Source organism: Flavobacterium sp. PLA-1-15 (genome assembly GCF_049060005.1).
GTDB lineage: Bacteria > Bacteroidota > Bacteroidia > Flavobacteriales > Flavobacteriaceae > Flavobacterium.
Genome location: NZ_JBMGQS010000014.1, coordinates 1 through 57,671, shown reverse-complemented (window position 1 = coordinate 57,671; position 57,671 = coordinate 1). Strand labels below are relative to the sequence as shown.

Here is a 57,671-nt window from a genome sequence, read left to right as displayed (position 1 = left end):
GTTTTTGATAAGGAAGCCAATTCTTTATTGAAAGACAGGGACATCCAAAAGATCAATATAACGCCATACGAATACCTGGAACCTTTGTACGACTATGACTCCTTGGTGAATACCTATACAAAAAAAGGGACATTCTTAATCATCAACGGCTTCTCGCCAATCGATTCACAATCCATAACAGAGCTTTTTTATTATGCCGACCATGGAAATGATGTTTTCATCAGTATGAAATCATTTCCAGATCAATTGTTGGACAGCTTAAAGGTTTCTATGGGCAATGATTTTGAATATACCGATAAATCCAGATTCTGGCTTGCAAATCCGGCATTGGGAACAGACAAGTTCCACCTTAAGGAAGGTATGGGTAATGGTTATTTTTCTAAAATCGACACCTTGAATACCACTATTCTAGGCTATCAAGGCGACAAGACAAAAAAGGCAAACTTCATCAAAGTGCCTTACAAGAATGGACATTTTTACCTGCATACACAGCCCGCAGCGTTTACCAATTTCCATCTCCTCAAAGACAATCATTACCAATATGCATCAAAAATAATGTCGTATATTCCCAAAGGGAATGTGCTTTGGTATACAAAAGACAATGATAATCAAGGCGTTTCGCAATCGCAGTTGCGCTTTATTTTCAGTGAGCCTGCCCTGAGGTCGGCGTGGTATCTAATACTGTTGGGGTTTGTAGTCTTCATTATTTTTAATGCAAAAAGAAAACAACGGATTGTTCCAATCATAAAACCTTTGGAAAACACCACCATCGACTTTACCAAGACCATCGGAAATTTATACTTCCAGGAAGGCAATCATGACAATATAATGGACAAAAAAATCATCTATTTCTTGGATAAGATCCGTCAGGATTATCTAATGGAAACAACAGTTTTAGACGATCAGTTTGTAAAGAAACTACAATTGAAGACAGGAAAAAATATAGAAGATATTCAAAGAGTGGTTTACCTCATCAACCACCATCGAAAAGGACATTTTGAAAGCGTAGAAAGCGATTTGATAGAACTTAACAGCATAATGGAAAAAATAACCAACTAATGGAAAATATAGAAAACAACAATATTCCGGAAAACGAAAATGTAAATTTCGAATCAAGATTAGACCTCGGCAGATTGCAGGAAAGCATTGTTGCCATCAAGGCAGAATTGGGTTCGGTTATCGTCGGACAGGAAAAAATGATCGACCAGCTTTTGGTGGCATTCCTTTCAAACGGTCACGTTCTATTGGAAGGTGTTCCGGGAGTGGCCAAAACCATCACGGCAAAATTATTGTCAAAAACACTGCAAATCGGCTTCAGCAGGATCCAATTCACACCCGATTTGATGCCATCGGATATCCTGGGAACTTCGGTTTTTGATTTGAAGAAATCAGAATTTGAGTTCAAAAAAGGACCAATCTTTTCCAATCTTATTTTGATTGACGAGATCAACCGTGCTCCTGCCAAAACACAGGCCGCCTTGTTTGAAGTAATGGAGGAACGCCAGATAACGATTGATGGGAAAACCTATATTTTGGACACTCCATTTTTGGTAATCGCTACACAAAATCCAATTGAACAGGAAGGAACCTATCGCTTGCCGGAAGCCCAATTGGATCGTTTCCTGTTCAAGATCTCGATTGATTATCCAAAATTGAATGAAGAAATCATGATCATCCAACGAGAGCATCATTTGCAGGACAAAGGAAAACTTCAGGACGTGAGGTCACTGCTTTCTGCAGAAGAAATAAAGCATTACCAATCATTGGTTAAGCAAATTGTTGTAGAACAGAATCTATTGGAATATATTGCCAAGATCGTTGTGAACACTAGGGAAAATGCCTTTTTATACTTGGGTGCTTCACCTCGGGCTTCTATCGCTATATTGAATGCGGCCAAAGGTTTCGCCGCCATTCGTGGCCGTGATTTTGTAACTCCAGAAGACATCAAGGAAGCGGCAATCCCTGTATTGCAGCACCGTGTTATTGTTACGCCAGAACGTGAAATGGAAGGCATCACAAGTGTCGAAATCATCAAGCAAATCATAGAATCGGTAGAAATTCCAAGATAAAAAAACTGAAATTTGAAACTTCTCAAAAATCTATACATTAATAATTTCTTTTTCTATGTGCTGATGGGCATCATAGCCCTGTTTGCCTTTGCCTTCTTTTTTCCGGCACTGTATCAAGCTACTTGGTATCTGTTTCTAATAGTGATGACATTTTTGGTATTGGATATTGTGATTTTATTCTGGGCCAAAACCGGAATCGAAGCCACCAGAATCACACCCGAAAAACTATCAAACGGAGATGAGAACCCCATCAACGTAAATATCAAAAATTATTACTCCTTTAAGATTTCGTCCAAGATTATTGATGAGATTCCGTTTCAATTTCAGGTTCGTAATTTTGAAATCATCCGAAAGGTAAAAGCTTCTTCGCAGGACGAAATCAATTATTATCTACGTCCGACCGAGCGTGGAGAATATTCCTTTGGAAACTTGAATATTTATGTTTCTTCGCCTTTAGGTTTAATTTCCAGAAGATTTACCTTCAATAGAGATCAAATGGTGCCTACCTATCCTTCGTATATTCAATTAAGAAAATACGACCTGATGGCATTTTCGAACAATCTATTTCAATATGGCGTGAAGAAAATCCGAAGAATTGGCCATACGATGGAGTTTGAACAAATCAAGGAATATGTTCAAGGAGATGACATCCGAACGTTGAATTGGAAAGCAACGGCAAAGAAAAACGCTTTGATGGTGAACCAATTTCAGGACGAAAAATCGCAATCGGTTTATATGGCAATCGATAAGGGACGCTTGATGAAAATGCCTTTCAATGGCTTGAGCTTGCTGGATTATGCCATCAATGCAACATTGGTTTTGTCAAATGTCATCCTTAAAAAACAGGACAAGGCTGGAATGTTTGCTTTTTCTAAAAAGGTGGAAAACCGTGTTGTGGCCGAAAAGCGTTCATCACAAATGCAACTAATACTTGAAAGTCTGTACAACATCAAAACCGATTTTTTCGAAAGTGATTTTTCCCGTTTGTATGCCGACATCAAGAAGAACATCAACCAAAGAAGTTTGATTATTCTTTATACCAACTTCGAGACGATGGACAGCCTACACCGCCAATTGCCTTATTTGAAAGGAATTGCAAAAAGTCATTTGCTGGTTGTAGTATTCTTCAATAATACTGAACTCAAAGACCTTATCGAAAAGAAAGCCGAAAACATCCAGGAAGTCTACGACAAAGTCATTGCCGAGAAATTTGCCTTCGAAAAGCGATTGATTGTAAATGAACTCAAAAAATACGGTATCTATTCAGTTCTGACACAACCCGAAAATCTTACTTTAGACACCATCAACAAATACCTTGAAATCAAAGCGAGGGGAATTTTGTAATTTTAGATTTTATAGCCACAGATTCACAGATTAATGTTTTCCTTTAAATCTGTGAATCTGTGGCTACATCATTTAAAAAACTTAGTAACTTTGCCCCTCAGAACCTCAGCCACTTCAAAATGAAACAAATTACTTCCGTTCAAAATCCATTCATCAAATCATTGGTGCTTTTGCAAGAAAAAGCCAAAGCTAGAAAACAATCAGGTACGTTTTTGATTGAAGGAAAACGCGAAATAGAATTGGCAATCAGAGGTGGTTATCAAATAGAAGTGATCTTATTTTTACCGGAATTAATTGATTATAATCAAATCAGCAAACTGACGAATCAACCCATCGACTTCATCGAAATCAACAAGGAAGTCTATCAAAAATTAGCGTATCGCGATACTACCGAAGGGATTTTGGCTGTAGCCAAATCGAAATCGCTGGCCTTAAAGGATTTGAAATTAGGAGAAAATCCGCTGATTGTTATTGCTGAAGCACCCGAAAAGCCTGGAAATATTGGTGCGATTCTCCGAACAGCCGATGCCGCAAAAGTCGACGCCGTTATCATTGCCGATCCAAAAGGTGATTTGTTCAACCCAAATATCGTTCGTTCGAGCGTTGGATGTGTGTTTACCAATCAGATTGCCACCGGCACTACCGATGAAGTGATTGCTTTTTTAAAGGAACGCAAAATCAATTTCTACAGCGCCACTTTGCAGAATTCCACTTCCTACCATACCCAAGACTACAACGCTCCTACTGCACTGGTTGTAGGTACAGAGGCCACCGGACTGAGCCAAAAATGGCGCGACGAAGCCACCCAAAACATCATCATCCCGATGCAGGGCGAAATCGACTCGATGAATGTTTCGGTTGCGACAGCCATTTTAATTTTTGAAGCGAAGAGACAAAGAGGATTTTAATAAATATTTTTTACGTTTAAGCCCAACGAGATTAAGGTCTTCCAAAATATTTATCGGAGCATAAATAAAATTTATGATAATTTTATTTTATAAATTAAAATAGCATTGTACATTTGCCTAACGGTGTTAAACAATTTAATACTCTACAAAATGGCAAGCAAAGATCGAATTTTACGTCAAAAAGAAGAAACCAGAAAGAACATTCTGGACGCTGCCTATACTATTGCAAAAGAAGAAGGTTGGCAAAGCCTTAGTATGAGAAAGATTGCCGATAAGATTGAATACACAGCACCGATTATCTACGAATATTTCTCGAATAAAGATGCTATTTTACAGGAGCTTACACTTAAAGGTTTTATAAGCTTGACAAAAGATTTGGAAAAAGCAAAAAGTCTTTCGGAAGATCCGGCCGAGCAATTGGAAAAGATGTGGATGGCCTATTGGAATTTTGCTTTCGCAGATAAAGAACTCTACCAAGTGATGTACGGCGTTCAAATGAACTGCTGTTCGGGAAAATGTTCAGCAACTGAAAATCCATACAATTTATTTACAGGAGTGATTGCCGAAATAATGAAAAAACAAAATCCATCTAAAGAAGTTATCAAGCAAAAATATTTTACATTCTTCTCTGTAATCCACGGATTGGTCTCAGTAAATATGATTGGTAATGGTTTGGCAACAATTACTAACGATCAAATTTTAAAAGATGCCATTGGTGGTATCATAAAATCGATACAGTAAAAAAATTTTTAAGTTTACTTAACAGTGATAAATCATTTAATTAACATCTAGAAAGCAAATGCTTTTTTTTCGAATTTCACTTAACACTGTTAGATAGTTTAATACCAATTTTTGTAAATGGTAGAAGTATAATTATATGCCCTTTTTCGGATTATCACTTAACGATGTTAGATAATTTAATACAAATAAAAAAATCCTTAACCCTAATAAATGCAATCAATTCCAATGTTAAACAAATTTAAACCCAATACTAAAATGAAAAATGTAATCCTCTCCAGCTTCATTCTGATTCTCACCTTAATTGGATGTTCGGACAAATCCCAGGCTCCAATGGCAGTTTTGGCACCAGAACTTCCAGTATATTCGATTGAAGCTTCATCAGCTACAACTGATTCTGAATATCCAGCTGCAATTCAAGGAACGGTAGATGTTGAAATCCGTCCACAAGTAAGTGGTAATCTTGACAAAGTTTTTGTCGATGAGGGCGCTTATGTAACCAAAGGGCAGAACTTGTTCAAAATAAACGAACAACCTTACCGTGAACAATTGAACAATGCTTTAGCAAGCCTACATGCAGCGGAAGCGGCTCTAATTAATGCCCAATTGGAAATTGACAAATTAACGCCATTGGTTCAAAACAAAGTAGTTTCGGATTATCAGTTGAAATCTGCAAAGGCTTCTCACCGAATAGCTAACGCAAATTTAGACCAAGCAAAAGCGATGGTAAGTTCTGCCAGAATCAATCTCGGCTACACAAACATCACTGCTCCTGTAAGCGGTTACATCGGAAGGCTTCCTAAAAAACAAGGAAGTTTGGTTTCGGCAACAGATGTTGAACCGTTGACAAAACTTTCTGATGTTCATGAAGTGTATGCTTACTTCTCTCTAGGTGAAACAGATTTCATCAACTTCAAAGCACAATATTCAGGAAATACGATTGATGACAAAATCAAAAAATTGCCACCTGTAACACTAATCCTAGCCGACAATAACGCTTATGCGGAAACAGGAAAAATCGATATGGTGGATGGACAATTTGATAAAAACACAGGAGCGATAACACTTCGCGCCACTTTCCCAAACTCAAAAGGGTTGCTTCGTTCCGGAAATACAGGTAGAGTTCGTTTAGAAATACAACATGGAGATGCGATTTTGGTTCCCCAATCAGCTACAATTGAAATGCAGGACAAAGTTTTTGTATTCACGGTTGATAAAGCAAACAAAGTAACCAAAGCACCCATCACAATTGTTGGCAAAAGTGGAACCGATTATCTTATTAAAGATGGCGTAAAATCAGGCGATCAAATCGTATTAAGCGGTATTGACAAATTGCAAGAAGGACAGGCAATTCAACCTACAAAAGCTGCAAAGATTGCTCAAGCAACTAACAAAAAATAATTTTCTTAGAAATGTTCAAAATATTCATACAAAGACCGGTACTTGCAACCGTAATCTCCATTCTATTGGTGATTTTAGGTGTACTCGGACTTACAAAATTGCCTTTACAACAGTTTCCTGATATCGCTCCTCCATCGGTTTTGGTAACAGCTGTATATCCCGGAGCAAATGCCGAAACCGTTTTACGTTCCGTAGCTCCATCCTTAGAAGAATCGATTAACGGTGTGGAGAACATGACCTACATGAGCTCAACTGCCAGTAATGATGGTACTTTAGCGATTACCGTTTTCTTTAAACTAGGAACTGATGCCGATCAAGCTGCGGTAAACGTTCAAAACAGAGTTGCACAAGCCACCAGCCAATTGCCTGCGGAAGTTGTGCAGCAAGGTGTGACGACTGCCAAACAACAGAACAGTTTCATCATGGCCATCGGAATGTCAACCGAAGATGAATCAAAATACGACCAGACTTTTGTTGCCAATTATGCACAAATCAATATTGTTCCAGAAATCAAGCGTATTCCGGGTGTTGGTTCGGCCGCTATTTTTGGTGGAACAAAAGATTATTCGATGCGTGTTTGGTTAAATCCAACACAGATGGCTACTTATAATGTCACTCCAAACGAAGTTATGGCTGCCATCCAAGACAAAAGTTTGGAAGCAGCACCTGGTAAATTTGGAGAAAGAAGCAAGGAAGTTTTCGAATACGTGATCAAATACAAAGGAAAACTCACCAAGCCAGAAGATTATCAAAACATTGCCATTCGTTCTAACAACGATGGTTCAATTCTTCGCTTGAAAGATGTAGCCCGAGTTGAACTTGGCGCTTATTCTTACAACAGTTTGACACGTTTGAATGGCGAAAAAGGAATTGTAATCGGTATCATCCAATTGGCTGGTTCCAATTCAAATGATATTCAGGTTGCGATTAACGAATTGATGATTAAAGCTTCGAAAGATTTTCCAAAAGGAATCAAGCACAATATTTTTTACAGCACAAAAGTTTCATTGGACCAATCAATTGAGCAAGTACAGCATACTTTGATCGAAGCATTTATCTTGGTGTTTATCGTTGTTTTTCTATTCCTTCAGGATTTCAGATCGACATTGATTCCTGCCATTGCAGTTCCTGTTGCGATTTTAGGAACGTTCTTTTTCATGCAACTGTTCGGATTTTCGATAAACCTGCTGACACTTTTCGCCTTAATCTTAGCGATTGGAATTGTCGTCGATGATGCGATTGTGGTCGTCGAAGCCGTACACGCCAAAATGGAGCACAAAGGTTTGTCGCCAAAAATTGCAACCAGTGAAGCCATGCACGAAATCACCGGAGCAATTATCTCGATCACTTTGGTTATGGCGGCCGTATTCTTGCCTGTTGGTTTTATGGAAGGCTCTACAGGAGTTTTCTACCGCCAATTTGCCTTCACGATGGCAATTGCAATTGTAATTTCCGCTGTAAATGCCTTGACGTTAAGTCCTGCCCTTGCCGCATTGTTTTTGAAAGACAATCATGCCACATCTGATGATGAAAAACCATACGCAAAACCTGGTTTCAAAGAAAAATTCTTTATCGGATTTAATAACAGTTTCACTGCTTTGACGAACCGTTATGTTGGCGGATTGAAATTCTTAATTCGTCACAAATGGGTGAGTTTGGGAGGTTTGGCATTAATTACAATTGCTACGGTTGTAATGGTGAGAACAACGCCAGCCGGATTTATTCCAACAGAAGACCAAGGATTTATTGCGATTGCGGTAAATACACCTTCTGGAACTTCATTAGATGGAACCCAGAAAGTAATGACAGAAGCCGAAAATATGCTACGCAAATTAGATGCTTCAAGAGACGTAACCGCGATTTCAGGGTTTAACTTATTGACGAATTCTACAAGCCCATCTTCAGCAATTGTTTTTGTGCTACTTAAGCCAAATGAAGAACGTGGCGATGTGAAAGACATCAACGAAATAATGGGTCAGGTTCAAGGTAAATTAGGGACTATTTCTGGAGGAACTTTCTTCGTATTCAGTTTCCCAACTGTACCCGGTTTTAGTAATGTGGAAGCCTTGGATGTTGTGTTGCAAGATAAAACGGGTGGAAAACTGGATAAATTCAGCAGTGTTTCTCAGGAATTTATTGGAGAATTGATGAAGCGTCCAGAAATTGCAGTAGCCTTTACTTCTTTCAAAGCCGATTATCCACAATTGCAATTGGATATAGATGATGCAAAGGCAGATCAATTGGGCGTAAAAGTGAAAGACATTTTACAAACGATGCAGGCATATTTTGGTAGTGCACAAGCCTCTGATTTCAACCGATTTGGAAAATATTACCGGGTTGTGGTTCAGGCAGATATTCAAGACAGAGCTGACCCTTCCGCTATCAATAATGTCTTTGTGAAAAATAAAAATGGTGAAATGGTTCCGATCAATACTTTGGTAAAATTAAGCCGTATTTATGGTTCTGAAACCGCTTCGAGATACAACTTATTTAATTCGATTTCAATCAATGCAATTCCAAAACCAAGCTTCAGTTCGGGTGACGCCATCAAAGCGATTGAGGAAGTCGCAGAACAGCAATTGCCAGCGGGGTATAGTTTTGAATTCTCCGGACAAACACGTGAAGAAATTTCTTCTGGCGGACAATCTGCAACAATTTTCTTGCTTTGTTTGATATTCATTTATTTCTTGCTTGCAGCTCAATACGAAAGTTATATTTTGCCTTTGGCAGTAATATTTTCAATCCCAACAGGAATCTTCGGAGTATTTGTAGCCATCGGATTAACTGGAATTGAAAACAATATTTATGTACAGGTTGCCCTCGTCATGCTTATCGGACTGCTCGCCAAAAACGCGATCCTGATTGTAGAATTTGCCGTTCAAAAACGAAAATCTGGACAAGCATTGGTCAAAGCTTCCATCGAAGCGGCAAAATTACGTTTGCGACCAATCATCATGACATCATTGGCTTTTGTTGTAGGATTGATTCCGATGATGAGCGCCAACGGACCATCAGCACAAGGTAACCATTCGATCAGTATTGGTGCAGCCGGAGGAATGGTTTCTGGAGTAATTCTCGGATTATTAATCATTCCGGTTTTATTCATCGTATTCCAATATTTACAAGAAAAAGCCAGCGGGAAACCAATTGCAGTAATTCATAACGAAGAAAAATAATGAAAAATCATATCAATAAATATCTTGCCTTGCTCGTACTTCTTACGTTATCAGCATGTAAGATTTCCGAAAATATCGAAGTCCCAAAAGAAGCAATTCCTGAAAATTTCAGAAATACAACTGCTGCAGATTCTACTTCAATTGCCGACTTGGAATGGAAGCAATTCTTCAAGGATGCTTCACTTTTAAAGCTTATTGACAGTGCCGTTGCCAAAAACAACGACTTGCAAATCGCTCAAAAAAATATTGAAGCTGCCCAATGGCAATTGAAGCAGGCGAAGTGGAACAATGTTCCGGAACTAAACCTTCAGATTACGGGAACTTCAACCCGAATTTCAGACAATAGTTTGAACGGCTTGAGTACGAATACCTTTCTTGGCCAGCACCATATCAATGATTTCAACGCAGCGGCAGGCTTGTCATGGGAAGCAGATATCTGGGGGAAAATGAAAGGCCAGAAGAAAGAAGCCTTGGCAAAATACCTGCAATCGGGCGAAGCCAAAAAAGCTTTACAGACCACGATTGTGGCCAATGTCGCCAAAGGATATTACAATCTCCTGATGATGGATGCCCAATTGGCTATTGCCAAAAAGAACCTGACCTTGAACGACAGCACATTGTTTGTCATCAACTTGCAATTTGAAGCCGGACAGGTAACTTCTTTGGCAAAACAGCAAGCTGAAGCACAGCAATCGGTAGCAGCACAATTGATTCCGCAATTGGAACAAAACATAGCCATCCAGGAAAATGCCCTGAGCATCCTTTCGGGAAGTTTTCCAGGTGCAAAAGAACGCAACACCGATTTGAATGCTATTGGTTTAAATGATGACACCGATGCCGGACTACCATCTTCATTGGTAAGCAGAAGACCCGATGTGCATTTTGCAGAACTTGGATTGCAGGTTGCCAATGCCAAAGTAGGTATCGCAAAAGCCAATTTCTATCCAAGCTTGAGAATTACTGCCACGGGAGGACTTAATTCGTTTGAATCCAGTAATTGGTTCAACATTCCTGCCTCTTTATTTGGTACGGTTGCGGGAGGTTTGACCCAGCCTATCTTGAACAGTAAAAGGATTCGTACACAATTTGAAGTTGCCAAAATTGACCGTGAAAAGGCAGTGATCGAATTCCGTCAATCTGTTCTTATAGCTGTTGGCGAAGTTTCGGATGCATTGGTACAGGTTGAAAAACTGAAAGAGCAGCAAAATATAGTTGCCAAGAGGGTTACGACTTTGCAAACTGCTATCAAGAATGCAAATATGCTCTTCAAAAACGGAATGGCGAATTATCTCGAAGTGATTGTGGCTCAAAGCAATTTACTTCAAAGTGAATTGGAACTGGCCACATTAAAACGCTCCCGTCTGGATGCCGATGTAAGTCTTTACAGGGCTTTAGGTGGAGGCTGGAAATAAGAGTAAGGATTTTTTTAGATTTGTTTTTATTTGTTTCTCCGAATCAATTGCCCGAAAATTCAAGTAGGGCAATTGATTTTTTTTTCAAAAGAATCAAAACCATTCCATTTATAAACTAAATTTATACAGATTTAAATATAACATAGATTGACCAGAAATCTGTGTTTAAATAAAATAAGCAACATGCAAGAAAACTTCTTATTTCAAGCAATGATCTATTTGGCGGGTGCCGTCATTATGGTTCCTATTGCCAAAAGACTCGGTCTCGGTTCTGTGCTCGGCTATCTTGTAGCAGGTGTTGTCATCGGACCGTTCTGCTTCGGCTTTATCGGAACCGAAGGACATGATATTATGCACTTTGCCGAATTTGGTGTCGTGATGATGCTCTTTGTTATCGGTTTGGAGCTGGAGCCTTCCCGTTTATGGCGCATGCGCAAAACCATCGCCGGAATGGGTGGCCTGCAAGTAGTTGGGACAACGGTTATTATAACCGCCTTGGCGATGCTTCTAGGATTGGATTTCAAGACTTCATTGGTCTTGGGAATGATTATCTCCATGTCATCCACCGCAATTGTAATGCAGACTTTGGAAGAAAAAGGCTGGATGAAATCAGTGGCGGGTCAGAGTTCCTTTGCCGTATTGCTGTTTCAGGATTTGGCCATCATCCCCATGCTGGCACTGTTTCCGCTTTTGGCAAATGACACTCTGAAATCCACTTCTGCTACCGTAAGCCATACCACATTAATAGATACTTTGCCCGAGTGGAGCCAGCCCTTCGTTGTCTTGCTTGCCGTAGCAATCGTTATTTTTACCGGGAAATACCTCCTTCGGCCCGTGTTCCACTTGATGGCAAAAACAGGCATGCGCGAAATGTTTACCGCCACTGCCCTCTTGCTTGTTGTTGGAATTGCCGTTTTGATGACTTCCGTAGGTTTAAGTCCCGCTCTAGGTGCTTTCCTGGCAGGTGTAGTTTTGGCCAACAGCGAATACCGCCATCAGCTGGAAATCGCCATCGATCCGTTCAAGGGGTTGCTTCTTGGTTTATTCTTCATAGCAGTAGGAAGCTCCATCGATTTTGAATTGTTGATAAGCAAAACTTTCCTCATTGTGGGTTTGGTGGTGAGCTTGATGCTTATCAAGACGGTTATCCTTTTCAGCTTGGGACGAATCTTTAAAGTAAGAAATGCACAAAACCTCATTTTCAGTGTCGGCTTGAGCCAAATTGGGGAATTTGCTTTCGTGCTATTGAGTTTCTCTTTTCAGGAAGGCATTCTAAGTAAAGAAATCACCGATTTGATGATGGCTGTTACCGCAATCAGCATGGCCCTCACCCCAATTATGATGGTCCTCAATGAGAAATTCCTCATCCCTCATCAATGTGCCGCAATGAATCCTACTGGCTACATAGAAAGGGAAACTGATGTAGAAGAGCAGGACAATCCCGTTATCATTGCCGGATTCGGTCATTTCGGAAACACTATAGGGCGTTTTCTGAAGGCGAACGATATCCCGACAACCGTTTTGGATAACGACAGCGACAATGTAGATTTTCTTCGAAAGATGGGTTTCAAGGTTTATTATGGAGATGCGACGCGCTATGATTTACTGGAGATTGCTGGGGCAAAAAAGGCTCAGATCATTATCATTGCAATTAGCGATACCGAAAAGCGTTTAGGAATGATTGAAACCATCAAAAAACATTTCCCACATTTGTATATATTGGTAAGATCGGAAAACCGTTACGATGCCTATGAGCAGATGAATGCCGGAATCATGCATATTTACAGGGAAACGCTGGACACCAGTCTTCGTGTAGGTGTTGATGTTTTAAAGCTTTTGGGCCACAGCCGAAACGAAGCGGCGCAGGCGGCAAAAACTTTTTTCACCCACGACGAAAGAACACTCAAATACCTCTCAAGCATGCGCAATAGCGAGGCTGAATACATAAATGCAGCACGGGAGAAAAGTGAAGAGCTGGAAAAATTGGTACACGCAGATCGGAAAGCCATTCGCATCCAAAATGCTGAAAGTGCTTTGCTGGTTGAATGATATTAGTCTTTTAGATTATCGCTTCTTTCCATCTATTTAAAAAATTTAAAATGAAGACCATTACCACTCCTCTAATTCAAGCAACTGAATTACTAAATATATATGAATCAGAAAACGTTATAATTGTTGACGTGAGCAATGGTAAAAATGCTTTTGAAAACTATCAGCATCGCCATTTGGACAAAGCGGTGTTTGTAGATATGAACAAGGATCTGGCAGACATTAAAGAAAATCTTGCCAAAGGCGGAAGGCATCCGTTGCCCACACTGGAGCAGTTTTCGGAAACGTTATCAAGCTTGGGCATTTCGAAGCATCGTCATGTTGTGGTTTATGATGATAAAAACGGCGCGAATGCGGCGGCGCGTTTTTGGTGGATGTTAAAATCCATAGGACACGAAAAGGCACAGGTCCTTGATGGTGGTTTTCAAGAAGCCGTGAAGATTGGATTTCCTGTAAATTCCGATACGATTTTTACCAACCAATCTCCTGCTTATCCCATTGAAGGCTGGCAACTTCCTATTGCCACAATGGAAGAAGTAGAAAAAGTGTCCTTGGATGAAAACTACCTTATTATTGATGTGCGCGATGCCGAAAGATACCGTGGCGAAAAAGAACCGATTGATTTGATTGCGGGACATATTCCGGGAGCCATCAACATTCCGTTTACTGAAAATTTAGATGATAATGGATTTTTCCTTTCTCCGAATGAATTAAGGGAAAAATATTTAAAAGCTTTCAATGGCATTTTGTCTGAAAATATCATTGTGCATTGCGGATCGGGTGTGACGGCTTGCCATTCACTACTGGCGATTGCATCGGCGGGCTTGAATATCCCAAAATTGTATGTGGGATCTTGGAGCGAATGGAGCAGGAATAAGGTCTAATTACACATTATTTCCTGCCACTTCTTCTTTTTTAGTATCAAATTTATTCTTCCTAAGATTCATACCGTAGGTATAATTGGTAGATAAAATAACGTCGTTGCAATCAAAGTGCTTGATGACACCGTTGCTTTGCAGGGCTACTACCCAGCAAGTATTTTGATGCATTCCGTAATCTATAATAAAAATGGCTTGTCCCGTTCCAAGTGGTGTTTCTACAAGAATTGAAGGTTTTAGTTGATGAATCATAACAGTGTTTTTTTTTATAAAAGTAACTGACTTGTTATGATCAACTTTATATGATTTTCAATAATATTTATAGCTTTAAAGCTTGAACGTTTCTTAAAAAGGAAATAAAAAATCCCGACTAATCGGGATTTTAAATAATTTTAAAACAGATTATTGTCTTGTAAACACTACCACTTCTCCATCACTGTTTTGGATTTTCAATTCGGTTTCGGAGAGTATCAAGATGTTCACAACATCAATATCATCTCCATCATAGGTTACGGTTAGTGTGTTTCCATCTTTTAAATAGGTTCCTTCATCGGTGAAAACCTGACATGGTGTACTGAAGGAATCATAATCTACATCGCGAAACACACCATTGGCCGTGAGCTCTACATAATCTTTGTTGCAACCATCTTCATGGTCAGGATAATCAATCAACGTGTTGCCCATTCCTACCTTGCTGTAAGTCCATTTTCCTACGATGTCTGCATCTGTGTGCACTGGATTCCCGTTGTCGTCGCTTCCGCAGGAGCCTAATGATAGCGCCAATGCGGATAAAAATAAAATGCTTAAATTTTTCATAGCTGTATTTTTTAATTTTTACTACAATTTAAGCTTTCTAAATTTTACAGACCAGCAAATAAGGAAAGTATTAACATCTTAATGCTAATGGGGAAGCTTGTCTTTTAGCAATCCGTAAAGGAAAGTTCCGATCATTGCACCAAGCAAAATAACGGCTACACTCCAAAATCCGGCTCCAATAAGGATAAATATTGGTCCTGGGCATGCTCCAACCAAAGCCCAACCCAACCCAAAGAACAGACCTCCTACCCAATAGCGGAAGGAACCTTTTTCCTTGTCGGCAATAACAATAGGTTTTCCTTGAATGTCTTTGATGTTGTTGCGTTTGATGATTTGAATACCGATAAGTCCTGTGAATACGGCTACTCCAATGATTCCGTACATGTGGAACGATTGAAACTGGAACATTTCGTAGATGCGGTACCAGGAAACGGCTTCGGATTTTGTGAGTACGATTCCGAAAAGGAAACCAACGAGTAAATATTTTATGAATTTCATTTTATGTTTTTTCTAAAAGTTAAAAGAGTGCCTTTTGTTTTTATCTAGCCCTGATGGTAGTGGAAATCCTTTTCTTTTTTTCTTTAAAAAAGAAAAGATTGCAACGAACAGCAGGAATATGGTTTAATTTATGACTAAAGTTTCGCTCCTAAAAAATAAGTGGCAAAAGGAAATGTGCCATGATCAATCCGCCAACGAAGAAACCGATAACGGCTTTGAGCGACGGCAATTGCAGGTTGCTGAGTCCCGAAATGGCGTGTCCAGATGTACAACCACCAGCATAACGCGAACCGAAACCGATTAGGATTCCACCAATCAAAAGGATGGCGAGCATCTTTGGAGAACTGAATACTTCGTTGCCGAAAAGGGCTTCGGGAGCGAGTTTTCCGTTTGGCGCATCGATGTTTAATGTTGCAAGTTGCTCGATCGTTTGTGGGTTGATGTCAACGTTTGTTGGGTCGCTCATATAATGTACGGCTACGAAACCGCCGAGCATCGCTCCTGCTAGTACGACAAGATTCCATATTTGTGACTTCCAGTCGAAGCGGAAGAATTCTGAGAATTTTCCGGCTCCGGCGATGGTGCAGAGCGTACGGATATTGGAGGACATGCCAAAGACTTTTCCGAAATAGTTGAGCAAGAGCATGACCATCCCGATGATGAATCCTGAAACGTACCACGGCCAGGTTTGGGTAATTGCATCCATGTTTTTGTGTATTGTTTAGTTTGTTGTTTGCAAAAATAGCAATTCAAATGATTTTTAAGGCGGAATAACTCGGTATTAAAATAAACCCTTAAATTTGGGTGCTTAATTCAAAGTAATAATGAAAAAATTTGCAATCGAAATCAAATGGGGAATCCGCTACTTTTTTGCCTTTCTTGTTTGGATCTATGTTGAAAAGATGAGTGGCTACTACAGCGAAAAAATCGATGATTATTTATTGTATTCGATGCTGTTTACTTTTATAGGAGTTTTTATTTATGTGCTTGCGCTAAACGACAAAAAGAAAAACTACTTTCATAATAACATGGATTGGAAACAAGGTGCTGTGACGGGAATTTTTATGACCATCGTGATTGCAATCCTGATGCCGTTATGTCAAATTATCATCCATAAGGGAATGGCACCGGAATTTTTTCCGAACATGATTGAAAATGCAGTGGCAAAAGGAACCAAGATCGAAGATGCAAAAGCATATTTTAATCTGTCGAGTTACATTTTCCAAAGTATCTTTTCTGCACTCTCTTTTGGTGTGGTGATATCGGCAATTGTGGCTTACTTTTTGCAAACCAAAAATTTAAAAAAATAACCATGAAATTAAAGACTTTTTTTTCGGGATTGCTTTGCTTTTTGTTGCTTACTTCGTGCATCAGCACAAAATCAACGCTTAAGAATGTCGATGACAATGCTCCTGATTTGGTGTTGACGAAAAATAATGTCTTCCAGATTACGGAATACAGCAAGGATCCCAAATACGGTTATGACAAGGACTACCCTATTAATATTTTTTATAAGAGTACAAAGAACGACTCGATCAATCAGCCACGGTTTTTCAATGCACTGACAGGACCGAAAGGCGAGAAAATATTCTTCAAGAAATTGGAAAATTGCTGTCCGTTTCCTTCTAAGAAAAGTGAGTTTGGAGCCGCAATGTTGGAAGTTTATGAAGTGAGATGGGTCGGTCAAAAAAAGCCTATAAAATTGTACATCAACATCTATGAAAAGAGTGTTTTGATGGTTCCGATTGGATTTGGTTTGAAGCAATTTTAATTTCTCTGATAAATTTTAATTTCTCTCTGTAAATGAGAAGAAAAGCTTCATAAAAAAAACTTAATTCGAGGACACAAATTCCCGATTCATAACTATCTTTGCAGCGTCAAAAACTACATTATGAATCTACAAGATATTCCAAAAATAAAGCATTTAGACAGCGGTAATTTCTTTCTTCTGGCAGGACCTTGCGCGATTGAAGGAGAAGAAATGGCGTTGCGAATTGCCGAAAAGTTAGTTGCTACAACTGATAAATTACAAATTCCTTACGTTTTTAAAGGTTCTTTCAAAAAAGCGAACCGTTCTAGAATTGACAGTTTCTCTGGAATTGGTGATGAAAAAGCGCTAAAAATCCTTCGAAAAGTTTCTGAAACTTTTGATGTCCCAACTGTAACCGATATCCATACAAACGAAGATGCTGCAATGGCTGCCGAATATGTGGATGTTTTGCAAATCCCAGCTTTCTTGGTACGCCAGACGGATTTAGTAGTGGCTGCTGCCAATACAGGAAAAGTGGTGAACTTGAAAAAAGGACAATTCATGAGTCCGGAAAGCATGAAGCACGCCGTTCAGAAAGTATTGGATTGCAACAACCAAAGCGTTATGGTGACGGATAGAGGAACGATGTTTGGCTACCAGGATATGGTTGTGGATTACCGCGGTATTCCAACAATGCAACAATATGCCACTACCGTTCTGGATGTAACACATTCTCTGCAACAACCGAATCAAACAGCTGGAGTAACGGGCGGAAGACCGGATATGATTGAAACTGTTGCCAAAGCAGGTATTGCTGTTGGTGTTGACGGTATTTTTATCGAAACCCATTTTGATCCTGCAAATGCGAAAAGCGATGGAGCAAATATGCTGCATTTGGATTATTTTGAAGGCTTGATGAAAAAACTTGTAGCCATCAGACAAACCGTAAATTCTTTCTAATTATCATTTTTATTACACTATTACCTTGAAACATCCATTATTGGTTGTACTCACTTTTTGTGTTTTTTCACAGTACGCTTCTGCACAGGAACTGGCAGAAAATCCGGAAAAATACACCGCAAACAACAAAGGAAAATTCTTTATTTCGTGGGGAGGAAACCGCGAAAGTTATTCAAAATCCGATATTCATTTTAAAGGAGATGGCTATGACTTTACATTGAAAGACGTTAAAGCCGATGACAAGCCAAAAGGATACCATATTGATTATCTGAATCCGGCGAGGATGACCATCCCACAGACGAATTTAAAGATTGGTTATTTTATTTCCGATCATTACAGCATCAGCATCGGTGTGGATCACATGAAATATGTGATGCGTCAGAACCAAACCGTGAACATGTCTGGAACTATCAATGGTTATGCTCCTTACGACGGCGTTTACAACAACACGCCCCAGGTTTTAGAAAACGAATTCCTGACGTTTGAACATACCGATGGTTTGAATTACGTTCATTCAGAATTTTCGCGATTTGATGATGTTTCCTCTTGGTTTAAAATTGGAAACACCGATAAGATTCAAATCAATCTGACCGAAGGAATTGGTGCTGGGATTTTATACCCAAAGACCAATACCAAGATTTTAGGCAAGGAACGCTACGATCAATTTCACGTATCGGGTTATGGCCTTTCGGCGAAAGCTGGAATAAACATTACGTTCTTCAAACATTTTTACCTTCAGGGTGAATTGAAAGGCGGTTATATCGACATGCAAGACATTCGTACTACAAAAAGTACGAACGACTCGGCTTCACAGCACTTTATGTTCTTCCAAAGAATCATTTCTGTAGGAGGAATTTTCAGAGTTTAATAAGCTAAAATATAATTTCAAAATAGTCATCATTTTATTTGGTGACTATTTTTTTTATTATTTACTTTGTGTTTCAAAGTTCTTTAATATGGAAACGAATAAATACCTTCAGGATATCCAGGATATCAAAAACATGATGAGCAAATCGACACAGTTCATTTCCTTAAGTGGAATGGCGGGTGTGTTGGCAGGTGTTTATGCACTTATTGGTGCTTTTTATGTGAATTATTTGATTAAAAGTCATGCCTACGAATACATAACACTTGAAAGTACAACTTTTAAATTGATTCTTGGAACCGCCTTTATTGTATTGTTTCTTTCCTTATTAACCGCTTATATTTTAACAGCACGAAAAGCCAAGAAATTGGGCGAAAAAGTTTGGAATCACTCCTCTAAACGATTGATTTTGAATTTTGCCATTCCGTTGTGTACGGGTGGTATTTTCGCCTTATTGTTACTAAAAAACGGACATTACGGATTGATTTCTCCAGTGGTTCTGATTTTTTACGGATTGGCTTGTGTTAATGCCAGCAAATATACTTTTAGAGACGTTCGCTATTTGGGGCTTACTGAAATCATTCTTGGATTATTCGCCATTGAATTTTCAGGATATGGCTTGCATTTTTGGGTAGTCGGATTTGGAATCTGTCATATTTTATACGGTGCTTTTATGTATTTTAAATATGAAAGAAATCAATAATATTAAATTTTATAGAATTAAATTTGCCTTTTGAAAAACATCATCCAAAATATCAACAAAGCCTTTGACCATCGTATCCGACTGGGTATCATGTCGATTTTGATGGTGAACGAAAGTGCCGACTTCAATATGCTCAAGGAACTTTTGGGTGTAACCGATGGAAACCTTGCCAGCCACACAAAAGCTTTAGAAGCTGAAAATTACATTATGATTGAAAAACAGTTCATCGGTAAAAAACCCAACACAAGATATATCGCTACAAAAGACGGAAAGAAAGCCTTCAAGGAACATATTGAAGCACTTGAAAAATTAATCCAGAAATCTTAAGCTAAAAAAATTTATTCATTTACTTTGAAATTCAAAGTTCTTTAAAAACAAAATATGAAAGATTTACTTATCGAGAAGCTTTATGAAGCAAGCAAAAAACCGTATCAGAAATACTTCAAGAAGAATGAACCTTGGGGACTTTCTAGAAAAGAGTTATTGGGTTTTGAAGAAAAATCATTGGGCTTTCATTTGGGCTGTTTTCTCTTGAAGCATGATTTCCAAATTCAGGAAAAACTCGAAGACCACGATGCTATTCACATCTTGACCAACACAGGTGTTTCTGTTGTAGAAGAAATTGGAATGCAATATTACCTGCTCGGGAATGGAAAAAAGAGTCTTTATCTCTATATGGTTGTCTTGTCGGGAACAGTTTTCTATCCCACAAAATTCAAATCATTTTTATCAGAATACAAAAGAGGAAAGCAGGCTTTGGAATTTCACTATTTGGATTTCTACAAAATGCTAAATGTTCCGGTAAGTGAAATTCAAAATACATTTAAAATCAAATAAGATGAACAACAATAATTTCAAAAGTCAGATTAACTTCTCAACTATCTTGTTCTTAACTTCTCTCGCTGGAGGAACAATCCTATTTTTTTTGCAAATGATTTTTCCTGATGAAATAAACATTCTCATAATAGGATTTTTTTATCTCATCATCGCAATTGTTCTCAACATTATCATGCTGTTTTATCTGCTCTATTTCTTTACTCTTTTGCCTGATCTCAGAACAAAAATCGCAAATCAGGCCTTACTTATCTTATCAAATATTCCAATTGCTTCACTTTATATTTATTTAACATTCAACAAATAACCTTTAAAAACAATTATTATGGAAAATTCAGAAAATCAAGAACATCAACCAACCAATTTCTTTCAATCTACAACTGCTAAATTAATTATGGTTGGGATACTAACCTTAGTACTTTTGATCCCTTTAAATTTTGTTCAAGAATTAATCTTCGAACGCTCCGAACGTAAGAAAGAAGTAGTCAATGAAGTAACCGAGCTTTGGGGAACAGACGTGCATTTTTATGGTCCAACCCTACGAATTCCATACAAAACCTACACCGAAACATCTGTAGTAGATGCGAAAACCAAGCAAGTGCAAATCCAGAAAACAACCTATATTGATTATGCCTATTTCTTTCCGGAGCAGTTAAAAAACAAATCCGATATAAAGAAAAACACCTCCTTAAAACGTGGACTCTACAACAATGTGGTTTTTACCGCAAACATGAACTTTGATGGTTATTTCGTCAAGCCAAATTTTGAAAAACTCGAAATTAAAAACGAAGATATTCTTTGGAATAAAGCCGTAATCGTAGTAAAAACAACAAACCTAAAAAGCATCAAAAGCGACCTGAACATCAAACTAAACAACCAAACTTTTGTATTTGAATCCAAAGCGCAGGACGATAAATTCTATGGCGAACTCGAAACCAACAACTTTGATTACAACCTTGTAAATGCCGATGGCAAAATCAATTTCAACTTTTCAATGCTTTACAACGGAAGTAACAGCGTCAAGTTTATTCCTGTCGGAAAAACCACAACTATAAACATTGATTCCGATTGGGAATCGCCAAGCTTTGAAGGTTCCTTCGCCGCCAATACCGATTCCAAGACCATCACTGAAAAAGGCTTCCATGCCGATTGGAAAGTACTCCACATCAACCGACCGTTTGCCCAAGAACATTTGGAGAAAATGCCCAACCTAAACGAATTCCTTTTCGGTGTAAAACTCATCGAAACCGTCGACGAATACCAGCAAAACGAAAGAGCCTCCAAATACGGATTCCTCGTTATCGGCCTCACATTTCTTATCTTTTTCCTTATCCAATCCATCAGCAAAATCAGCATCCACATCTTTCAATACAGCATGATCGGCTTGGCTTTAATCATGTTCTACACGCTTTTAATTTCCATAACTGAACACTCGAGTTTTACGTTGGCCTACATCATCGCCACCATTTCAGTCATCGTCATGATCGTGCTCTACTCCTTCTCCATCCTCAAAAACAGGAAATTTCCGCTCTTCATCGGAGCTTCACTCACGGCACTTTACACCTTTATTTTCGTCATCATCCAGCTCGAAAACTATGCGCTTTTGGTAGGAAGCATCGGCCTGTTCCTCATTCTCGGTGCCGTCATGTACTTCTCTAGAAAAATTGATTGGAAAAACAATTAGATCATTTGGGCGTGACCCCGAAAGAAAAATTCGGGGTCGGGCTATCCGCTCCCAATCTTTTGTGTTTTTAAAGAAAAAACACAAAAGGATTTCCGCTTCTATCCCTCACGCACGCAACTTTGGCGATGCAGTTTGCGGAAAATTTTTATAAATAAAAAAGGCTGTCTATCGAGACAGCCTTTTGCTTTATATTTAGCCACAGATTCACAGATTAATGTATAAAAATCTGTGAATCTGTGGCTAATTGTTTTTAAAACTATTCAATCACACGAACCGTGATTTGATTGTCGTTTTCCATCTTCCAGAAATCTCCCGTCACTTTTAGTGTTTCTCCCACTTTCACTTTCTTATATTGCGCATGATCGGTGAGATTTGCATGACTGATGGTTACAAAATAAAACTCCTTTTCAGGTGTTTCTAATTTTGCGGTATAACCATCCTTTCCATAAGTAATTTCAACTACTTTTCCTTCAACCGTTTTGGTTTCTGCCTTTGGAGTTTCAAGTTCTGCAATTGTATCAGTAGCTACAACTTCCTGATTTACTTCTGTTTCCTTTTTTTCTACTTTAACACAGCTCGAAAGCGAGAATACCCCCATTAGGACAACGATTTTCAATAGATTTTTTTTCATACTTTTTAAGATTTTAAAATGTAAAGATAGTACTCGTATTTCTAAAAAATTTAAAAACCAAAAGCATTTTTAGAAAATTTGCACAATTAAAATCTTTATTCTACTTTTAGCTAAGCTATAAAAGAACTATGACCGAATTAGAGATTGAACAAGAGAATAAGGCAATTGCAAAAGAGTATAAGGAATTACTGAGGATCAGTTACCAAACCTTATCAGAAGACGATAAAAAATTAATCCGAAAAGCTTTTGATGTTGCGGTAGATGCGCACAAAGACCAACGAAGAAAATCAGGCGAAGCCTATATCTTCCACCCCATTGCCGTGGCCAAAATTGTCGCTTCGGAAATTGGACTTGGCGCCACCTCCATTGCCGCCGCCTTGATGCACGATGTCGTAGAAGATACCGAAATTACAGTCGAGGATATCGAAAAAATGTTCAACCCGAAAGTAGCGCAACTCGTTGAAGGATTAACCAAAATTGCCCAGGTTCAAAAGGATATGAATGTATCGATGCAGGCTGAGAATTTCAGGAAGATGCTTTTGACCCTGAACGACGACGTTCGTGTAATCCTGATAAAACTGGCCGATCGTTTGCACAATATGCAAACCATGGAATCGATGGTGGATTATAAGCAAACCAAAATAGCTTCCGAAACCTTATACATCTATGCTCCACTTGCCCACCGTTTGGGACTTTACAACATCAAAACGCAACTGGAGGATTTAGGATTGAAATATACCGAACCACAAGTTTACAATGATATTGTTAGCAAAGTAAAAGAAACCAAGGAAGAGCAAGACGAATACATTACGACCATTTCGAATGTCTTGAAAAGTTCTTTGGATGCCGAAGGAATTGATTACTCAATCAAAGGAAGGCCAAAATCCATTTATTCCATCAGAAGGAAGATGAAGGCCCAAAATGTGAGCTACGACGAGGTTTACGACAAGTTTGCCTTGCGAATCGTTTACAAATGCAATCCGCATGATGAGAAATTCATCGCCTGGAAGATATATTCCATCGTAACAGACCATTATCGTCCGAGTCCGAGCCGTTTGAGGGATTGGATTTCTTCGCCAAAATCAACAGGTTACGAGGCATTGCACATCACGGTTATGGGACCAAAAGGACGTTGGGTGGAAGTGCAGGTTCGTAGCGAAAGGATGGATGAAATTGCCGAAAAAGGTTATGCCGCACATTATAAATACAAGCAAGGCGCTACCGAAGAAAGTGGTTTAGATGTTTGGCTGAACCTCTTGAAAGAGGCTTTGGAAAATCAAGAAACCAATGCAGTAGATTTTGTGGAAGATTTCAAAATGAATTTGTACTCAAAAGAGATCTTCGTCTTTACACCGAAAGGAGAAATAAAATCGCTTCCAAAGGGCGCGACATCGCTGGATTTTGCCTTCAGTATCCACTCCGCTGTTGGTGTCCATACAAGAGGTACACGGGTAAACGGAAAATTAGTTCCTTTGAATTATGAACTTAAAAGTGGAGATCAGGTCGAGATTATTACTTCTCCCAACCAAAAGCCAACAAGTCATTGGCTGGATTACGTTACAACCTCACGGGCAAAAAACAAAATCAAAAGTGTCCTTAACGAGAATACAAAAAAGATTGCCGAAGACGGAAAAGAATTGCTGACACGAAAACTCCGCCATCTAAAGATTACAGTTAATGAAAATGTCATCAATGAATTGGTGATTTTCTTTAAGCTAAAAACCAGTTTGGATTTGTTTTATCGTGTAGGAATTGGCTCTATCGAAAACAGCCAATTGAAAGAGTATGCGTCTTTGAAGAGCAATACCTTTATGAATTTCTTCAAGAATAAAATCAAGCGAACTCCGTCTTATCAACCGGAACAAATTCAGAAAGAAGAGCTTAGCAATAATTATGACATGCTTGTTTTTGGCATCGACCAAGACAAATTGGATTATAAATTATCTACCTGTTGCAATCCTATTCCCGGCGATGAAGTTTTTGGTTTTGTAACGATTAATGAAGGGATTAAAGTCCATAAGAAAGATTGCCCGAACGCCATAAGCCTGCAATCGAATTATGCTTATAGAATTATTCCTGCCAAATGGATTGATTCCTCACAGCAAGAATTCAAGGCCATTTTGGATATTACGGGAATGGACAGCTTAGGATTGACCAACGAATTGACAAAAGTGATTTCGAGCAATATGCACGTAAACATCCAGAGTATTTCGTTGAGCAGTGAAGCAGGAATCTTTAAAGGTCAGGTTGCGGTCATTGTACAAAACAATACTATCTTGAAAAAACTGACGGACAACATCAAAAAAATTGACGGAATCGATAAGGTGACAAGGGTTTATAAGAATTAGTAGTACGATTTGAATATTAAGTATTAAGACGAATTAAATATGGAAAAAGCTTTAATTGAGCCCATCCTGTCTTAATACTTAATACTTCCATCATAATACACCATTGCCCTTTCAAAATAAAAAATTATCTTTGCAGGATATGACACTCATTTCAGTTGATAACAGTAAAAATCAGGAAATTGTAAAAAATGTTTTTACAAAATATCTTGAGAACAAAGGACATAGAAAAACTCCTGAACGCTACGCCATTCTTCAGGAAATATACGATAACGAAGATCATTTTGATATAGAAAACCTGTACATCAAGATGAAGAACAAGAACTATCGTGTGAGTCGGGCTACCCTTTACAATACAATCGAATTACTCTTGGATTGTGCTTTGGTTCGCAAGCACCAGTTTGGACAAAATCAGGCACATTACGAAAAGTCTTATTTCGACAAGCAACACGACCACATCATCATGACCGATACCGGCGAAGTAATTGAATTCTGTGACCCAAGAATTCAAACCATCAAGAAAACGATTGAAGAGATTTTTGATATCGAAATTCACAATCATTCGTTGTATTTGTATGGAAACAAAAGAGCAACTACTAACAACGAAGAATTAAAATAAAAGCAAGGACAAAAACTACATGTCCTGAAACAACAACAAACAACTAACACACAAATAATGACCGTAGATTTATTACTAGGATTGCAGTGGGGTGACGAAGGCAAAGGAAAAATTGTTGACGTACTCACTTCAAAATATGATATTATTGCCCGTTTTCAGGGCGGACCAAACGCAGGACACACTTTGGAATTTGACGGAATCAAACACGTCTTGAGAACAATTCCATCAGGGATTTTTCACGATAACAACATCAACGTTATTGGAAATGGTGTCGTGATTGACCCCGTAGTTTTTAAAACTGAAATCGACGGTTTGGCAAAATTCAACTTGGATTTAAAATCAAAGTTGATCATCTCAAGAAAAGCACATTTGATCCTTCCGACACACAGATTGTTGGATGCGGCTTCTGAAGCTTCAAAAGGAAAAGCAAAAATTGGTTCTACTTTAAAAGGAATTGGACCAACTTATATGGACAAAACCGGTAGAAACGGATTGCGTGTTGGCGATATCGAATTAGCTGATTTTAAAGACAGATACCGCGCTTTGGCTGACAAGCACGAAGCAATGATTTCTTTTTACAATGTTGACATTCAATACAACTTGGCTGAATTGGAAAAAGAATTCTTCGAAGCGATTGAGGATTTGAAGAAATTGGATTTTATTGACAGCGAAGAATATTTAAACCAAGCTCAAAAAGCAGGAAAATCAATACTTGCAGAGGGAGCACAAGGTTCTTTGTTGGATGTAGATTTCGGAACGTATCCGTTTGTAACGTCTTCTAACACCACTGCTGCAGGAGCTTGTACAGGTTTAGGAATCGCTCCAAACAAAATCAAGGAAGTGTACGGTATTTTCAAGGCTTACACTACAAGAGTTGGAAGCGGACCTTTCCCAACGGAAGATTTTGGCGAAGATGGAGACATTATGGCCAAAGTTGGAAACGAATTTGGTTCGGTTACAGGAAGAAAACGCCGTTGTGGCTGGTTGGATTTAGTAGCGCTAAAATATGCCGTTCAGGTGAATGGTGTTACCCAATTGATGATGATGAAAGGGGATGTACTTTCTGGATTTGAAACCTTGAAAGTGTGTACTGCTTATAACTACAAAGGAGAAGAAATCTCGCATCTGCCTTACAATATCGAAGAAGAAAATGTAACACCAATCTATAAAGAATACAAAGGATGGAAAGCCGATTTGACAGGAATGACCACTTATGAAGAACTTCCTGCTGAATTGAAAGCATACATCGAATTCATCGAAAATGCAGTGGAAGTGCCAATTAAGATTGTTTCGGTTGGTCCGGATAGAAAACAGACGATTTTGAAGTAATCGTTTTATATAGAATAATAAAGGCTGTCGATTGACAGCCTTTTCTTTTTTTAATAGAACACACAACTATTCTATAAATACTTGTTTAGAATTTCAAATAAAACCTTCTGTCCTCTACCTGATAAATTTCCCCATTTCATAGTTCTTGAATGCGGTTCTGAATAAGTCTGTTGGTTATCAAAATCAATCTGCGTTAATCCGATTACTTTATTTGAATTATCATAAAAGACAATTTTCTTATCAAATTCAGCCGTTCCCAATTCATTCCAAACATAAGATGCTGAATCATTTAAAATCTGCACCAACTTTTTAGAATCTTCGATATTAATATCTATTTCAAATTTAAGGATTCCCGAAGTAAACAATTTTGCTTTAGCAACATTTTCAACAGTAAACAATTTAATATTTACTTTATCAAATTCTACATCTTCAGTATAGGTTTCTTTCCAACTATTTTGATTAGGATGTATAATTCGTCTATCATATAGAGTCTTTTCTAGTTTATCAAAATCTGGAACGCTACTTTTTTTCAAAAAAAAGTAGACTAAAAAAAGAGATAGTGATAGAACTAAAAATAAAATGAATGCTTTTTTCATTTGCTTTAAAATCAGATTCTATTTAGACATCTTATAAACAAACGACTCCAAAGGTTTCAAAACCAAACTTACCTTTCCAACACCATTCTCCACTTTTAAATTAACTTTTGATTGGTTGTACAACTGATCTTTTAAATCATAATTTCCATCTTTTAATTTCCATTCAGAAATTACATCAGCAGGAACCTCTAATGTAAATGTGCTTCGAGTCAGCCACGAAAAATTAGTGACTACAATTAACTTTTCATTTTTCGACCATCTAACGAAAGAATAAATTCCAGGATCATAGCCATCGGTTTTATCACGATTTGCAGATTGAATCTCCTTGAATTTTCCCATTAGCGCATCGCTTTTAATAGAAAAATTCAATAATCGTTTATAAAAATCCCTCAGTTCTTTTTGCTCTTTCGAAAGTTTTCCTCCATCGAATTTTCCATCGTTCATCCATTTCTGATGTTCCGGAACGCCAACATAATCAAATATAGAAGTTCTGGAATGCGTTCCAAAGCCACCATTTTCTTTTCCGGCCTCGCCTACTTCCTGACCGAAATACACCATCGTTGGCGAAGAACTGATTAAAGTAGAAACCACCATCAAAGGTTTTCCCTTTTCCGGACTTCCAGCGAATTCCGGACCCGCCAAACGCTGTTCGTCGTGATTGTCCAAGAAGTGTAACATGTGATGCTCAATATCCGCCAAACCGTGCTGAATATCCGAAATCGCATCTGGCAAGCTTCTGCCCTGCACCACATCTTTCAATTTGTCGTACAACTCCACTTTATCATACAAATAGTCCATTTTTCCCAAATGGATATAATTTCGATATTCCTTCGGATTGTAAACTTCTGCCAATAAAAATGCATTCGGGTTTTTCATCTTAATCGCTGAATTCATATAGCTCCAAAACTCATACGGCACCATTTCAGCCATATCATATCGGAAACCATCCACTCCTTTATCAATCCAATAAAGTGCAATATCTCGGAATTTGTTCCAAGAACTCGGAACGTCTTTATCCTTCCAAAAAGCAAAATGCTCCTTGTAATCTTTCTTGTCAAAACCAGCCGGAAGTTCTGGGAAATCCTTAGTACCATCCGGTCTCACACCATAATTAATCTTTACAGTTTCATACCAATCGTTCTTATCCGGCTTTGCCAAACGCGAACCGTTTCCTGTCCATTTTGCTGGATTTTCATCAAACTTACCATCAATCAACGGATTTTTCTCGCCACCCAATGGTTTTTGATCCAAATCAGGAATCTGAAAAGCCTGATTCGGAATGTAATAAAAATTGTTATCTCTTTTGTATTCAACTGTCACGTCATCATCAGCACCAAAATCACGAACACCTTTCGTATTGGTTTTTCCTTCATATTTTCGCGCAATATGGTTCGGAACAATATCAATTATCAGCTTCAATTCATTTTGATGCGTTCGCTCGATAAGTGCTTCAAATTCCTGCAAACGCTTGGCCGGATTCACCGCCAAATCAGGATTCACGTTGTAATAATCCTTGACCGCATACGGCGAACCAGCACGCCCTTTTACCACTTCCGGATCGTCATTTGAAATGCCGAATTCCGTATAATCATTAACCAAAGCATGATGCGGAACGCCCGTGTACCAAATGTGCGTCACACCCAAATCCTTGATTTCTTGAAGCGCTTTATCGGTAAAATCATTAAACTTCCCTACCCCATTTTCCTCAATCGTTCCCCAAGGCTTGTTGGTCGTATTTTTATTCCCAAACAAACGCGTAAAAACCTGATAAACCACCACTTTTCTTGGTTCCTTTTTCTCGATTTCCATTCTTTTCTCTTCCTTATTTCCACAAGCCGACGCCAAAAGCACCAACCCAATTCCTATTGTCAATTTTGTTTTCATATTTTCTTTTATGGAGCCAATCTCGCTATCCATTCCGACAAATATAAAACTTTGAAACTGGGATTAAAACCCGCTGATAAATATTTCTTAATAAACTCCATCCTTTATACATTTTACTTAAATTTGGCAAAAAATAAAATCCCTTGAAAAAAATCCTTTTTTTCTTATTTATTGGCCTGATAATCTTGAGTTCCAATAGTCTTTTGGCACAACAACCGAAGCAGATTTTGGTAAAGCACTCAGATTTTGCAGACCGAAACCAAATGGAAATTCCAGATGGTGCCGTCCTTACTGGAAATGTTTTAATTGACCATGATGGTATCATTATTACTTGCAATAAAGCCTATTATTTTCAGAAAGAGAACTATGTGAAATTGTTTGGAAATGTACAAATGGTACAAGGTGACACGCTCTTTTTAAACAGTAAATATGCTGAATACAGTGGAAATGCCAAGCAAGCTTTTGCAACTGGAAATCCTGTGATGCGCTCGCCGGATATGACCCTTACGACCGACACCATCAATTTTGACCGAAACAAGCAGGAAGCTTTTTATAAAAATTTCGGTCGAATTGTGAATAAGGAAAATACGCTTACCAGTACATCTGGAAGGTATTATGCCACGCAAAAAAAATCGCAATTCTTGACAACCGTTACGATTACAAATCCGCAGTATACCATAAAATCCGATCACTTGGATTATTACCATACTTCCGGTCACGCCTACCTTTTTGGACCTTCAACCATAACGGGGAAAAACAATTTTATTTATACCGAAAAAGGTTTTTACAACAGCAAGAAAAATATCGGTCACTTTCTTCGAAAATCCTACATTCGTTACGACGACCGACTTATTGAAGGCGATAGCTTATACTACGACCGAAAAATTGAATTTGCATCGGCAACCAATAACGTGAAGATAACCGATACCATCAACAAAGGAATCATCAAAGGACATTATGGTGAGGTTTATAAGTTGAAAGACTCGATGTTTGTAACCAAGCGAGCCGTTGCAATCAATTTGGTTGAAAATGATTCGGTTTACATCCACGGAAAAAGATTGATGATTACCGGAAAAAAAGGCAATCAGATCATCCGCGCTTTCGATAATGCACGATTTTACAAGACCGATATGAGTGGGAAATGCGATTCCATCCATTCCAGCACCAAAAAAGCACTGACACAATTGATTGGAAGACCCGTAATTTGGAATGAAAAAAATCAAATGACGGGAGATGTTATCCATCTTATCGGGGACAATGCAAAAGAGAAATTAGATTCGCTTAAAGTCTTGAATAATGCCTTTTTAGTTTCAAAAGATACCCTTGGGAAAGGCTATAATCAGGTCAAAGGGCAAAATTTATATGGCAAATTCAAGGACAATAAACTGTCTTATGTGGATATCGTAAAAAATACCGAAGTGATTTACTATGTCTATGATGATTTGGAACTTACAGGCATTGAAAAAAAATTGAGCAGTTCTATCAATATTACTTTTGAAGATAATAAAATCAATACTTTAACGTCTTTCAAAAACATTGACAGTGATTTGTATCCTGAAACAGAGTTGCCTGAAAACGCACGAAAATTACGTGGTTTCATTTGGCGTGGGGACGAAATAATCCTCTCAAAGGACGATATTTTTCCTCCCGAAGAAAATGAAATCCACGAAAAGATCGTAAAAGAAAGCACAGCCGAAAAAGCAAAGGAAAACACTCCAATGGACGTGCGAAAGGAAACTTTGGAATACGACAAGAAAAATCCAACAAAGAAGAATACTACAAAGTAGTCCGTTTTCTGTTTTGACTAAAATCTTAAAACTTAGTTCCTCAGAAACCCAGCTACTCAGCGCCTTAAAAAATGAAAAACGATTTCCTAAAATACCAAGCTCAGACTTCTCCTTATCCGTTAGGAATGGAAGTAAGCCATGCAATTGGTTCCTACATATACGATACAAATAATAAAAAATACCTCGATTTTGTGGCTGGAGTTTCGGCTTGTACGCTTGGACATCAGCACAAAAGAGTCAACGATGCCATCAAAAACCAGTTGGATAAATATTCACATGTAATGGTGTATGGCGAATATGCTCAAGATCCTGCTGTGGCATTTTGCAAGCTTTTAGTAGAACATTTACCTGAACCTTTAAACAAAGTCTATTTGGTAAATTCAGGAACCGAAGCTACCGAAGGTGCTTTAAAACTAGCCCGAAGAGTTACCGGAAGAAGCCAATTGATTTCGTGCAAGAATGCCTATCATGGCAATACGATGGGTTCGATGAGTGTGATGGGATTTGAAGAAAGAAAACAAATTTTCCGTCCGTTGATTCCCGATGTTGATTTCATCACGTTCAACAATGAAGAAGATTTACAGAAAATCACCACCAAAACAGCCGGAATTATTTTAGAAAGTATTCAAGGTGGCGCTGGTTTTATTGAACCTCACAATGGTTTCTTGCGAAAAGTAAGAGAACGTTGTACCGAAGTTGGCGCCTTGATGATTGTGGATGAAATCCAACCTGGATTTGGAAGAACCGGAAAATTATTCGGTTTTGAAAACTATGATGCCGTTCCCGACGTAATTATAATAGGAAAAGGAATGGGTGGCGGAATGCCGGTTGGCGGATTCGTAGCTTCCGCAGAAATGATGGATTTATTGAGCCATGATCCAAAACTCGGACATATTACCACCTTTGGCGGACATCCTGTCATAGCGGCTGCTTGTTTGGCAACTTTGCAGGAAATAACAGAAACCACACTGATTGCCGATACGTTGGAGAAAGAAAAACTCTTCCGTTCGCTTTTGGTACACCCTTTGATAAAAGAAATAAGAGGAAGAGGATTAATGCTGGCGCCAATGACAGAAAGCCCAGAGATAACAAATGAAGTGATTTTGAAATGCCAAGATAAAGGATTGATATTATTTTGGTTGCTTTTTGAAGGATGTGCCATCAGGATAACCCCTCCGTTGACCATCTCTGAAGAAGAAATAAAAGAAGGCTGTGCCATTATTTTAGAAGCAATGGACGAAGTTTTAAACAAAATTTAAGAGAAAAATCTTTTAAAATTACTACCTTAATAAGGCAATTTCAATGGTGAAATTGTTAATTAAATTGTTCACAAACAATTACCCTCCTTCCTAAATGGAACCCTAACGTTACCTAAATTTATTTTAGGATAATTTTAAACTAAAAGCTATGCAATTAAGCAACGAAGAAGAAGACTACAACTTATCCTTATCAAAATTTGAATCGATGTTGAAAACCAACAAGGTTCTGTTTTTTGACTCAGAGGAATTTGAGGAAATAATTCTTCATTACCTCGATATGGGTAAGGCTACTTTAGCAAAAAAAGCTTTGAAACTGGCACTTGAGCAACATCCCAAATCAACGGGCCTAAAACTCGTTCAGGTAGAAATGTTGGTCTATGATGACAAGCTTGATATCGCAGAAAAATTATTGAATGAACTCTACGCCATCGAACCAAACAACGAAGAAATTTATATCCAAAAAGCCAACATATATTCCAAAAGGGATAACCACGAAAAGGCCGTTGAATTATTAAAAGTTGCCCTAAAATATACCGATGACTATGCCGATGTTTACAATTTGATTGGTATGGAATATCTTTTTATGGACAATCTTGAATTGGCTAAAGAGAACTTCATCAAATGTATGGATGAAGATCCGGAAGACCAAGGTGCACTTTACAATGTGGTGTATTGCTTTGAATTTCTTGACCAAAATGAGGAAGCAATTGCCTACCTGGAAAAATATATTGATAAGAATCCTTACAGTGAAATCGCTTGGCACCAGTCAGGCCGATTGAATTATGGATTGAAAAAATACGAAGAAGCGTTAAGGGCTTTTGATTATGCAACACTGATTGACGACGAATTCTTAGGTGCTTTTATGGAAAAGGCAAAATCCTTGGAACGATTGAAACGATATGAAGATGCAATCGAAGCCTACGAAAGAACGATTGAATTGGACGACCCAACTTCTTATGCGTTATTGAGAATTGGCAAATGTTATGAACGACTTGGTAATAAAGCTCTAGCCATCAAATATTTCAACAAAACGGTTCATGAAGACCCTTTGTTGGACAAAGGTTGGATAGCGATTACTGATTTTTATGTACGTCAGAAAAACTACCAAAAGGCATTGTTTTTTGTAAACAAGGCTTTGAACATCGACAATCAGAACCGTATGTATTGGAAGCGTTATGCGACCATCAACAAGGAGATGAATTTCTTTGAAGAAGCGGAATTTGGTTATCGAAAAGCTGTTGAATTTGGCGATACCGCTTTGGATACTTGGCTGTTTTGGGTGGATATCCTTCGATTTTTAGGAGAATTTGATACCGCAATTCAAACCTTGTTGCAGGCTACAGAGTTTTATCCGGAAGAATTTGAAGTGGAATACCGTTTAGCAGGATTATATTTTATGTTGGGCGACGATAAGAAAGGGAAATTCCACATCAGCAATGGTTTGCGATTGAACTTTAAAAACCATACTATTTTGGAGGAATTGTTTCCAGTAGTTTGGACTCGCAAAATGGTTCAGAATGCAATTAACAAGTATAAAATATAAGACTGTATATTGTTTGAGCAAATTTTGTAATTTTACAAAAACAACTTCTATGAATCTTTTAGAACGAATCACTATTGACCCTAATATCTGCCATGGCAAGCCCTCAATTAGAGGAATGCGGTGGACGGTTGAGATGATTATTGATTTATTAGGATCAGGAATGACTAGTGAAGAAATCATCGAAGATCATCCAGAACTAGAAAATGAAGATATTTTGGCCAGCCTTAAATTTGCGAAAATATATTTGTCTGGACAGTCTATCGTAAATATCGCTTCGTGAAATTTTTGTGTGATGTTCATATCAGTTACAAGCTTTCGAAAAAGATTGAAAGTTTAGGATTTGAATCCATTCATGTAAATTTTATTTTAGATAAGTGGTTTACTTCTGACACTGAAATTGCAAAATTTGCTGATTCTAATGATTATATTCTGATTTCTAAAGATGCAGATTTTAAGAACAGTTATCTTATAAATAAGCTACCGAAGAAATTGATAAAAATCAATCTAGGAAATATTCCTAATGCTGAACTGATTTTAATTTTTGAAACGAATATTAACTTGTTCAAAAAGCTATACAAAAAAGATTCCTTTATAGTTGAAATTGACAAGGACAATATTATTTACCAATAACTCTGATTTCTAAAACACAAAACTTCTTAGTCTTGGCTAAAAAAAAGCAATATGGTTTAGTTGGAAAAAACATCAGCTATTCGTTTTCGAAAGCATATTTCGCTGAAAAATTCGAAAAGGAAAACAACAAAAACCATTCGTATGAAAATTTTGATATCCAGGAGATTTTCGAATTTCCTGGTATCTTAAAAAATAATCCAGATTTAAAAGGAATCAACGTGACCATTCCCTACAAGGAAGTAGTCATTCCTTTTTTGGATAAGATGTCGAAAAATGCGTTGAAAATTGGCGCTGTCAATACCATCAAATTTACAGGAAACGGAAAGACTAAAGGATATAACACTGATTTTTATGGTTTTAAGAAATCCTTGAAACCTCTATTAAAATCACATCATAAAAATGCCTTGATTTTAGGAACTGGTGGGGCTTCAAAAGCAGTTGCGTATGCCTTGCGATTGCTAGAAATTGATTATATCTTGGTTTCCAGAGAACCTTCGGAACACACGCTTAGCTATGATGAAATTGATGCTTCTACGTTTGAGGAATATCAAATCATCATTAATTGTACGCCTTTGGGAACGAGTCCGAATGTAGAGGTTTGTCCTGACATTCCGTATGACCATTTTACGGAGAAACATATTGCCTACGACTTGATTTACAATCCTGAAGAAACGCTTTTCCTTAAAAAAGCAAAAGAAAAAGGAGCTGTCATTAAAAATGGATATGAAATGCTGGTTTTTCAGGCGGAAAAAGCTTGGAAAATTTGGAAGAAATAAACATTCTTTATTTAGCAGGATTTCCTGCAAGGTTTTTAAAACCTTGTAGGTTTTCAAAAATTACATCTCTATTTATTTAAAACATACCTACAAGGTTTTGAAAACCTTGCAGGAGGATAATCTTGGAAAAGTTTCCAAGATGCTAATAATTTCCCTCTAGCCCCGACATAAGGGAAAATCCTTTTTGTTTTTTCTTTAAAAACAAAAAGCTTTGGAAAGATGGCGGGAACATGGATTTTTAAAATGTCCGAGCGTTTCGCTTCTAAAAAATCTTAACATAATATTTGGTATAAATCAGGCTTTTACTTTGAATTTTCATCAGCCTTTATTACCTTACGCCCTCAAAATTTATGAACCTTAAACATTTTATGAAATGTTAGAAGAAAAGAATGATAACCTGCAGGATGCAGATGGAAAGTTAGAAACGGTTTCGCAAGAGGTGGAACAAAACCAAAATCAGGTGGAGCCAGTACATACTGAAGCCCAAGAAGTTGCGGTTGCGGAAGAGCTGAATGTGGTTGAATTGACACCTGAAGAGGTGGTAGATGACCGTGTTTTGGTGGAAACTCCCATCACGAGCAACGATGCTGTGGAAGCCATTGCCAACTCAAATGCTGAAGAAGGCGAAGACGAATCGTTGGCTGGAAGACATGAAATTCCGATGTTGGAATACGAGACGCTTTCGATGGAAGCGCTTGTAGACGAGTTGGAAAAACTGGTTGCAGTTGAAAAAGTGATGTCGGTTAAGGAGCATATTGAGGAACTTAAAAAAGCGTTTCTTTCTAAATACAATCATTTTATAGAGGAAAAAAAGGACGAATTTGTGGCGGAGAATCCAGATACTTTGGAGGAATTCCACTATCATTTGCCTTTGAAATCTAAATTTGATGCTTTATACAATCAGTTTAGAGACAAGAGGAATATACATTTCAAGAAATTGCAGAACGATTTGCAAGGCAATCTTGAAGCCCGTCTGGCGATTGTGGAAGAGTTGAAAAACTTGATCAATCCTCAAGAAAACATAAAAGATACGTTGAAGCACTTTAACGAATTGAGAGACCGTTGGAAAAATGCGGGTTCGATTCCTAAAGACAAATACAACCACGTTTGGAACAATTATCATTTCCATGTGGAGAATTTCTACGATTACTTGCACTTAGACAGAGAAGCGCGTGATATTGATTTCAAACACAATTTAGAATTGAAATCGAAAATCATCGCTCGTGTGGAGGAATTGGTAAAGGAAGCAGACATCAACAAGGCGTTTAGAGAATTGCAGGATTTGCATAGAATCTGGAAAGAGGAAATCGGGCCGGTTTCGAGAGAACACCGTGAGGAAATCTGGAATAAGTTTTCTTCGTTGACCAAGCAAATGCACGACAAACGTGAGGTTTTGTTTGAAGCACAAAGAGGAAAAGAAACGGAGAATTTGGCAAAGAAAAAAGACATTATTGCTCAGATTCAGACGTTGGCTCAAGAGAAAGTAAATGCTCATGCTTTATGGCAAGGACAGGTTGAAAAAGTAGAAGCGTTGAGAAGCGAATTCTTTAATGCTGGGAAAGTTCCTGCTGATGTAAACGAGGAAACTTGGTCGGCTTTTAAAGATGCGGTTCGTGATTTTAATGTATTGAAAAACTCATTTTACAAGGACATCAAGAAAGACCAACAGGACAACCTGAACAAGAAGAATGCTTTGTTGGCAAAAGCGATTGCTTTGCAGGAAAGTGAAGATTTCAGCGCTACAACGCCTATAATGAAGCAGATTCAGGAAGAGTGGAAAACGATTGGTCACGTTCCGAGAAAGTATTCTGATAAAATCTGGAAAGATTTCAAAGATGCTTGCAACCATTATTTTGAGAAATTAAAAGCTCAGAAAAATGAAGTGAACGAGGAAGAAGTGGAAGCTTTTGACAAGAAAAAAGAATATTTGGAAGCCTTGAGAAGCTTTGAATTGACAGGCGACCACAAAACCGACCTTGATGCCATCAAAGCACACATCGAAACTTGGAAAGGTTTTGGAAAAGTGCCTCAAACCAGAAGACACATCGAAGGAAAATTCAATAAAGTATTGGATGTTTTGTTTGAAAAATTGAGCTTGAGCAAAAAAGATACGGATATGATGCGTTTCTCAAACAGGATGGAGCAATTATCAGGTTCTGATGATTCTAGAAAACTGGAGAACGAGAAAATCTTTATCATGAGAAAAATTGATGAAGTGCAGAATGAGATCTTCCAATTGGAAAACAACATTCAGTTTTTTACGAATACTAAAAATGCGAAGAAAGAAAATTCTATTGTTTTAGAAGTTCGCAAGAACATTGCTAGGCATAAAGAAAGCCTTGATACTTGGAAAGAGAAGTTGAAACAGTTGAGAGAGATAAAAGAATAAAATTTTCCCTTTTGAAATATTACTAAACCTTTGGAAGCAATTTCAGAGGTTTTTTTATATCTGGAGTAATAAAGGATATTGGAAGTAAAAAAAAGATAATTCTTCTTTGTCATAAAAACTTAATTTACAAGGCATTCAAAAAATTAAATAAAAATATTCATTTTTTTTTATTTTCTAGGTAGGGTATTTCAGAAGTCAACTGTTTTATAATCGTTAATAAATCTGCAAAGATTGAAAATAGTTTTTGTTAATCAAGGAAAGTCCCTCTGAATCTTCAGGGGGCTTTTTTTTTGATATTGCATCATAGCAATCTGGAAAGCGAATTTTGCCAAAAATATCTTATTTTAGCATTCCTAACAAAATAGCCAGAACCTCATGAAGAAAGCAACCCTATTGCTATCAGTCCTGCTCTTATTCAGTTGCAGTAAAAACCTACTCCCTTCAGGAACAATCAAACAAGAAAATTTTACCGAAACAATTCCTTTTAATTTTGATAATGGCCTACCGATAATTGATGTATCCATTCAGGGCAAGACCTACAATTTTCTATTGGATACTGGAGCACCTACGGTTATTGATCCAGAACTGGCCAGTATTTTAAAATCTAAAACAGTAAAGAAATCAGTAGTTGAAGATTCTCAAGGAAATGACAATAAGCAGGAATTCATCTTGATTGATGAAATAAAAATCGGCAAGTTGCACTTCAACGACATTGGAGCTGTGGTTATTGATTTAAAACGTTCTTTCGAAATAAAATGTCTTAATATCGATGGCATCATAGGTTCCAATCAAATGTCAAACGCCATCTGGCAGATTGACTATAAAAATAAAAACATTACCATTACCGATAATTTTAATGACTTTAAAGAACCCGAAGGTGCTGAAAAAGTACATTTTATAGAAATGGGTTACCAAAAAACACCTTTGGTGAGAATACAGGTTGACAGTACAAAATCAAAACTCATCACTTTCGATACAGGTGCGAATGGGAATATAAGCCTGCCATATTCTCATTTTGAAAATACAATTAAGGATTATAAGCAAATAAAAAGCTACGGAAATCCATCTACAGGCGTTTATGGAACCGGCAAAAAAGACACCATCACCACTATAAAAGCCGATTTTTCAAAATTAGGAACACTGCAATTAAAAAATCAACTACTTGTATTTGAAGAAACTGCTTCTGCCGTGGTTGGAAATGATTTCTTGAAGAACTACAAGACGACCATCAACTGGAAAAACAAGACCATTTATCTACAGCAACAGGATACAGTACTAAAACAAAAGCTGGAAACCATCGGTTTTGGGATACGTTATATCAATAAAAAACCAACAGTTGCCATCATTACAAAAGATTCAAATGCAGAAAAAATGGGACTTCAATTGAATGACGAAATCATCGAGATTGACGGCATCAACCTTTCCTCACTTACGGAAGAAGAGGCCTGTTCCTACACCTTTAAAAGCCTTATCAGCAATAAAAAGGAAATTACCATGACCTACCTAAGAAATGGCCAAAAGAAAGATATCAAAATTTTAAGTCAGGTATTGCTTGAATAACAATAACCCAAAAAAAAAGGTCTGTACAAGATTTGTACAGACCTTTTTACCTTATATAAACTACTAAACTAATTAGTGACCACCATCTGCTTCGATTGCATCAACATCGATGTTTTGTTTCTTTAAAATTCCCTTTACAGAGAAACCATAGAAAGCGATATATGCAAAACACAAAACTGGAATAAAATAAGATTCATGGATACCGATGATGTCAGAAATTTTTCCTTGAAGGGGCGGGATAATCCCACCTCCTAAAATCATCATTACCAAGAAAGCTGAACCTTGAGAAGTATATTTTCCTAAACCTGTAATTCCTAAAGAAAAGATTGCCGGCCACATGATGCTGCAGAATAATCCACCGCTCATAAAAGCGTAAATCGCAAGAGTTCCTGTTGAAAACAACCCAATCATCATTGCAATCATTCCAAAAACTCCAAAAATCATTAACGTTTTTGCTGGTTTATCCTGACCCAAAAAGAATCCTGCAATTTGGATTGCAACAACTGCCGCATAGGCATAAAGGGGTGTAATGTCTTGTCCAGAAATATAATTTACAGCAAGTACTACTCCAAATGCCAGATAAGGAACGATTATCAATAAAATTTTGCGCAGGCTATTTGAAGGATTGAAAACAGAAATTGCACCTGCCCAACGACCAATCATCATACTTCCCCAATACATTGAAATATAGGGAGCGATTGCAGCACCTTCAATTACACCAAAAGCTGGTGTTCCTAATAATTCTGCTAAATTACTTTGGATGGTAACCTCAACTCCAACGTATGTAAAAAGCGCCAACATTCCTAAAACCAGTTGAGGATAACGCATTGCGCCCCATCCTTCTGGCGATTTTTGGGCGGCCTTGTTGGCATAAAGCAATCCTATTACAATTACCAATAGTGAAGAAACGGTTAAAGATAGTCCGAGGTAATCTACTTCTTTATTTTCCACAAATCGAGTTATAAACTCAGGATCCTCATAACGAGAAAATATGTAGGCAAAAATAGCAATCATGGCAACAGTTATGGCAATCAAAACATTTTGTGCTTTTTTTGCTGGTTCAAATGTTGAATCGCTTTTTCCTGCTGGTAATTTTTTTGAAAAGAAGAACAAAGCAGCTGCAATTAGGAACAACGCGCCAACAGCCATATAAAGTATCTCCATTTTGTCAAGAGAATCAGCTTTCTTTGCAAACTCTTCTAAATTTACCCCAGCAACAACACCAAAAAGTGCAATTGAAACAACAATAGGACCAATTGTAGTTCCGAAAGAGTTAACTCCCCCCGCTAGATTTAGTCGGTTTGAGGCTGTTTGAGGCGATCCTAATGACGCGGCAAAAGGTTGCGCTGATGTTTGTTGCAAAGAAAATCCTAAGGCTACCACAAACAAAGCCGCAAGAATCAATGCATAGCTTCCTTGCGTAACTGCAAAAATCATAAATGCGGCGCCAAACGCACTTACTATTAAACCATTGATGATTCCTTTTTTGAAACCCCAAGCATTTAAAATATCTTTCTTGGCAATACCGCTAAATATGAAGAGTAACAAAGCACCAATATAATAAGCACCGTAAAAAGCAAAATCAATCAACTGACTTTGGAACTGGTCAAGACCGAATTTAATTTTACAAAAGGGAATAAAAACACCATTTGATGCTCCTATAAATCCCCAAAAGAAGAAAACTGTAATTAGCGTATAAAGCGCTGAATTATTAGACTTTGTTTGTTCTGAATTCATAAAGTTTTTGGTTAATTGTTTTAGTTATGCCAATAATCATTTCACACCGATTGATAATTATTTCAAATGTTGCGAAAATCTCAACATACTGTAGTGAAATTAATGATAGTGAAAAAAAATATTTTATAAATATCATTTATATAAAATTCACTTACAAACGAAATCAAAATAAGTTATTAACGAAAACGTTTTCTTAAGGCTTTTGAAGCACATTATTTGTCAGTATTATATCGTTTGCGACAATAGGATGGAAAGCTCAATACCATAAGTTTAAGTAGAGCATTATCTTCCAGCTTTTTCTAGCTCATACAAAGCCGTTATTTCAGTAGAAGTAAGAGCCTTTTTCCATACACGAATTTCATCAAGTTGACCGTTCATTGACTTTTGCCAAGCTTCTCCCGTACCTGATACTACAGTTGCAAATGTCCCGATCACAGGTTTTGTAGGAGTGAAGAAATTTAGAGGTAATGGATTACCCTCGTTTTTTGATTCTAATTTGGCATCTGAAATTTTTATTCCATTGGCAAATAACTGAAAAAAGCCTGTTTCTGCATTCCAAATGGCCACATAATGAGCCCATCTGCCTGAGTTTTTATTAGCAAAGGGAGTGTGCCCATCTGCCAATTCTTCCTCTGTTGCTTTTATCTTATTGATTACCTCATAATCATCTGCAGTTCCACTTTCATTTTTAATTTGGACAAATCCTTTTATTGTCAATGAATCGTTTGTAGCAGGTTTCCATCCCGTTTCAGCCATAAGATTAATATTGCCTGCCCAATGATCTGGACGCCCCAAAGAAAACATCATTGTTTGATGACCATCGGCGCCTCCATTATTGGTGATTTTCCCCCATAAGCTGATCGACATACTCGGGAGCGTTGATGCCAAGGCTTCAATTTCGGGATAAGCCAGATATCCATTTGTAAAAGTAACTCCCTGCCCTTTTATACCTTCTGAATAGGTTGCACCTACAGAAGAAGAGGGACTTGTGTTTGATTTAATTTCAACACCATCTCCATTTAGGGGCCAATAACCAACCAAATCCTCCATCGCAATCTCATCAGCCGTATTAAATCCTCCTATCGGTGGTAATGAAATTTTGTTGCTGTCGTCGTTACCACATGATGTCATTACAGTTATACCGAAGCCAAAAGCCATCAGATAACTTAAAAATTTATTTTTCTTCATAAAAATTTCCTATTTAGATTTGGCAAGAAATCAAATATATTGAGGATTTTAATCATTCAAGGTGGAAAACACAATTCGCTAGAGCCACATTTTATTTGAATTCATTCTCAAAATTTCCTACATTAATCTTCAAATATAATTACATTTTTTATTTAATCAACAGAAATGCCCAGAAACAAAAATGTCCCGATTAATTCGAGACATTTTCTAATTTATGATCGTTTACATAATCTTGTAAATATTTGAACCTTTCAGTAAGTTTACCATCTTCTGTAATTTTTGCCCTTTTTAGGATACCATCCTTATCACCATTGAAGAAAGCTGGAATTACGTGCTTCATAAACATTTCTCCAAAGCCTTCGCTTGCATCCTTTGGCAACTCGCATGGTAAATTGTCTATTGACATCACCACAATAGCACCAGGATGGAAAACATCTACCTCCTTGTCTTCGCTTGGCAAATATCCAAATAGAGGTTCTGCAATTGTTGAAGCTTTTATGGTACAAGCTATCGGACCATCTACGTCACAGGAAATATCTGCAACAACCTTAATCTTACAATCATTTGCACGCAACATATCGCGAGACAGAATTACCGGCGCATCGTTCCCGTAGAAATGACCTGCCATAAAGATATCTGCCACCTTTGTGAAACGCTCAAAATCGGAAGTATATGCTGTAGGATTTGTATAAAAATCTTTCTTATCTGAAGGCGTACCGTCAATACGTTTATTATAGTCCAAAACATCTATTTGGACAAATACTGGCTCAGAATATATCTTGGTAAGGAAATTTTCTACTGAAACTTCTTTAATTTTCATCGCCTGAAGGATTTCCTTTGCTCCATTTCCGACTTTACCATTACCGGTCAGTACAATCTTTATAGGAGGCAAGACTAATCTTCTTAATCTTTCTACAAGGGCCTCCATACCGGATAGTGTTTCTGCTTTAGGAATGTTAAACAATTCAAACTTAATACCAAAAGCCCTGATGCCATTGTATGCGCCAACTATTCCTGCATACCTACCAAAACCTATCAGTCTTTTGAAATTTACATCAACAATTGTTTCATGATCATATAGGTCAATTTTCTTGTCTAAGATTGCTCTTAGCAATTCCCTATTATGCACCTGCTTTTTTATGGTATGCGAAAAGAAAAAATATTTTTTGTTGGGAATCAACGCGCCAATTGGCACTTCCTTAACTCCGAACAACACATCGCAATCCGAGACATCAGAAACCACCTCAATTCCCAAATCAGAATATTGTTGGTCTGTAAAAATTCTAATATCAGAGCTTTCTACCTTTATTTCAGCTTCTGGATGTTGCTCCTTCAAACGGAGAAGCTCCTCAGGGGTAAAAACCACCCTCCTGTCTGGGGGACTTTTTCTCTCTTTAATTATTCCAAATTTCATTATCGTGTGTGTGTTTAATAGCTATAAATCAATACCTTGAGAAATTAAAATTTTCAAAAACAATACAGCGCAGGGATTTTCACTAGTGTTTCTGAATTTGTTCCAAATGTAACATATATATTTTTGAAGTCAAAAAAATAATTCTTAAAAATGAAAAAAAAATATTTTTCATAAGTTCTGAAACAGAATTAGTTAAAAAATATTGTAGTCTTAGCTGTTAAGCTTTCTTTAAAAGTGACTTAGGTAGTTTATCCATTTTTTTATATTTGTGGTTCATGTACCCTAAAAAGATGAATTACAAGCATACTCTATATATATCATTTTTATCTCTATCAGTTGTTCTAGTTTCCTGTAAAAAAGAAAACAGGGATATTGCACAAAATGATACCTCAAAACAAGCAGACACATTTCCTCATATTGAACCAGATTCAAGGAAGCTCAAAATACCGACAGCCCAATTCATCGATGAAAAGAGAAAGACTATCGATGGCTTCTATAAAAAGTATTGGGAGAGAAATAAAGTTAGTGGGAGTTTCCTTGTGGCAAAAAGCGGCAAGGTTATTTACGAAAAATACTCTGGTTTTTCCAATTATGAAAATGAGGAAACTATTACACAGGATACACCTATACATCTAGCTTCTGTAAGCAAAGTATTGACCGCTGCTGCAATCATGGAACTAGTGCACGCAGGCAAATTTACTCTTGATCAAAAAGTTAGCACCATTTTAAAAACTTTTCCTTATCAAGACATCACCGTCAGAATGTTATTGAACCACAGGAGTGGGCTTACTAATTATGCGTATTATTTTGATGACAGGCAAAAATGGAACCACAGTAAGCTTCTGACCAATCAAGATATTCTGGATCTTTGTGTGAAATACGAAGCAGGACTCGATTTCAGGAGTGATAAGAAATTTGCCTACTGCAACACAAATTACGCCATGTTGGCACTCATTATCGAAAAAGTTACAGGAATGCATTATGCAACTGCTATGAGCAAAATTATCTTCGAACCTTTGGGAATGCAGCACAGCTTCGTGATTGATTTTGAGAAAGATATCGATAAAGTAAGTCAATCCTATAAGGGAAATTACAAAAAATATGAACTCAACCATCTGGATCAAGTATATGGCGACAAAAACATCTATTCCACACCACGGGATTTGCTAAAATTTGATCTTGCCATCTCTTCTCCCGACTATTTAACACCAAAATTAGTTGAAGAAATATACAAAGGCTACAGTTATGAGCGTCGCGGGACGCGAAATTATGGTCTAGGGATCCGTATGCTTGAATGGGAAGATGATACAAAGCTATTTTACCATAACGGATGGTGGCATGGAAATACTTCTTCCTATGTTAAACTTAAAAAAGAAGACGTAGTCATTATCGCTCTGGCTAACAAATACACAACTATGACCTATAAATCGTTCCATTTGGCTACTATCTTTGGCGATTATCCTTTAAAAATTGAAAAAGGAGATTTAGGAGAATAATTCAAATAAAATAATGTAGTTTTGTGGCTCGATTTTTGGAATACAGCAATTGCTGTTTTTTTGGAATGAAAAACAAACTGGGGTCGACTGGTTTTGACAGCAAGTCGAATTGAACAGTAAGCACGCCGAGAACTGGGACAATTCTCGTTAATAAATGGTTCCAACACTTTTACACGGCGAAAATAATTACGCTTTAGCTGCTTAATCCGAATTATAGTACGATTTGCCTAGTTCCTACAAGGTAGGAAAGCTAGATTCTCCTTGAAAGCCTTGGTTTGTGGCGTTCTTCAAAGGGGAACCGTAAAAATAAACCTAGAAACAGTTAAGCTTCGGAACTGTTTTGACAACTTAGAAGATAAGCATCTGGTGGCTGTTTCTGGCCAAGCCAAATGACGAAAATTCAATCAGTAAATAAGCGTGTAGAAAGCTCTTTAATTGCTTGTTTGGACGGGAGTTCGACTCTCCCCGACTCCACAAAATCAAATGGCGCTATCTTTTTAGATGGCGCCATTTTTAGTAGTTAGCTGCCTGCACGGGCATCCTGATTTTATAAAGTAGACATATACATTTTTAGAAAGCTTAATTATTATATTTCTAAAAAATTGGCAATCCATCCGAAATCATCTTCTTTACACCTATTACACAGACCCCTTGCAAATTATCACGAATTCTATTCACATTTTCTGAAAAGCTTAATGATGTTTTTTCTCCTTATAAAAAAAGGAATAGTAATTCTATTCCTTTTAATAATCCTTTTATAAATTCAATTTTTCTAAGCTACTCGCTGATTTGATTACTTATTATTCATTGCCATCAAGGAAAGGGTCTGGCTACATAATTAATTATATCTAAAAACCCCAAATTCTTAAACATCGTACCCCTTACTGCTACCCTTTCCTGACAACAACTTTAGCAATTTTCCCCAACCCATGGGAAACTAATCTGCTTCCCTCATCTGTCTTTTCTTTTCCTCCGTATCAAGCCTGAGGGTATATTTTAATTTTCGCAATTCCTCTTCATACTTAACGATGATCTCTCTCTGATCGCTGATGTGCTGCAGCAGCCCTTCGATGATATTTTCAGTGTCGAGCAGTATTTTGTGTGATTCAGACAATTCAAATTCAGTAAGCTCAGCCACTCTTTGCCTGACAGGTGCCGCCGTTTGCTTCTTGAATAGATTCTTATACCATTCCATAAAACTTCCTTATAGCGACAATATTATAAATTCGCTTCTCCTGTTCAGCTGATGCTCCTCCTCGGTACATTCCACCCCATCCTTGCACTTGTTGATCAACTGTGTTTCTCCATATCCTTTTCCGCTCAGCCTCTCTGCTTGGATTCCCTGCCCGATCATCCATGCAATGGTCGACTTGGCCCTCCTGTCTGAAAGTGTTTCATTGTATCGGTGTGTCTGGCGGCTGTCCGTATGGGAACGGACATCTACTTTCATCATAGGATTTTCTTTCATCACTTCTACAATCTTTGCAAGATCGAAGGCGGCATCCGGGCGGATGTTCCATTTGTCCAGATCAAAATAGATGATTTTAATTTTAAACACTTCTGCCAGATCGTCTCCCACTTTCACGGGCGTTACCGATCTCTCCAACTCAATTTGCAAAACAGTCTTACCCGATTCCTTACCCATCACTACCATCTCTTCCGTAGTGTTGTATTCTATCTTTTCTGCCCTTACGTAATAGACCTTTTTACAATCCAACTGATTGAAGGCATATTCACCTTTTGGTCCCGAATAGGTCTGTGCAACCATTTCCATCTTATCGTCAAAAAGGGTCACTCTTGCATCTGCCAAAATCATACCGGTCCCGGCATCCGTCACCACACCCTCCAACAGTTGCTCACAGGTTATCTTCCTCAATTCCCTGAACTTGTAGATGTCATCATAGCCAAGTCCGCCTTCCCTGTTGGAAGAGAAAAAACCTACCTGCGTCTTGGTGTCAATCAGGAATCCAAAATCATCCATCGGGCCGTTTATTGGCTTTCCAACATTCATTACCCTTCCAAAACCGCCGTCTTCCATCTTGGACACAAATACGTCCAGTCCTCCTAGGCCGGGATGGCCATCTGATGAAAAATAAAGCTCATTATCGTTTGAGATGAAGGGAAATGTCTCCTTGCCTTCCGTATTGATTGCGTTTCCCAAATTGACTGGCTCGCCAAAAGTCCCATCAGCGTTAATGGCCACCTTGTAGATATCGGACTGGCCCAATGTTCCGGGACGGTCCGAGGCAAAATACAATGTCTTTTCATCAACACTCAAAGCGGGATGCGCATTGCTGTACTCGTTGCTGTTGAATGGCAGTTCCACGACATTCCCGAAGGCACCATCCTTCAGAGTGGCCCTGTATAGCTTCAGAAGCGTAGAGCGCTTGCTGTCCTTCTGTTTCCTTCCATCATTATAGTTGTTTCTGGTAAAATACATCGTATTGCCATCATTGGTGAAAACAGGCGTAGATTCATTGAACCTGGAGTCAATATCAGATGAGAATTTTTCAGGCTCCTGAAGATTTCCATCACCATCAACAGCTGCAGCATAGAGGCTGGTAAAAGCCTGATTGTTCCACTTCTGAATTCTCCTGCCTGTTCCCTTCACAACGCGTGAACTGGCAAAAACAAGCTGATTTCCATAAAATGAGGTCCCGTAATCCGACTCCTTGGAATTTATACCGGCATTTTCCGTAGCAAATCGGCCTGAATTTTCTTCTATTACTTCGAGATAATTTTTATTCCTTTCATATAGCGCCGCCCTGCTGTCATTGCCACTCTTGGAGTTGAACAGATCAAGCATCTTATTGGCCTCCTCATATTTTGATACTGATTTCAGCGATTGCGCATAGCGATAATAATATTCCGGCTCAACCTCCTGTTTCATTGCAAACAGTTCACGGTACCATTTCTCTGCCTTGTTCAATTCTGCATTGAAGTAATAGGCATTGCCTAATTTCTTGAACATCCCGACATCCTTGTAGCCTTTTTCTGCAACACGCTCGTAAGTCTTGATCGCATCAATGTAGGCATAGTTTTCATAGTCCCTGTCGGCTTTTTTGAGCTTCGCATTTTGTGCGCCAGCATTGATGGAAGCAATAATAAAAATTGCTGTATATAAGTAGTTTAATTTCATAACTGTCGCTTTAGAAGAATCGTGGTGAAATGATCTTGTCATAATTCTTGAACAATTCAAATCTAAGAAATATTTCGTGAGAGCCCGAATTATAATTGGCCAGCTTCGTCGTTTCTGCATCGTAGGAGTAGCCTGCCAGCAGTCCATCCGTGATCTGGAAGCCCACCATCCCGCTCAGCGCCGCGCTCCACCTGTAGGCCACACCTGCAGTGAACTTTTCATAAAAAAGGAAATTCGCCGAAAGGTCTACCTGCAAAGGCGCCTGGCCAACCGCCTTCACAAGGAACGACGGCTTGAACTTTAAATCGGGTGAAAGGTCAAAGACATGCCCCCCAATCAAATGATAGTGCATTCTTTCTTTTGCAACCGAATTTACCTCGCCGTCAAAATGGCTTGTCTCAAGGAAGTTCGGAACCGACAATCCCACATAGGTGTTTTCGGAATACCAGAACACACCCGCACCGATGTTCGGCGAAAAGCGGTTGTCGATGTTGTACTGCAGTTCAGGATCTCCAGCCTGCTGGGTCAATTTCGTAAAATCAACATTCAAGAGGTTTGCAGTGGCCTTCAATCCAAATGCCAATTTGAAATAATCTGAGGTCGGCACCGTATAGGAAATGTCTATCGAGATCGTGTTCTCATCCGACGGGCCTATCCTGTCGTTGACAAAAGAGGCGCCAATACACACATCGCTTCCGGAAATGGGCGTGTGCAGCGATACCGTGTTGGTCACCGGCGCGCCGTCAAGCCCCACCCACTGCGTCCTGTGCATCGCAAAGATGCTCAAGACCTCCCTGGATCCTGCATAGGCCGGATTGAAATTCACCGGATTGTACATGTACTGGGTAAACTGGGAATCCTGCTGGGCAAAAAGCGTCCCGGAAGCCAACAGCAACACCAGTCCGAAACACCTTATCATTATCTTAAATTTATTCATTTCTGCTATCATTTGTTTTTTATTCAGTTTGAAGGTACAGGTAACCCGCCTTCCTTTTGGTATAATTGTTCCCTGCGTCCTGCACCTTGTAGTTCAGGATATAGAAGTAGGTTCCCGTAGGCAGCTTTTTTGAACCATCAATCGTTACACGGCCATCAGAATATCCCCTGAACACATTCCCATTGGTATCATATTTCTTGGTCTCGAAAACCTTCACCCCCCATCTATTGTAAACCTCCACGCTGTTATCTGGGTAATTCTCAAGACAGTCTATAAAGAAATAATCGTTCTTTCCATCATTCAGGTCCGGTGTCACCGCATTGTAAATTGTGACACAGTCCGGATTGATCGTTTTCACCCTTGCAAGTGTAAAAACACCGTAGCCCGAAACCTCAACAGCCGTGGTAACAGTCCTTGAAGCCACATCTGCCACTCCTCCTTCATCCACCCATCTGTTCTGGACTGCATCCCATCTCACAATGTGGATGTCGCTTTCAGGCGATGCGATGACGTTTGCGGGTGTGGTGTTTAGTTCATCCCAGCTCAATGTAAGCAGGATATCCGATGTGCCCCCGTCCTTGGTTAGCGTCCAATATTCCCTGTTGTTGATCATCTCTATTTCCGGCTGCTTGCTCGTATGCGGGTACAGCCCGTTTGAATTTTCAAAGAAGTACTTTCCAGTAAAGGTAGAAGCCGTTTCCGCTGGTGCTGAAATCCTAGCATAACGGTAAAAATTCTTATCTCCGATCGGATAGATAAAATCTGTACTTCCATTCTTGATTACCTTGCCATCCACATGGCTTCCATTCCATGTGTTGGTATGATCGGCTTCTTGTTCAAATGAAATGCTCCCATCAAAATCGTCATTTTTCACTATTCCTTGATTGAACTCTGCATTGCCCGAAATACTTATGTCTCCTGACAACTGGAAGGCCGGTTGAGCTGACTGATTGTAAAACAGCACGTCCTTGAATTCACTCGGCATAAGACCCGATATCTTCTGTACGGCAGTTCCCTGAAAACGTGTATAGCCATCAACCGCAGGCCCCGGTGTAAAAGTCACCAATCCGTCGTTATTGAAATTTGCATACACGTAGAACTCACCGTCGTTTACAAAATCCCCCGTAGGCCTGTTGTCAAAATCAAAGAGCGTGCTCACGACCGTGCCCGGCATCACCACCATAGTCCCCTCATTCACTGTCTGGGCATTTACCAATGCAGTCAAGAAAATCAGAATTATAGAACTTATAAACGTTTTCATATTTTTATCTTTTTTAAAATTAAGGAGGATGACATAATGTCCAAATTTAGAAGCTTTACAGGGACAGGCGTCCAATACTTGTAGATTAAATTCTTCTCAATATGTCATCTCTCCTTGATGCCTAGTATTTTAAATACCCCTAAGTAAAATACAGTATATGAAGCAAGGGTGCTTCAATTTCTACGTTCAGCATGTATGAAGCAGGGCTTCAGAGTAATTCTTTATATATCTATATTTATTATTTCCAATAATTCCAAACCGTCCCGTCAAAAACGGCCAAAGCCTTTCTTGTAGTATCATAACACATCATACCGGCATAAGGGCTTTTTACATTCAAATGCGGATTGGCTACTTTTGGCAAGACCAATGCCTTATTTGCCGCTTCCAAAACCAATACTCCATTTGCAGCTGTAGTTCTTGCTCCAATAACAGTCTGTTTGCCGTTATCGACCGTACCGCTGTAAGGAACAACATTCGTTATATTTCCACTACCCGATAGTTCTACCCAGGTATTGTTCTGACGCATTTTTATCTTGCCGTCATTCTTGTCCAACAAGAATGTTCCATTGGCAAGAGAAGAACCTGTTGGCATTGTTTCAATTGCTGGCAAGATAATGCCTTTGGTAGTTCCCGAAGCAAATTCAAGAACAGCCGATGTACTGGTCGTCTTGGTTTCTATACCTGTCTGGGCATTGACGCAATTGGCGAATCCCAAACTTAATACGGATAACATTATTATTTTTTTCATCTGATATAATGTTTTAATTACAATCTTTTGCCAAACATTTCCAAATCATTCCATTGTATAGTTTCACGCAACTTGCGGAAATGTCATAAATGAGCATGCCTTCTACCGGAGTGGCGATCGCACTGGTATTCGCTACCCTCGTAATTACAAAACCTTGATTTTTTGATTCAATAGCTACAAATCCATTCGGTACGTTTTGTGGCCATCCGTTTGCAGTTGTACCAAAACCAGCAAGATTAGAGATTCCTGTTTGCGTATAATTATCTGGTGTTCCTGCAGTTGGCAGGTTCATACAGCAAAGATTGATTAAAATATTTGTTGAATATCCAATTCCTTGTCCAACATCACCCCCGATATCGGCCGTACCTCCGCTGTTTACCAAGTTAGGCACACCATTGTTTACATTTGGTGTAGTTCCTACACCGCCGTTTGCAGCAACATTAATATCTCCAAAAACCCTAAGATGGGACGCTAGTACGTTTTCATCCCCTTCAAAAGCATCATAACAGCCATCACCATCAGAATCTACATCTAGATAATCCGGTGTACCATCTCCGTCCGTATCACAACCTTGTGCAAAAAATGAATACGATATCAAATCTCCACCTCCACTGCTTAAATTGCTTCCCACAATTCTAACTGCTTTTATAAGCGTATTTCCTATTCCTTTCAAGTAAATATCCTCTCCACCCAAAGCATCTGGATTAGGTAGAGCCTGAAATGAAGGGATTCCGGTTAATTCATTATAATCAACTCCAGCTTGTCTTCCTGCCAAGGTTCTAATAAATCTTCCTTGCGGATTTTCAAATCCTACTCCCAATCCAAAATCTACATCTATCTTGAAGGAAGCCAATGGAGAAAAAGTGGCACCAACATTAACATCATTGATCATTAATCCAATTTCATTTGCCGGCACAGGTGTAGAAAATGTAATCACATAAGATGCAGCTGTGGCTGAGTTTCCAAATCTTTGATCACCACCATTCTGATTAACGCTAAAGCTTACCTGAGGATCTGCATCTGCAAACTGTACGGTACTTTGTGTGGTATTCGGACTTGCTGTCACGGTAATATTAGATGATGTCCTTCCTTTCCAAACTCCCGAAACATTATTAGCAATAAATCCAATACATTCATTTTTATCTAAGATACCATCGTTATCATCATCTAGATCATCTTCATCATGGATACCATCACCATCACTATCGGCTATTACCCTAAAAGTAACCGAAGCAAAACTGACGTTACTGTCTAAAACCCCATCCGTATCTTTATCTACAATTTTGTAAGAGTAAGTATATATGCCTGGTTGTACGCCTGCTGGTACCGTAATAACACCTGTCTCAAAAACAATGTTGGCATTTGCAGGCACCCAAAGCGAATAGTCAAAACCTACACTTCCAGGCGGCAGGGTAGAGATAATGGTACCATTATAAGTATCGTTTGCAAATACAGATGGAAATGTTTTTTGTATCCCATAAGTAACTGGCGTTGCGGTATAATCATCATCTTGAGCACAGATTGCAACATACACCACTATTTCCTTTGTTGGTGAATAACAATTATTTACCGAATCGAAAAAGGCGGCATAGTATTTTGTGGTGCCTGTTAAAGCAGTTACATTAGCAATTCTATTTGCATTTGTTGCCGGCGTTGCGGTATGCCATGTTACAACTGCTCCACTTGGAAGTGTTGCTGTAGGCACCAATACACTTAAGTTTGCCGTTTGCCCTGCCCCGCACAAAATGTAATACGCACTGTTTGTTTGTGAATAAGATGCTCCTGTAGCGTTATAATCGTTAAAGTCTGGCGAAACTGTCCCCGCACCACATATAGTAATTGTAACAACATTTGAAAAGGCAATACATCCGCCGGCACTGGTAACAACCGCTCTGTAATATCTAGTTGCGGTTATCGACGTCGGTGAATAATTTGCCGTCGTAGCACCAGTTCCAGTTGTCGCATTAGTAAATGTAGTATCGTTATCAGAAATTTGCCATTGTATGGTACCTGTTGCTCCAGTGAGTGTAAGCGTTGCGGGTGCAGTCCCGGATTGAATTACTTGATTTGCTGCTGCTGTACCTGCTACCAAAACCGGATTTGCTGTAGCCGATGTGCCAATAGCCTGGCCTGCACCAGCAATAGTAGGCACGCCATAACTCGCAGAACCTACCGTTGTATTAACAGTATTTCCTAAATTCTGAATCATAGGCTGATTAAATGTTCCGCTTGTGGCGCCCGTATTTCCACCTGGCATTGATGAATCCACCAAAGTAGTTAGGTTTGCTGCACCTTCAATAGCATCCGGACACCCGTCATTATCAGAATCTAAATCTAAACGATTAGGTATGCCATCTCCATCGGTATCACATTCCACAAGCCCAAAAAGCCTAAAATCATCATGCCCAAACGTGGCCGCATCGCTTCCTGCATTATAAAAATATACTCTAAAAGTGTAAGTTGTATTAGGTTTTAAATAGAGCGGCTGAAGAGTATTGTAGACCAGATCGAGTCCGGATGACTGAGGAGCATAACTAATAGGTCCGTGTACAGCAGTATTACTACTAAAATCATTATCTGAAACACGAAGGGTGTAGCTATACCCCGTATTATCCCAACTGCTTGAAATTCGATAATACCCGACACGGTCAATAATGATATGCTTATCGCCAACGTTAACTTTATATTCTACATAGTCGTTTGCAGAGATAGCTGCCGATTCACTAGTTGTACCGGCGCCAGTAACAAGCTGATAATTGTCGGGCGTTACCCTGGTTCTTGTAACACCACTTCCAGGCACACTATTTTCTCCCATCATAAAACCTTGGCCAGCTGGCTGTATAGTTGGCCCAAAAACATTTACACCATTTGCCCAAACTATCATATTTGCAGATGCAGTAGTACATTCGTCGGTATCCAAAATGCCATCGTTATCATCGTCCAGATCTGCGCTATCCAATATTCCATCACCATCTGAGTCTGTACAATCCTTACTGAAGTTGGTGAAAGCAGTTCCTGTACTGTAGCATCCTGAAGTATTATTTCTCGCGTATAAATAGAGGCCTGTGCTTGTTGATGCGGCAGTTATAGTATTTATTTTTGTTGCCGCAGTTGGATTAGTAGCTACCGTATGCCATTCGTAGCTAACACCAGCAGGTGCTGTGGGTGTTGCAGTTGTTAAGTTTATTGTATTTGCCGGGCAGGTATGATTTAAAAAGACGCCATTTGGTGCTACTGCATCTGGAACTAAATTGGGTAAGGTTACATTGATTATTACAGCATCACCAGGAGTAATTCCACTGGATGTAGAATTACTAATCCAATTACTAATATTATCATGTCCTTTAATATACAACTTAAAAGTGATTGATGTTACTCCGGTTTCATTAACCATGAAACTACCATCTAAAAAATTTGAAGTGCTCATCACAGACGAAATGTAATTATTGCCTACTAAAGTAACCCCCGCATCGCCACTTAACCTAGTAAGCGTTTGCCCTGATGAAACTTCTGCCTGTAGTGAAAAATAGTGTGTTTGAGAGCTTGATATGGCACTGCCTCCACCAAAGTCAGCAATGTTTATGATGGGATTATCAACAGGTTGATTAAATGAGATGGTCAAGTCCCCATAATAATAGGTTCCTGTTAAGCTTGCGTTGCTGTTATGAAGTGCTCTGGTAGCTAAAAACAATTCGACACCATGATTCGCTGTCAAACTTATTCCCGAACCAACATTCGTTGGACCACTACTAAAATTTGTTGCAACAGCACTACCAAATGAGCCTAATGTTGGATACAAAGCTGTGGCGGCAGAACTTATCGAAGCACCGAAAGCAATACCATTAGCATAAACTCCACTTAAGCCAGACACCCCTGTATACTGCTGATTAGAAATACTGTAAGTAGCTGTAACCGTAGGAGAATAGTTTGCAAAGGTAGTCCCAGAAGGATTGTTAGTATTGTTACGGAATGTAATAACTTGATTTGCCGTTGTTGGACCATTCCCCGTAGGATTGGTTGCACCAGTAGCACTAGCAGTCATTTCTAGTTGTACAGGCCTACACACTGGTGTTTGTGCATAGACCTGCATAATCCCTGCAAAAATCAAAATTGTAAAAAAACCTATATGCTTCGTTAGTAAACGTAACAAAAGATCTCTTTCGTTTAAACGAAAACTGTAACAACTGCATAGAATGGTCTTATGTATTTTAAACATGGTCATTATTTATTTCCAGTCAACAATTTTTCTAACTTCTCCAATCTTGATTTAGTCTCTTCAGCATCTTTTTTCAACTGTTCTATTTCAGCCTGCTGTGCCTCAATCTTATCTTTCTGTTCAATCGTATGGATATACAACTCCTCGATTTTCTCCAAACTTTGGATGGTCAGTTTCGTCATATCAAAGGTATATCCGTTGCTTGCCTTTTTCAAATCATCAATAGATTCAACCCCTGGCAAGTGATGATTTGCCTTGATAAAGTCCTTAACATAATTCAACGATTTGAATTCATAGTTAGGATTGATCTCAGAGTTGCCTAAGAAATATTTCTCGAATACATAATCGGCATATACACTGTTCGTGGTATAGATTTTTCCTGTTGTAGAGATATCACCCGCCACGTGGAATTTTGGTTGTACTGTTGCAGCACCTACTGAGAATGATGGAGCACTTGTAGCACCAATGGCAACATTACCCATTTGGTAGATGTGTTGTCCATTACCAGTCGCTTTAACATTCGTTACCATTTCATTCCAAGGCTCCTGTACCAAATTAGCAGTTGATATCGTTTTCAATTGACCTCCCGTGCTAGATACAATAACCGCATCTGTTGTAGCGCCAGTTGTTGGTAATCCTGTTATATTTAACGGATGGGTTGTTACTCCATTTACAGTTGCAATTGTGGTCGTTTTATTTAATGTACCTCCCAATTCAATTTCATTAGTAGTAGCATTTTTATTTAGACCGTTATTTGCTAAACTCAAACTTGCCGGATTTGACCAAACCAATCTATTATCGGTTGCACTCATCGTCATAACCTGTCCTGTGGCTCCATTACCTAAAGGAAATCTATAACGGCCTGTTAATGCGCCTCCAGTATTATGTTGCTCAAAAGTTACTCCTTCGGCTTTTTTAATAATTATTTCAGTTCTATCACTATCATTCACATTAGTTGTTACTGCACTAGAACCTGCATGGTAAAGCAATAATCCGTTTGCGCCATCAGATTTAACCATTGCTCCCCAATTAGAAACATGTTGGTTAGCATATAAGGCAAACCTGCCATCATTTCCATTCAATTCTAAAGTTGCTTGCTTAGCCTCACCACCGTGCTTAGAATAAACGTTTACTGAATTTAAATCTAAGATAAAATTAGAAATTTTAGTTGGTGCTAGATAATTATCAATGACTGTAGCACTTGCTCCTGATTGGCTAGCACTGATAGAATGAGCTTCTCTTGTAGTTGGATTAATCCAATAACTTCCAGAACCTTGTACTAGGAGCGGACTATTTACTTCCATTCCTACTAGATTTCCATCCACAGTTACTATTTCAGATTTAAAGTCACCTTTCACTTCTAATTGTTTAAGCGGATTACTAACTGTCGTAAAATTACCTATTCCTACTCTACCATTCTGATAGATATGATCAGTATTGAGAGTTGCTTGCGCAGTTCCTCCTTGAACCCTCCACGGTTCAATTGCCAAAGCACCCAAATTAAGAACATTTGAAGCTTGACCATTGATAGTGGAAGTTAGATTGGTTCCTGACAATCCCAATACATTCGTATTAATGATATTAGCAGTAGGACTAATTCCATTCACTGTACTCGTTAATATATTGCCACTTGAACCCATAGTATGGGCAATGGTCTGTGGTGTCGATGGACCTGCTGGACCCTGTGGACCTTCTGGACCTGTTGCTCCTGTTGCTCCTGTTGGCCCAGCTGGACCTGTTGCCCCTGTCAATCCTATCGGACCTTGAGGACCCGTTGCCCCATCATTTCCTGCCGGACCTTGCGCTCCAGTTGCACCCGTTAATCCTATTGGACCCTGTGGACCAGTGGCTCCAACTGCTCCGTCAATACCATCTGCTCCGGCTGGACCTTGTGGACCCTGAGGACCTGTGGCTCCAACTGCTCCGTCAATACCATCTGCTCCGGCTGGACCTTGTGGACCTTGTGGACCCTGAGGACCTGTGGCCCCAACTGCTCCGTCAATACCATCCGCTCCCGCTGGACCCTGTGGACCCTGAGGACCTGTGGCTCCAACTGCTCCGTCAATACCATCTGCTCCGGCTGGACCTTGTGGACCTTGTGG

48 protein-coding genes and 1 other RNA gene (1 of these 49 running past the window's edge) are annotated in these 57,671 nt (G+C 38.6%); 32 read left to right on the top strand and 17 right to left on the bottom strand.

The window, feature by feature from the left end:
• The 10 genes from ACI6PS_RS09825 to ACI6PS_RS09780 form a co-directional block, all read left to right on the top strand.
• A protein-coding gene (locus tag ACI6PS_RS09825) for a DUF4350 domain-containing protein (RefSeq protein ID WP_421012390.1) crosses the window boundary here: on the top strand, positions 1–1,059 show its 3' portion. The gene continues 141 nt to the left of window position 1, outside the view; 1,059 of the gene's 1,200 nt are visible here — the last part of the coding sequence; its start codon lies off the left edge, out of view; it ends in the stop codon at positions 1,057–1,059.
• The gene (locus ACI6PS_RS09820; protein WP_421012389.1) at positions 1,059–2,069 is read left to right on the top strand and encodes an AAA family ATPase; all 1,011 of its coding nucleotides are present in this window, start codon (positions 1,059–1,061) and stop codon (positions 2,067–2,069) included. The genes ACI6PS_RS09825 and ACI6PS_RS09820 overlap by 1 nt, the downstream gene beginning before the upstream one ends.
• Before the next feature lie 63 nt (positions 2,070–2,132).
• A complete protein-coding gene (locus ACI6PS_RS09815) occupies positions 2,133–3,413 on the top strand; it encodes a DUF58 domain-containing protein (RefSeq protein WP_421012420.1) in 1,281 nt (426 codons plus the stop codon).
• Between the two features lie 119 nt (positions 3,414–3,532).
• Positions 3,533–4,321 (top strand): TrmH family RNA methyltransferase, encoded by a 789-nt coding sequence (locus ACI6PS_RS09810; protein ID WP_421012388.1) that lies wholly within the window; start codon positions 3,533–3,535, stop codon positions 4,319–4,321.
• Positions 4,322–4,471: 150 nt separating this feature from the next.
• A complete protein-coding gene (locus tag ACI6PS_RS09805) occupies positions 4,472–5,062 on the top strand; it encodes a TetR/AcrR family transcriptional regulator (protein ID WP_421012387.1) in 591 nt (196 codons plus the stop codon).
• Positions 5,063–5,317: 255 nt separating this feature from the next.
• Entirely contained in the window at positions 5,318–6,460 is a 1,143-nt protein-coding gene (locus ACI6PS_RS09800) for an efflux RND transporter periplasmic adaptor subunit (RefSeq protein WP_421012386.1), read from the top strand.
• Positions 6,461–6,471: 11 nt separating this feature from the next.
• On the top strand, positions 6,472–9,636 hold the full coding sequence (locus tag ACI6PS_RS09795; protein WP_421012385.1) for an efflux RND transporter permease subunit: 3,165 nt from the start codon (positions 6,472–6,474) through the stop codon (positions 9,634–9,636).
• The gene (locus ACI6PS_RS09790; RefSeq protein WP_421012384.1) at positions 9,636–11,048 is read left to right on the top strand and encodes a TolC family protein; all 1,413 of its coding nucleotides are present in this window, start codon (positions 9,636–9,638) and stop codon (positions 11,046–11,048) included. The genes ACI6PS_RS09795 and ACI6PS_RS09790 overlap by 1 nt, the downstream gene beginning before the upstream one ends.
• Positions 11,049–11,231: 183 nt before the next feature.
• On the top strand, positions 11,232–13,097 hold the full coding sequence (locus ACI6PS_RS09785; protein ID WP_421012383.1) for a monovalent cation:proton antiporter-2 (CPA2) family protein: 1,866 nt from the start codon (positions 11,232–11,234) through the stop codon (positions 13,095–13,097).
• A 50-nt stretch (positions 13,098–13,147) separates the two neighbouring features.
• On the top strand, positions 13,148–13,981 hold the full coding sequence (locus tag ACI6PS_RS09780; RefSeq protein WP_421012382.1) for a sulfurtransferase: 834 nt from the start codon (positions 13,148–13,150) through the stop codon (positions 13,979–13,981).
• On the opposite strand, the gene ACI6PS_RS09775 is transcribed toward ACI6PS_RS09780, so the two are convergent.
• The 4 genes from ACI6PS_RS09775 to ACI6PS_RS09760 form a co-directional block, all read right to left on the bottom strand.
• Positions 13,982–14,227, bottom strand: coding sequence for a hypothetical protein (locus ACI6PS_RS09775; protein ID WP_421012381.1), 246 nt, complete (start codon positions 14,225–14,227; stop codon positions 13,982–13,984). It lies immediately after the preceding gene.
• A 150-nt stretch (positions 14,228–14,377) separates the two neighbouring features.
• Positions 14,378–14,791, bottom strand: coding sequence for a lipocalin family protein (locus tag ACI6PS_RS09770; RefSeq protein WP_421012380.1), 414 nt, complete (start codon positions 14,789–14,791; stop codon positions 14,378–14,380).
• An 84-nt stretch (positions 14,792–14,875) separates the two neighbouring features.
• On the bottom strand, positions 14,876–15,289 hold the full coding sequence (locus ACI6PS_RS09765; RefSeq protein WP_421012379.1) for a DUF6691 family protein: 414 nt from the start codon (positions 15,287–15,289) through the stop codon (positions 14,876–14,878).
• A 148-nt stretch (positions 15,290–15,437) separates the two neighbouring features.
• A complete protein-coding gene (locus tag ACI6PS_RS09760; RefSeq protein ID WP_421012378.1) occupies positions 15,438–15,995 on the bottom strand; it encodes a YeeE/YedE family protein in 558 nt (185 codons plus the stop codon).
• 118 nt (positions 15,996–16,113) lie between these two features.
• Here ACI6PS_RS09760 and ACI6PS_RS09755 point away from each other — a divergent pair, with 118 nt between their 5' ends.
• The 9 genes from ACI6PS_RS09755 (at position 16,114) to creD (ending at position 22,085) form a co-directional block, all read left to right on the top strand.
• The gene (locus ACI6PS_RS09755; RefSeq protein WP_421012377.1) at positions 16,114–16,599 is read left to right on the top strand and encodes a DUF4199 domain-containing protein; all 486 of its coding nucleotides are present in this window, start codon (positions 16,114–16,116) and stop codon (positions 16,597–16,599) included.
• 2 nt (positions 16,600–16,601) lie between these two features.
• Complete coding sequence (locus ACI6PS_RS09750; RefSeq protein ID WP_421012376.1) at positions 16,602–17,060, top strand: 2-dehydro-3-deoxyphosphooctonate aldolase; 459 nt, start codon at positions 16,602–16,604, stop codon at positions 17,058–17,060.
• 120 nt (positions 17,061–17,180) lie between these two features.
• Positions 17,181–17,999 (top strand): 3-deoxy-8-phosphooctulonate synthase, encoded by an 819-nt coding sequence (gene kdsA, locus ACI6PS_RS09745; protein ID WP_421012375.1) that lies wholly within the window; start codon positions 17,181–17,183, stop codon positions 17,997–17,999.
• Positions 18,000–18,024: 25 nt separating this feature from the next.
• Positions 18,025–18,867, top strand: coding sequence for a hypothetical protein (locus ACI6PS_RS09740; protein WP_421012374.1), 843 nt, complete (start codon positions 18,025–18,027; stop codon positions 18,865–18,867).
• 88 nt (positions 18,868–18,955) lie between these two features.
• Positions 18,956–19,567: a hypothetical protein gene (locus ACI6PS_RS09735; RefSeq protein WP_421012373.1), complete on the top strand. Its 612-nt coding sequence runs from the start codon at positions 18,956–18,958 to the stop codon at positions 19,565–19,567.
• Between the two features lie 30 nt (positions 19,568–19,597).
• On the top strand, positions 19,598–19,894 hold the full coding sequence (locus tag ACI6PS_RS09730; RefSeq protein ID WP_421012372.1) for a winged helix-turn-helix domain-containing protein: 297 nt from the start codon (positions 19,598–19,600) through the stop codon (positions 19,892–19,894).
• Positions 19,895–19,948: 54 nt separating this feature from the next.
• Entirely contained in the window at positions 19,949–20,404 is a 456-nt protein-coding gene (locus ACI6PS_RS09725; protein WP_421012371.1) for a hypothetical protein, read from the top strand.
• A 1-nt stretch (position 20,405) separates the two neighbouring features.
• Complete coding sequence (locus ACI6PS_RS09720; RefSeq protein WP_421012370.1) at positions 20,406–20,708, top strand: hypothetical protein; 303 nt, start codon at positions 20,406–20,408, stop codon at positions 20,706–20,708.
• 18 nt (positions 20,709–20,726) lie between these two features.
• The gene (gene creD / locus ACI6PS_RS09715) at positions 20,727–22,085 is read left to right on the top strand and encodes a cell envelope integrity protein CreD (RefSeq protein ID WP_421012369.1); all 1,359 of its coding nucleotides are present in this window, start codon (positions 20,727–20,729) and stop codon (positions 22,083–22,085) included.
• A gap of 256 nt (positions 22,086–22,341) precedes the next feature.
• Here creD and ACI6PS_RS09710 read toward each other — a convergent pair whose 3' ends face one another.
• Positions 22,342–22,716, bottom strand: coding sequence for a hypothetical protein (locus ACI6PS_RS09710; RefSeq protein WP_421012368.1), 375 nt, complete (start codon positions 22,714–22,716; stop codon positions 22,342–22,344).
• A 128-nt stretch (positions 22,717–22,844) separates the two neighbouring features.
• On the opposite strand from ACI6PS_RS09710, the gene ACI6PS_RS09705 reads away from it, so the two are divergent.
• The 3 genes from ACI6PS_RS09705 (at position 22,845) to ACI6PS_RS09695 (ending at position 27,009) form a co-directional block, all read left to right on the top strand.
• On the top strand, positions 22,845–25,064 hold the full coding sequence (locus tag ACI6PS_RS09705) for a RelA/SpoT family protein (protein ID WP_421012367.1): 2,220 nt from the start codon (positions 22,845–22,847) through the stop codon (positions 25,062–25,064).
• A gap of 139 nt (positions 25,065–25,203) precedes the next feature.
• Positions 25,204–25,680 carry a Fur family transcriptional regulator gene (locus ACI6PS_RS09700; protein WP_421012366.1) on the top strand — a complete coding sequence of 159 codons (477 nt, stop codon included), beginning with the start codon at positions 25,204–25,206 and terminating at the stop codon, positions 25,678–25,680.
• Positions 25,681–25,737: 57 nt separating this feature from the next.
• Positions 25,738–27,009 carry an adenylosuccinate synthase gene (locus ACI6PS_RS09695; RefSeq protein ID WP_421012365.1) on the top strand — a complete coding sequence of 424 codons (1,272 nt, stop codon included), beginning with the start codon at positions 25,738–25,740 and terminating at the stop codon, positions 27,007–27,009.
• 71 nt (positions 27,010–27,080) lie between these two features.
• On the opposite strand, the gene ACI6PS_RS09690 is transcribed toward ACI6PS_RS09695, so the two are convergent.
• Together ACI6PS_RS09690 and ACI6PS_RS09685 are read right to left on the bottom strand one after the other, a co-directional pair.
• Positions 27,081–27,605, bottom strand: a complete 525-nt coding sequence (locus ACI6PS_RS09690) for a hypothetical protein (protein WP_421012364.1) — start codon at positions 27,603–27,605, stop codon at positions 27,081–27,083.
• Positions 27,606–27,623: 18 nt separating this feature from the next.
• Positions 27,624–29,489, bottom strand: coding sequence for an alpha-amylase family glycosyl hydrolase (locus tag ACI6PS_RS09685; protein ID WP_421012363.1), 1,866 nt, complete (start codon positions 29,487–29,489; stop codon positions 27,624–27,626).
• A 143-nt stretch (positions 29,490–29,632) separates the two neighbouring features.
• On the opposite strand from ACI6PS_RS09685, the gene ACI6PS_RS09680 reads away from it, so the two are divergent.
• The 8 genes from ACI6PS_RS09680 to ACI6PS_RS09645 all read left to right on the top strand — a co-directional run bounded on the left by ACI6PS_RS09680 (position 29,633) and on the right by ACI6PS_RS09645 (position 39,433).
• Positions 29,633–31,276 (top strand): OstA-like protein, encoded by a 1,644-nt coding sequence (locus ACI6PS_RS09680; protein WP_421012362.1) that lies wholly within the window; start codon positions 29,633–29,635, stop codon positions 31,274–31,276.
• Between the two features lie 71 nt (positions 31,277–31,347).
• Positions 31,348–32,535, top strand: a complete 1,188-nt coding sequence (locus tag ACI6PS_RS09675) for an aspartate aminotransferase family protein (RefSeq protein ID WP_421012361.1) — start codon at positions 31,348–31,350, stop codon at positions 32,533–32,535.
• A 148-nt stretch (positions 32,536–32,683) separates the two neighbouring features.
• Entirely contained in the window at positions 32,684–34,078 is a 1,395-nt protein-coding gene (locus ACI6PS_RS09670) for a tetratricopeptide repeat protein (protein ID WP_421012360.1), read from the top strand.
• A gap of 13 nt (positions 34,079–34,091) precedes the next feature.
• Positions 34,092–34,358, top strand: a complete 267-nt coding sequence (locus tag ACI6PS_RS09665) for a DUF433 domain-containing protein (protein ID WP_421012359.1) — start codon at positions 34,092–34,094, stop codon at positions 34,356–34,358.
• Positions 34,355–34,708: a DUF5615 family PIN-like protein gene (locus ACI6PS_RS09660; protein WP_421012358.1), complete on the top strand. Its 354-nt coding sequence runs from the start codon at positions 34,355–34,357 to the stop codon at positions 34,706–34,708. The genes ACI6PS_RS09665 and ACI6PS_RS09660 overlap by 4 nt, the downstream gene beginning before the upstream one ends.
• 32 nt (positions 34,709–34,740) lie before the next feature.
• The gene (locus ACI6PS_RS09655) at positions 34,741–35,484 is read left to right on the top strand and encodes a shikimate dehydrogenase family protein (RefSeq protein WP_421012357.1); all 744 of its coding nucleotides are present in this window, start codon (positions 34,741–34,743) and stop codon (positions 35,482–35,484) included.
• Between the two features lie 373 nt (positions 35,485–35,857).
• Positions 35,858–37,873 (top strand): DUF349 domain-containing protein, encoded by a 2,016-nt coding sequence (locus ACI6PS_RS09650; RefSeq protein WP_421012356.1) that lies wholly within the window; start codon positions 35,858–35,860, stop codon positions 37,871–37,873.
• Between the two features lie 375 nt (positions 37,874–38,248).
• Positions 38,249–39,433 (top strand): aspartyl protease family protein, encoded by a 1,185-nt coding sequence (locus ACI6PS_RS09645; RefSeq protein WP_421012355.1) that lies wholly within the window; start codon positions 38,249–38,251, stop codon positions 39,431–39,433.
• A 72-nt stretch (positions 39,434–39,505) separates the two neighbouring features.
• Here ACI6PS_RS09645 and ACI6PS_RS09640 read toward each other — a convergent pair whose 3' ends face one another.
• The 3 genes from ACI6PS_RS09640 to ACI6PS_RS09630 all read right to left on the bottom strand — a co-directional run bounded on the left by ACI6PS_RS09640 (position 39,506) and on the right by ACI6PS_RS09630 (position 43,772).
• Positions 39,506–41,170 (bottom strand): MFS transporter, encoded by a 1,665-nt coding sequence (locus tag ACI6PS_RS09640; protein WP_421012354.1) that lies wholly within the window; start codon positions 41,168–41,170, stop codon positions 39,506–39,508.
• A gap of 282 nt (positions 41,171–41,452) precedes the next feature.
• Positions 41,453–42,358, bottom strand: a complete 906-nt coding sequence (locus ACI6PS_RS09635; protein ID WP_421012353.1) for a LamG-like jellyroll fold domain-containing protein — start codon at positions 42,356–42,358, stop codon at positions 41,453–41,455.
• A gap of 190 nt (positions 42,359–42,548) precedes the next feature.
• The gene (locus ACI6PS_RS09630) at positions 42,549–43,772 is read right to left on the bottom strand and encodes an NAD(P)-dependent oxidoreductase (protein WP_421012352.1); all 1,224 of its coding nucleotides are present in this window, start codon (positions 43,770–43,772) and stop codon (positions 42,549–42,551) included.
• A gap of 290 nt (positions 43,773–44,062) precedes the next feature.
• Between ACI6PS_RS09630 and ACI6PS_RS09625 the strand changes: the two genes are divergently transcribed.
• Positions 44,063–45,268, top strand: a complete 1,206-nt coding sequence (locus tag ACI6PS_RS09625) for a serine hydrolase domain-containing protein (protein ID WP_421012351.1) — start codon at positions 44,063–44,065, stop codon at positions 45,266–45,268.
• Between the two features lie 79 nt (positions 45,269–45,347).
• Positions 45,348–45,745: a transfer-messenger RNA gene (gene ssrA, locus ACI6PS_RS09620) on the top strand.
• Positions 45,746–46,205: 460 nt separating this feature from the next.
• Here ssrA and ACI6PS_RS09615 read toward each other — a convergent pair.
• From ACI6PS_RS09615 to ACI6PS_RS09585, 7 genes are all read right to left on the bottom strand, one after another.
• Entirely contained in the window at positions 46,206–46,463 is a 258-nt protein-coding gene (locus ACI6PS_RS09615) for a hypothetical protein (protein ID WP_421012350.1), read from the bottom strand.
• 9 nt (positions 46,464–46,472) lie between these two features.
• A complete protein-coding gene (locus tag ACI6PS_RS09610; RefSeq protein WP_421012349.1) occupies positions 46,473–48,407 on the bottom strand; it encodes an OmpA family protein in 1,935 nt (644 codons plus the stop codon).
• A 10-nt stretch (positions 48,408–48,417) separates the two neighbouring features.
• Positions 48,418–49,356, bottom strand: a complete 939-nt coding sequence (locus tag ACI6PS_RS09605; RefSeq protein WP_421012348.1) for a type IX secretion system membrane protein PorP/SprF — start codon at positions 49,354–49,356, stop codon at positions 48,418–48,420.
• A gap of 7 nt (positions 49,357–49,363) precedes the next feature.
• The gene (locus ACI6PS_RS09600) at positions 49,364–50,605 is read right to left on the bottom strand and encodes a gliding motility-associated C-terminal domain-containing protein (protein WP_421012347.1); all 1,242 of its coding nucleotides are present in this window, start codon (positions 50,603–50,605) and stop codon (positions 49,364–49,366) included.
• A gap of 238 nt (positions 50,606–50,843) precedes the next feature.
• Positions 50,844–51,353, bottom strand: coding sequence for a hypothetical protein (locus tag ACI6PS_RS09595; protein ID WP_421012346.1), 510 nt, complete (start codon positions 51,351–51,353; stop codon positions 50,844–50,846).
• Positions 51,354–51,366: 13 nt separating this feature from the next.
• Positions 51,367–55,395, bottom strand: a complete 4,029-nt coding sequence (locus tag ACI6PS_RS09590) for a hypothetical protein (protein WP_421012345.1) — start codon at positions 55,393–55,395, stop codon at positions 51,367–51,369.
• Positions 55,396–55,574: 179 nt separating this feature from the next.
• Positions 55,575–57,671: hypothetical protein (locus ACI6PS_RS09585; protein ID WP_421012344.1), on the bottom strand; the 2,097-nt coding region annotated here is incomplete at its 5' end.

Excerpts from the sequence above, each read along its gene's own strand:
- ACI6PS_RS09750 (WP_421012376.1), top strand. The coding sequence starts at position 16,602 with ATGAAATTAAAGACTTTTTTTTCGGGATTGCTTTGCTTTTTGTTGCTT.
- ACI6PS_RS09675 (WP_421012361.1), top strand. The coding sequence starts at position 31,348 with ATGAAAAACGATTTCCTAAAATACCAAGCTCAGACTTCTCCTTATCCG.
- ACI6PS_RS09815 (WP_421012420.1), top strand. The coding sequence starts at position 2,133 with ATGGGCATCATAGCCCTGTTTGCCTTTGCCTTCTTTTTTCCGGCACTG.
- ACI6PS_RS09785 (WP_421012383.1), top strand. The coding sequence starts at position 11,232 with ATGCAAGAAAACTTCTTATTTCAAGCAATGATCTATTTGGCGGGTGCC.
- ACI6PS_RS09765 (WP_421012379.1), bottom strand. The coding sequence starts at position 15,289 with ATGAAATTCATAAAATATTTACTCGTTGGTTTCCTTTTCGGAATCGTA.
- ACI6PS_RS09595 (WP_421012346.1), bottom strand. The coding sequence starts at position 51,353 with ATGAAAAAAATAATAATGTTATCCGTATTAAGTTTGGGATTCGCCAAT.
- ACI6PS_RS09770 (WP_421012380.1), bottom strand. The coding sequence starts at position 14,791 with ATGAAAAATTTAAGCATTTTATTTTTATCCGCATTGGCGCTATCATTA.
- ACI6PS_RS09755 (WP_421012377.1), top strand. The coding sequence starts at position 16,114 with ATGAAAAAATTTGCAATCGAAATCAAATGGGGAATCCGCTACTTTTTT.
- ACI6PS_RS09685 (WP_421012363.1), bottom strand. The coding sequence starts at position 29,489 with ATGAAAACAAAATTGACAATAGGAATTGGGTTGGTGCTTTTGGCGTCG.
- ACI6PS_RS09670 (WP_421012360.1), top strand. The coding sequence starts at position 32,684 with ATGCAATTAAGCAACGAAGAAGAAGACTACAACTTATCCTTATCAAAA.
- ACI6PS_RS09630 (WP_421012352.1), bottom strand. The coding sequence starts at position 43,772 with ATGAAATTTGGAATAATTAAAGAGAGAAAAAGTCCCCCAGACAGGAGG.
- ACI6PS_RS09735 (WP_421012373.1), top strand. The coding sequence starts at position 18,956 with ATGGAAACGAATAAATACCTTCAGGATATCCAGGATATCAAAAACATG.
- ACI6PS_RS09600 (WP_421012347.1), bottom strand. The coding sequence starts at position 50,605 with ATGAAAACGTTTATAAGTTCTATAATTCTGATTTTCTTGACTGCATTG.
- ACI6PS_RS09650 (WP_421012356.1), top strand. The coding sequence starts at position 35,858 with ATGTTAGAAGAAAAGAATGATAACCTGCAGGATGCAGATGGAAAGTTA.
- ACI6PS_RS09810 (WP_421012388.1), top strand. The coding sequence starts at position 3,533 with ATGAAACAAATTACTTCCGTTCAAAATCCATTCATCAAATCATTGGTG.
- ACI6PS_RS09795 (WP_421012385.1), top strand. The coding sequence starts at position 6,472 with ATGTTCAAAATATTCATACAAAGACCGGTACTTGCAACCGTAATCTCC.
- ACI6PS_RS09605 (WP_421012348.1), bottom strand. The coding sequence starts at position 49,356 with ATGATAGCAGAAATGAATAAATTTAAGATAATGATAAGGTGTTTCGGA.
- ACI6PS_RS09780 (WP_421012382.1), top strand. The coding sequence starts at position 13,148 with ATGAAGACCATTACCACTCCTCTAATTCAAGCAACTGAATTACTAAAT.
- ACI6PS_RS09720 (WP_421012370.1), top strand. The coding sequence starts at position 20,406 with ATGAACAACAATAATTTCAAAAGTCAGATTAACTTCTCAACTATCTTG.
- ACI6PS_RS09705 (WP_421012367.1), top strand. The coding sequence starts at position 22,845 with ATGACCGAATTAGAGATTGAACAAGAGAATAAGGCAATTGCAAAAGAG.
- ACI6PS_RS09615 (WP_421012350.1), bottom strand. The coding sequence starts at position 46,463 with ATGGAATGGTATAAGAATCTATTCAAGAAGCAAACGGCGGCACCTGTC.
- ACI6PS_RS09800 (WP_421012386.1), top strand. The coding sequence starts at position 5,318 with ATGAAAAATGTAATCCTCTCCAGCTTCATTCTGATTCTCACCTTAATT.
- ACI6PS_RS09725 (WP_421012371.1), top strand. The coding sequence starts at position 19,949 with ATGAAAGATTTACTTATCGAGAAGCTTTATGAAGCAAGCAAAAAACCG.
- creD (WP_421012369.1), top strand. The coding sequence starts at position 20,727 with ATGGAAAATTCAGAAAATCAAGAACATCAACCAACCAATTTCTTTCAA.
- ACI6PS_RS09635 (WP_421012353.1), bottom strand. The coding sequence starts at position 42,358 with ATGAAGAAAAATAAATTTTTAAGTTATCTGATGGCTTTTGGCTTCGGT.
- ACI6PS_RS09710 (WP_421012368.1), bottom strand. The coding sequence starts at position 22,716 with ATGAAAAAAAATCTATTGAAAATCGTTGTCCTAATGGGGGTATTCTCG.
- ACI6PS_RS09790 (WP_421012384.1), top strand. The coding sequence starts at position 9,636 with ATGAAAAATCATATCAATAAATATCTTGCCTTGCTCGTACTTCTTACG.
- ACI6PS_RS09610 (WP_421012349.1), bottom strand. The coding sequence starts at position 48,407 with ATGAAATTAAACTACTTATATACAGCAATTTTTATTATTGCTTCCATC.
- ACI6PS_RS09820 (WP_421012389.1), top strand. The coding sequence starts at position 1,059 with ATGGAAAATATAGAAAACAACAATATTCCGGAAAACGAAAATGTAAAT.
- ACI6PS_RS09775 (WP_421012381.1), bottom strand. The coding sequence starts at position 14,227 with ATGATTCATCAACTAAAACCTTCAATTCTTGTAGAAACACCACTTGGA.
- ACI6PS_RS09640 (WP_421012354.1), bottom strand. The coding sequence starts at position 41,170 with ATGAATTCAGAACAAACAAAGTCTAATAATTCAGCGCTTTATACGCTA.
- ACI6PS_RS09690 (WP_421012364.1), bottom strand. The coding sequence starts at position 27,605 with ATGAAAAAAGCATTCATTTTATTTTTAGTTCTATCACTATCTCTTTTT.
- ACI6PS_RS09645 (WP_421012355.1), top strand. The coding sequence starts at position 38,249 with ATGAAGAAAGCAACCCTATTGCTATCAGTCCTGCTCTTATTCAGTTGC.
- ACI6PS_RS09700 (WP_421012366.1), top strand. The coding sequence starts at position 25,204 with ATGACACTCATTTCAGTTGATAACAGTAAAAATCAGGAAATTGTAAAA.
- ACI6PS_RS09625 (WP_421012351.1), top strand. The coding sequence starts at position 44,063 with ATGAATTACAAGCATACTCTATATATATCATTTTTATCTCTATCAGTT.
- ACI6PS_RS09590 (WP_421012345.1), bottom strand. The coding sequence starts at position 55,395 with ATGACTGCTAGTGCTACTGGTGCAACCAATCCTACGGGGAATGGTCCA.
- ACI6PS_RS09760 (WP_421012378.1), bottom strand. The coding sequence starts at position 15,995 with ATGGATGCAATTACCCAAACCTGGCCGTGGTACGTTTCAGGATTCATC.
- ACI6PS_RS09805 (WP_421012387.1), top strand. The coding sequence starts at position 4,472 with ATGGCAAGCAAAGATCGAATTTTACGTCAAAAAGAAGAAACCAGAAAG.
- kdsA (WP_421012375.1), top strand. The coding sequence starts at position 17,181 with ATGAATCTACAAGATATTCCAAAAATAAAGCATTTAGACAGCGGTAAT.
- ACI6PS_RS09695 (WP_421012365.1), top strand. The coding sequence starts at position 25,738 with ATGACCGTAGATTTATTACTAGGATTGCAGTGGGGTGACGAAGGCAAA.